The sequence below is a fragment of the Streptomyces sp. AN091965 genome (genome assembly GCF_022698285.1).
In the GTDB taxonomy this organism is placed as follows: domain Bacteria; phylum Actinomycetota; class Actinomycetes; order Streptomycetales; family Streptomycetaceae; genus Streptomyces.
The window spans coordinates 2,664,112-2,719,446 of the sequence record NZ_JALDMY010000001.1 but is presented as its reverse complement, the minus strand read 5'-3'; the positions used below and the strand labels follow the sequence as shown (position 1 = coordinate 2,719,446).

Genomic DNA, 55,335 nt, shown 5'->3' with positions numbered 1-55,335 from the left:
GACGAGGTCATCACGGAGAAGACGAAGATCGTCTCCTTCGTCCTGGTGTCGAACATCCTGGGCACGGTCAACCCGGTCGAGGCGATCGTGCGCCGCGCCCAGGAGGTCGGCGCGCTCGTCCTGATCGACGCCTCCCAGGCCGCGCCGCACATGCCGCTGGACGTACAGGCCCTCCAGGCCGACTTCGTGGCCTTCACCGGCCACAAGATGTGCGGCCCGACGGGCATCGGCGTGCTCTGGGGCCGCCAGGAGCTCCTGGAGGACCTGCCTCCGTTCCTCGGCGGCGGCGAGATGATCGAGACGGTGTCCATGCACTCCTCGACCTACGCCCCCGCGCCGCACAAGTTCGAGGCGGGTACGCCCCCGATCGCGCAGGCCGTCGGCCTCGGCGCGGCCGTGGACTACCTCACGGCCATCGGCATGGACAAGATCGAGCGGCACGAGCACGCGATCACCGAGTACGCGGTGAAGCGCCTGCTCGAGGTCCCGGACCTGAAGATCATCGGCCCGTCCACGGCCGAGGACCGGGGCGCCGCGATCTCCTTCACGCTCGGCGACATCCACCCGCACGACGTGGGCCAGGTCCTCGACGAGCAGGGCATCGCGGTCCGGGTCGGCCACCACTGCGCCCGCCCCGTGTGCCTGCGCTACGGAATTCCCGCGACCACGCGAGCGTCGTTCTATCTGTACTCCACGCCCGGCGAGATCGACGCCTTGGTCGACGGCCTGGAGCACGTACGGAACTTCTTCGGCTGAGGGGCTGGCTCGGAGTGAAGCTGGATTCGATGTACCAGGACGTGATCCTGGACCACTACAAGCACCCGCACGGGCGTGGTCTGCGCGACGGCGACGCCGAGGTGCACCACGTCAACCCGACGTGCGGAGACGAGATCACGCTGCGCGTCAAGTACGAGGGCTCGCGCATCAGCGACGTGTCGTACGAGGGCCAGGGCTGCTCCATCAGCCAGGCCAGCGCGTCCGTCCTGAACGAGCTGCTCGTCGGCAAGGAGCTCGCCGAGGCGCAGAAGATCCAGGCCGTGTTCCTGGAGCTGATGCAGTCCAAGGGCAAGCTGGAGCCGGACGACGCGATGGAGGAGGTCCTGGAGGACGCGGTCGCGTTCGCCGGGGTCTCCAAGTACCCCGCGCGCGTGAAGTGTGCTCTGCTGAGCTGGATGGCGTGGAAGGACGCGACGGCACAGGCCCTGGGGGCCGACGCCGACGCCGAAAGGAAGACGGCATGAGCGAGAACACTGTGACTCCTGAAGAGGGCCTCACGACCAAGCCCGCCTCGGAGGAAGAGGTCCGCGAGGCGCTCTACGACGTCGTCGACCCCGAGCTGGGCATCGACGTCGTCAACCTGGGCCTGATCTACGGCATCCACGTCGACGACGCCAACATCGCCACCATCGACATGACGCTCACCTCGGCGGCCTGCCCGCTGACCGACGTCATCGAGGACCAGGCGAAGTCCGCCACGGACGGCATCGTCAACGAGCTCCGGATCAACTGGGTCTGGATGCCGCCGTGGGGCCCGGACAAGATCACCGACGACGGCCGCGAGCAGCTGCGGGCCCTCGGGTTCAACGTCTGAGGTCCCCTGCCGGAGCAGCACGCTCCCCGGGCTTGCGAGGCCCCCGCGCTCCTGGGCGCGGGGGCCTCGTCGCATGCCGGGGCCCGTTTTTGTGTACAGCCGTACGCAACGATATGTACACTCGTACGCATGGGATACGGACTGCTGGCCGCGGCCATCGCGGCGGAGGTGGCCGGGACGACGGCCATGAAGTACAGCGAGGGGTTCAGCAGGCTGTGGCCCTCGCTGGTCACCGTGGTGGGGTACGTCCTGGCCTTCGCGCTGCTCGCCCAGACCCTGAAGACCCTCTCGGTGGGGACCGCCTACGCGATCTGGGCGGGGATCGGCACCGCCGCCGTCGCCGCCATCGGGATGCTGTTCATGGGGGAGTCGACGAGCCTGGTGAAGTTCGCCGGGATCGCCCTCGTGATCGCGGGCGTCGTCGTGCTGAATCTGGGAGGGGCCCACTAGTGGGCCGGCGGTACGACCCCGAGCGGCGGCAGCGGATCATCGACGCGGCGATCCGCCTGGTGGGCCGGGAGGGGATCGCGGGCCTGAGCCACCGGTCCGTCGCCGCCGAGGCCGATGTGCCGCTGGGCTCCACGACGTACCACTTCAAGACGCTCGACGAGCTGCTCGTGGCCGCGCTGCGGCAGTCCAGCGAGGCGTACGCGAAGGCGGTCAGCGCCCGCGGGCTGCTGCGGGGCCCCGACGCCGACGTCGCGGGCGAGCTCGCCGCGCTGCTCGGGGAGTGGCTCCTCGGCCGCCGCCAGGGCGTGGAGCTGGAGTACGAGCTGTATCTGGCGGCCCTGCGCAGGCCCGTCCTGCGGCCCGTCGCGGGCGAGTGGTGCGGCGGCCTCATCGACCTGCTGCGGGAGCACACCGACACCGCCACCGCGCGCGGCCTGAGCGCGCTGATGGACGGCATCTGCCTCCAGGTGCTGCTCGCGGGGGACACCTACGACGAGGCGTACGCCCAGGAGATGTTCGGGCGGCTGCTGGCCCGGCCCGCGGCGGCGCGCGGCTGACCGGCGGGGCCGCGCCGACGCGTGGGCGGCCCGGCGAGGGATGTGCGCTGCGGGCGGGGGCGGCTCGACCGAGCTGTGTGCTCCGGTCCGGTGGGGGCGTGTGCCGCGGGCGAGGGCGGCCCGGCGGGGGATGTGTGCTGCGGGCGGGGCGGCTCGACGGGGCTGTGTGCTCCGGTCCGGTGGGGGCGTGTGCCGCGGGCGGGGGCGGTGCCAGTTCGCTTCCGCGGGGGCGGCCCGGTTAGGTTTTCACCCATGACCGATACGACTGCTTCCCGCACCACCGGCGCCGTGGGCGCCGGGCTCGCCACCATCGCCGCCGACGGCACCGTGCTCGACACCTGGTTCCCCGCCCCCGAGCTCGTCGACGAGCCGGGCCCCGCCGGGAGCGAGCGGCTGAGCGCCGAGCGTGCCGTGGAGCTGCTCGGCGAGGGCGCCGCGAAGGCGATCGGCCCGGACGCCCGCCGCGGTGTGGAGGTCGTCGCCGTCCGTACGGTCATCGCCTCGCTCGACGAGAAGCCGCTGGACGCGCACGACGTCTATCTGCGTCTGCACCTGCTCAGCCACCGCCTGATCAAGCCGCACGGCGCCAGCCTGGACGGCATGTTCGGCTTCCTCGCCAACGTCGCCTGGACCTCGCTGGGCCCGGTCGCCGTCGACGACCTGGAGAAGGTCCGGCTGAACGCCCGCGCCGAGGGCCTGCACCTGGCGGTGACGAGCGTCGACAAGTTCCCGCGCATGACGGACTACGTCGCCCCCAAGGGCGTCCGCATCGGCGACGCCGACCGCGTCCGGCTCGGCGCGCACCTCGCCGAGGGCACCACCGTGATGCACGAGGGCTTCGTGAACTTCAACGCGGGCACGCTCGGCACCTCCATGGTCGAGGGCCGCATCTCCGCCGGTGTCGTCGTCGGCGACGGCTCCGACATCGGCGGCGGCGCCTCCACCATGGGCACGCTCTCCGGCGGCGGCAACGTCCGCATCGTCATCGGCGAGCGCTGCCTGATCGGCGCCGAGGCGGGCGTCGGCATCGCGCTCGGCGACGAGTGCGTCGTCGAGGCGGGCCTGTACGTCACGGCCGGTACGCGCGTGACCATGCCCGACGGGCAGATCGTCAAGGCCCGCGAGCTGTCCGGCGCCTCGAACATCCTCTTCCGTCGCAACTCGGTCACCGGCGCCGTCGAGGCCCGGCCGAACAACGCGGTGTGGGGCGGCCTCAACGACGTGCTGCACAGCCACAACTGACCGTCACGGTCCCGCACGAAAGGGCGCCCCTCCTCACTGGAGGGGCGCCCTCCGTGCGTATGCTGCGCGAAACGGAGGGGAGATCGACATGAACAGAGCAGGAACGAAGGCCTTGGTGTCGGCGGGCGCGGCGGTGGCCCTGCTGCTCGCCGGGGGCGGGTCGAGCGTGGCCGGCGGGCCGAGCGTGGCCAAGGACGCGAGTGCGAAGCCCAAGGGGAGCCACAGCTACAAGCTCCAGCACACCGACATCGACTACGGCGGCGACAAGACGCGCTTCGAGTCGCAGGTGAAGCTCGCGGACGGCCGCCGCGTCGCCATGCACTACCTGGACAAGAAGGGCCTGTACGTCCAGGACTACAGCCCCAAGGCGCGCGGCTGGTCCAAGCCGAAGAACGTCTACCGCACCAAGACCGACGTCTGCCAGGGCATCACGCTCAAGGCCCGCGCCGGGACCGTCGCGGCGATCGCGGACTGGGCGAGGTACTGCTACGACGGCGAGCCGCCGATGGAGTCGATCGCCGCCGTCGCCACCGGACGCCTGACCACGTGGGACCGCCACCTCACCAAGAGCTTCGACGGCTGGATCAAGGCCGAGATCACCAAGAATGGCAAGCAGGTCACGTTCAAGCGCTACGCGCACCGGCTGAAGTGGACCAAGGGGAAGGGCTTCGGCCCGAAGCACTGACCCGTACCCACCGCATTCCGCACAGGACCCGCGTCGCGCCACAGGCATAGCGACGCGGGTCCACGCACGTCATCCACAGCAGAGGGGGCAGTGAGGCCGCCGGAGAAGAGAAGGTGACGATGGATGCCGAAAGCCAGGAACGCTTCCGCGAGTTCGTGGAGAGCAGGTCCGGCGCCCTGCTGAGGACCGCCGTGCTGCTCAGCGGCGGCGACCGGCACGCCGCGGAGGACCTGCTGCAGAACGCCCTGGTGAAGGTCGCCGACCGGTGGAGCAGGCTCGACGAGCCCGAGGCGTACGTCCGCCAGGTCCTCTACCGGCAGCAGGTCAGCCGCTGGCGGCTGAAGTGGCCGCGCCGCGAGGTGGCCGTCGCCGAGCCCCCCGAGCGGTCGGGCGACGGCGGGGAGGGCGCCGCCGAACTGCGCGTGGTGATGCGCGGCGCGCTCGCCCGGCTCACCCCGCGCCAGCGCTCCGTGCTCGTCCTGCGGTACTTCGAGGACCTGCCGGAGGCCGAGGTGGCCCGGATCCTCGGCTGCTCCGTCGGCACGGTCCGCAGCACCGCGCACCGCTCGCTGGCCCGGCTGCGCGCCCTCGCGCCCGAGCTGGCGGCGCTCGGCCCGGCGCCCGCCGAGGCCGCGCCGCCCCGTGACATCTCACCTGTGGAGGTACGTCCGTGAACGTAGAGCAGCTGGTGCGCGAGGCGCTCCAGGAGGAGGCCGCGGCGGGCGGCACGCCGCGGGGCGACCTCGCCGACCGGGTCCTGACCGCCCGGCGGCGGCGCAACCGGCGCGGCGTCGTGGGGGCCGCCGCCGTGACGGCGGCCCTCGTCGCCGCGATCCTCACGGTGCCGGAGATGGGTGAGGGCCAGGAGACGGCGAGCCCGGCGAGCGAGTCGATCACCGGGGACGTGGTGGGCCACCCCGACCAGTCGCCGCCGCGCGACCTGATCGCGGCCGGGAACACCGCCGTGTCCGGCTACTTCACCAGCCGCGCGGTCAAGCAGCCGAACGGCCAGGAGCTGTTCACCCGCTACTACACCGTGCTCGACCAGAAGACCGGCAGGTACAAGGCGCTCGACACGAAGTGGGCCTGGGTCGACGTGGCACCCGGGATGCGCACCGCCGCCGTCCTGGAGGGCGAACTGCCCGCCTGGCGCATCGGCCTGCTCGACCTCGTGACCGGAAAGGTGGAGCGCTGGATCCCCACGAACCGCCCGGTCGCGGGCGTCGAGTGGTCCCCGGACGGCAAGCGCCTCGTGGCGACCGCCTACAGCAAGAACCCCGACCGGATCGACCGCCCGCGAGCCAACCGCACCGGCTTCTACGTCATCGACGCGGGCTCGGGCGAGGTCGGCCCCTTCCGGACGCTGCGGCAGGCCAAGCCGGACAAGTGGGGCAACTACAACGGCAACTCCCGTGAGGACGTCGACTGGAGCCACGACGGCACCAAGCTCTACGTCGAGCAGGTCCCGTCCGAGGAGGGCAGCAAGTCCGACCACCGCGCCTGGTACACCACCTCCGGCGTGAAGACGGGCGCGCCCGCCAAGGAGCACTTCGCGGGCTGGTCCAAGGCCGGACTCTCGCCCGACGGGAAGCACGTCGCGGTCGACGGGGACTCCGACGGCTCCTGGATCGTCAACTCGACGACCGGCCGGAAGGTCGCCCTCGTCCCCGGCATGCAGCCGCTCGCCTGGGCCGACAGCAAGCGCCTCATCGCCATCGGCTGCGACCCCAAGAAGTGCAGCGGCAAGAACGAGTACCGCAACCGGCTGCTGCTCGTCACCGTCGGCAGCAAGAAGGCCGTGCCGCTGAGCGGCTTCCGCAAGCCGTCCGCCGACTACCTCGGACGCTGGGTGCCGCTGACCGCCGCCCGCTGATCCGCCGGGTCCCCGTACGCCGCCCTCGGCCCGCCGACCGCTTCGACGCCGGCGGGCCGAGGGCGGACGTACGGGTGCCAACGCGCCCCGGAATGCGTCACCATGGCGGGAGCCAGGCGAACACGTCCGTCGCGTACCGCGCGTACAGGAGGCAGCATGAGGCTGGGCAAGGCACTCGCCACCGGAATCGCCGAGGAAGAGCCCCGCGGGAGCGCGGCGGCCGACGAAGAGACCCCCGAGCTCGTCCTGGACGCCGAGGAGCGGGAGGCGGCCGCCGCACGTGAGGTGGCCGTCGGCCGATGAGCCTCCGGCTTCCCGAGGAACGCCCGAAGGAGCCGCCGACCGGATACAAGATCGCCCACCCGATGCTGTCCCACGACGGCACCCGGGCCGCCTTCACCGGCATCTCCCTGGGCGGCGGCCTGCCCTACGGCGTGCTCGACGAGGCCCGCTGCGCCTACGGCAGACGGCACCGCGCACCGCACCGCCGCTGCGACTGCGGCTTCCACTGCGTGCACGCCCGCGCCGCGGCCGAGGGGCTGCTGTGCACGGCCGAGCACCGCACGGCCGCCCTCCTTGAGGTCGCGGTGCTCGGCGCGTACATCCGCTTCGAACGGGGCTTCCGCTCCGCGCGCCAGCGGGTCCGCTCGGTGACCGTGCAGCCCTGCGACTGCGGCGCGGCCGCCACCGGCCTCGCCGACGCGGGCTGGGGCAGACCGGGCTGGCGGGCCCTCGAAGGGGTGTGCGGCCGGTGCGGGCGCGGCGGCGGCCGGGCGGCGGTGACCCTGGCCGGGTTCGCGGCCGCGGCGGGCGAGGGGCTGCGGGTGGCCGCCGCCCCCGCGGTGCCCGGGGCGGGCCCGGCGGGTCTCGGCCTGCCCGAGCTGACCGCGGAGGCGGCGCTGCTCCAGGCCCGCCTCGACTGGTTCCAGAGCGAGTTGGGGCGGCTGCGCGAGCCGGACCAGGGGCCGGGGCCGCCCCGCGCGGGGGGCGGCTGAGCGGGGAGGGGCGGGCGGTGGCCGGAGTGCGCCGCGGGAGCCGACGCCTCGTTGACGGAGCACTCGACTCCGCAGGACCCTCGGGCCATGACCTCGCATCCGTACGCGCGGTACGTCGCCGTCGGAGACAGCCGTACCGAAGGGCTCGGCGACGGTGACGAACACCGTGGCTACCGCGGCTGGGCCGACCGGCTCGCGGAGATCCTCGCCGTCGGCCACCCGGACTTCTCGTACGCCAACCTCGCGGTGCGCGGCCGCGTCACGGAGCGGGTGAAGGACGACCAGCTCGGGCCCGCCCTGGCCCTGAAGCCGGACCTCGCGACCGTGGTGGCCGGGGTCGACGACCTGGTCGGGCCGGGCTACGACGCGGCGCGCACGGCCCGCACCATGGAGGAGATGTTCGCCGAGCTCACCGGGGCGGGCGCCTGCGTGGCCACGGTGACCATCCCCGACATCGGCCGCATCGCCCCGCTCGCGCGCCGCGCGCAGCCCCGCGTGATGGACCTCAACGCCCGCATCCGCGCGGCCGCCGACCGGCACGGCGTCATCGTGCTCGACCTGTTCCCGCAGCGGATCACGGCCGATCCGCGGCTGTGGAGCCGCGACCGGATGCACGCGAGCCCGCTCGGCCACGCCCGGATCGCCGCGGGCGTCGCCGACGCGCTCGGCGTCCCCGGGTACGCGGACTGGGCGCGGCCGCTGCCGCCGCTCGCACCGGTCTCCGCGATCGGCGGGGCGGCGCAGGAGGTGCGCTGGCTCGCGGGGGCGGCGGGGCCGTGGGTGCGGCGGCGGGCCTGGCGGTGGCGCGTGCCGCGCAACGACGGGCACACCGCGAAGCGGCCGGGCCTCGACGTGGTGACGCTGTCGGAACGGGCTTGACCTCAACCTTGGTTGACCTTGGAACGTAGGCGGTACGGGCAGCCGGACAGCGCGCCCGCACCCCCTACTGACCTCGGAGGACCCCGATGACGCAGCGCCTGACCACGCCCCCCGCCCCGCTCGCCGGGGACGATGGCCTGACCTTCTTCAGCACCTGGCGCCTCGGCACACCCGAGCGGCAGCGGGCCACGGTCGAGGCGATCGCCCGCGCCTGGGAGAGCCGGGAGTGGCCGCACGAGGGGCTGCTGTCGTACAGCGTGTACGAGGGCCTCGACGGCCAGACCCTGATGCACCACTCGCAGTGGCGCGACGAGCAGGCCTACCAGGACTTCTTCGCGCGGGGGCGCGACGAGCGGAACGCGGAGATCGACGCGGCGGTGCCGGGGATCGAGCGGGTCGGTCTGACGAAGACGAGCCGCTACCGCGGCGTGGGCCCGGGGACGGGCGTGCCCACGGACTTCACGACGGTCGAGGCCGACCTCGCAGGGGCGGACCTCGACCGTCGCCGGGGCTGGGCGGACGCCTCGCTGGCCGCGCACGCGGCGGTTCCCGGCCTGGTCGCCGCCCATGCGCATCTGAGCACGGACGGGACGCGGGGCCTCACGTACGCGCAGTGGACGCGAGAGGCCGGGGGCGCGGTGGCGGACGGCACCGCCCAGCGGTACCGGTTCGCCTTCGGCGTGGGGACTACGGCTTGAAGCGGACGACCTGGGGGTCGTGGTCGCTGTTCTGAGTGGCGAACTCGGCGTTCACGTGGACGCTGTCGTAGGCGAAGCGGCCGACACCCGGGCTGACCAGGATCTGGTCGAGGACCTGGGAGTTGCCCTGGTAGACGTAGGAGTAGCGCTCGGCGCGGGGCAGGGACTTGATGCCCGCGCGCAGCGCGCCGCCCGCCTCCAGGGCCTTGGTGGCCGGGGAGAACTCGAAGTCGTTGATGTCGCCGAGGACCACGACGTCCGCGTTCCGCTCGGCCGCGCGGACCTTGCGCACGAAGGCGTTGACCGCCGTGGCCTGCTTGACGCGCTGGACCTCGGAGGAGCGGGTCGGCGGCTGGTGGTGGGAGGTCAGGGACTCGTCGCCGCCCTTGGACGCGAAGTGGTTGGCGATCACGAAGACGGTCCTGCCGCGGAAGGTGAACTCGCCCGCGAGCGGCTTGCGGCTGTTGGTCCACGCCTCGTTCGCCGGGTCGATCCGGCCGGGCGAGCGGGTGAGCGCGGCACGCTTGCCCTGGCGCACGACGTCCGTCGGCGTGGTCGCGTCGCCGCCCGGGCGGTCGGTGAAGGACACCCGCTCGGGGTTGTAGAGGAAGACCTGGCGGATGTTGCCGCCGGGCTCGCCGCCGTCCTTGTTGTTCTCCGGGTCGACCGAGCGCCACGCGTAGCGCGGGCCGCCCGCGGTGGCGATGGCGTCCGTGAACTTCTTCAGGGTCTGGTCGGCGGCCACCGTGCCGTCGTTCTTCGCGCCGTTGTTGTCCTGGATCTCCTCCAGGGCCACGATGTCCGGCGAGGCGAGGTTCGTGACCACCGCCTGCGCGAGGGCGTCGAACTTGGCCTGCGGGTCACCCGGGTCCAGGTTCTCCACGTTGTACGTCGCCACGGCGAGCTCGCGCTCACGCTGCGGGCGGGTCCGCTCCCGCTCCAGGCCCTTGCCCACGACCTCGCCGAGGGAGCGCGCGGCGAGCGTGTACCCGCCGAACTGGTTGAAGTCCAGCGGCCCCTCGGTGGTCCCGGTCAGGGCGTCCCCGACGTCCGCCTTCGGGAACGGCCGCTCGGAGACCGGGGCCAGCTGCTGGATCTGGAGCCGCCCGGTGTTCTGCGCCTCGTACGAGCCGTAGCGCGCGCCCCCGCGCCGCGTGGTGTTCTCGTGCGGCTTCACGGTCACCCAGAGCTCGTTGTACGGGTCGCTCGCGCCGACCACCCGCGAGGAGCCGACGCGTACGTTCATGCCCTCCAGGGACTCGTAGAGGTCCAGGGCGTACGCGCGGGGCCGCAGCGGCAGCTTGTTGACGCTGTTGCCGTCGGCCGGGTCACCGGCGGGCGCGTACGCGGACGGCACGGACTTGGCGCTGATCGTGACGGGCGCGGGCAGCTCGTTGCCCGAGGACTCGACGGTCACGGTCGGCTTGGTGAGCTGCGTGAGGGACTGGTTGCCGGAGGCGGCGCCGCCGGGGACGTACTCGGTGACCGTGCCGGAGACGCGGACCGCGTCGCCCGCCTTCACGGTCGGCGCGGTGCCGGTGTAGACGAAGACGCCTTCGCTGGTGGCGGGGTCGCCGTCCGCCTTCGCGTCCTGGATCCAGAAGCCCTTCGAGCCGTACGTCCGCACTCCGGTGACGATGCCCGGCACGTCGGCGACCTGCTGACCCGCGAGCGGGGAGAGGCGCGTGCCGCCCTGGATGTCGTGCACGCGCACCTCGCCGGCGTCCGAGGCACCGGTGGAGGCGGCCGACGAGCTGGTCGCGGCGAGCAGACCGGCGGCGAGGGCGGTCGCGACGACCGCGCTCACGGCGGCGGATCTGGGCATGCGGGATCGGGATATGTGGGACATCGAGGACTCCGGGGTTCGGGGTTGAGGGGCAGAGGGTCACGCGGCCCGGGGAGGTGGCGCTCTACGCGCGTCAATCTCCGGTGTGACCAGGGGAGTTGTCAAGGTCGGCCCGGTGTCCCGCGGCTGTACGTTTCCTGGCAGGCACATGAACCGAGGCAAAGAGGGACAAGCGCGGGGCGCCGCGGGCGCCGTGAACGGAGTGCCCCGCGGGTGGAGTGCCCCGTGGGGGCGCGGAGGCGTGGGTGGAGTGCCCTGTGGGGGCGCGGGGAACTGCGCGACCGGCCACGACGAACTCGCAGACGAGGGATGGGCGGAGGCCTGGGTGGCGTGGTGCGCGGAGGCGTGGGTGGAGTGCCCTGTAGGGGCGCGGGGAACTGCGCGAGCGGCCACGACGCACCCGCAGGCGACGGACGGGCGGGGCAGCGGGCGGGGCACGGGCGAAGGCCCGGGGGCGGAGGCCCGGGGGTGGGGGCGCGGAGGCGTCGGGGGAGTGGGGCCCGGGATGTGTCCCGGGGGAGTCGGGCCCGGGGGCGCGGTGGGCGGCAACGGGGCAAACCCGTCTACGCTGCACGCAGCAGACCCGTACCCCGTCAGGCCCGTCAGGAGAACCAGCCGATGTCCCAAAGCCCCGCCACCCTGCCGCCGGTGCTGCTGCACTCAGAAGCGGAGCTCGCGCGGGACGCGCTCGCGACCCCCCTGCTCGCCCGCGCCGTGCGGCTCGCCCGCTGGGCCGGGCCCGACACGCGGGTCGGCGCGGGCGGCGAGCTCGTCGACGAGCAGCTGCCCGCGGCGGCGGCCGAGCTCGGGCTCGTCGACGGGGCCGACGGTCTGGAGGCCGGGGACGCGGCGGCGTACGCCAGCGAGGCCTGGCGGGTCGCCGTCGACACCGGCCTCGTCGAGGTCGAGGACGCCGACGAGGACGACGCCGAGGGCACCGTCGCCACCGGCGAGGACCTCGCCCTGATCACCTCGGGCGGCCCGCAGGACGTCCTCGGCATCTGGCTCGGCGCCCTGGACGCCGTCTTCGCCGACGCGACGGTCCCCGACCTGGAGGACCTCGTCGACGTCATCCAGGGCGGCGGCGAGATCGACTTCGCCGAGCTGGGCTGGGACCCGCAGGCCGAGGCCGAGTTCCTGGAGGGCGTCCTCGGCAATCTGTATCTGCTGACCGTCAGCGAGGGCGCCCCCGAGGACGGCGCGGTGCCGCTGCCCGCCCTCGCCGCCTCCATGATCGTGCCGGACGACATGGGCGAGCCCACCGACGACATCCTGGAGCAGGTCTCCGACGCGATGATGCGCCTCGACGACCAGTTCCGGATGTTCGAACCCGTCGGGCTCGTGGAGTACCAGCCGGTGGACGAGGCCCTCATGGCGGACGTCGACGAGGCCGCGGAGGCCGCCGGGACCGCGGGGGAGCCGCTGCCGCCCGTCGACGACGAGGACGTCACGCGCTACGGCATGGTCAGGCTGACGCCGCTCGGCCTGTACGGGGTGCGGGCGCGGATGCTGGAGGCCGGGGTCGACGCGCCCGCCGTCGGCGACCTCGCGGACAAGGGCGCCGACTCGCTGCTCGACGCCACCGCCGCGTTCCCGCGGGCCGCCGCGCAGGCCGAGATCGAGCGGTGGCTCGGCGGGCGCGAGCCGCTGCCCGCGGCCCGGGAGCTGCTGGCCGCCGCGCGCGGGGCGGACGAGGGCGCGCCGCTGCGGCGCCTCCACTGCCAGCAGGCGCTCTCCCTCGTCGGGGGCGCGGCCGAGCCCGCCCTGCGCGAGGTCCTCGACGACGCCGAACTCGGCGGGCTCGCACGGGTGTGGCTCGCCGAGCACGGGGCCGCCGACGTACCCGCGCCCTCCGAGGGCCTGGTCTTCTGGCTGACCATCGACACGGTCGCGGCCCAGCTGGCGGCCGAGGGGAACTCCGACGAGCTGCGCGCGCTCGTCGAGGGGCTCGCCGCCCAGCACAGCGGGTTCTTCGCCGCGGCGTGGCGGGTCGACCACCCCGCCACGGCGGAGGTCCTGGAGGCGATGGGGCGGCTGCACTCGGACAAGAAGGTGGCCAAGGAGGCCCGCAAGGCGGCCTTCAAGGCCAGGTCGCAACAGGCCTAGCCCCACCCGGGCAGGGGCCCTGCGGCGCCGGGGCAGATACGGGTGGGCGGGTGGGAGAACCCCGCCGCGGAGCGGCGGGGTCCGTGCTGCCGGGCCGGCCCGAGGCCTAGCACTCGTAGCGGGTCGTGTGGCGGAACGACGACGTGGCGCCCTCGAAGCCGTACGTCCCCCGGTACGCGGGCGGGTTCTGGTACTGCCCGACGATCGTGATCGTCGACGCGCAGGACCCCTGCCCCGCCCGCTTCGCGTCCAGGCGCAGCGTGTCGCCGATGTGGCCGCCCGTGATGTCCCACGGGGCGCCGCAGATGCCTGACGTGATCCGGCCGCCGATGACGACGTGCGGATAGGTGTCGGGGTTGTACTTCACCTCCATCGCGAAGGTGACCTGCCCGTTGTGGAGGGTGAGCTCGCAGGCCGTCGCGACGGCCTCCGCGGACACCTCCAGCTGCGCGGGCGCGGCGAACGCCTCGTCACGGGTCTTGACCTGGGCGCCCTGCGGGTTGAAGAAGTGGTGCTCCGTGCGGGGCCGGTCCTTCTGCTTGCGTGCCTGGGTGGTCATGGGGTGGGCTCTCCCTTCCCGGCCGTCAGGCCAGCTGCTCCGCTACCTCGACGCGCAGCAGCGCGCGGACGTTCTCGATGTGGTTGATCACGGTGACCGTCGACGAGCCGGCGAAGAGCAGCCCGAGGGCGACGTTGTCGAAGGAGGTCACCAGGGACCCGGAGTCGCCGCCGGCGGAGATGTTCGTGGTGAGGATCTGGTCCTTGAACCGGGCGGTGCCCGCCGGGCCGTAGTTGACGTCGATGGTCGCGTCGACGGAGATGATCCGGCCGAAGCTGATGTTGGTGGTGCGGCCCGACTTCTTCACGCGGTCGCCCACCGCCACATTGGTCTTGCGCCGCCAGGCGCGCGGCGCCCCGCTGAAGTACTGCTCGCGCGTGGCGTCCTGGAAGTCCACGGCCGCGAGGGCCGCGTCGACCACGTTGTTGTGCCGGTCGAGCGGGATCTGCGGGGCGAACTGGATGGCGACGAAGCGCTCCAGGGTCGCGATGCGGTCGGCGGGGTCCTGGCCGCCGTCGAAGACGCCCGGCTGGACGACGGGGCTGCCGAGCTGGGCCCGGTTGGAGTCGGCGAGCACGTGGTTGTTGGACAGGATGTAGAACTTCGCCGGTACGCCGAGGCCCGCGGCGGGCGGGTCCACGGAGGCGCCGGGCAGGAAGTCGTAGACGACGCTGCCGAGGGTGCCCGCGGTCACGCGGACGTTGCCGACGGAGAAGCCCGAGGGGCACGGCCGCATCCGCCGCTTGAGCAGCTGCGGCTCGAACGCGCCGAGTCCACCGGGCTCTTCGAGCCGCGGCTGCCCGAGGCCGGCGAGCTGGTCGCCGACCGCGCCCTCGCCGTCGTACGCGCGCCGCCCGCGGTTCTCGGCCCGTACGCCGGTGCGCTGCTGCCGCTGGGCGGCGACGTGGCCGACGGCGATGACGTCGGTGGGCGTGCCGTCGTCCATCTGCCGCGGGACCACATCCCGTTCGGGCAGCAGCGACTCCGGCACCTTCTGGGTCACGAAGACCAGGACGGCGGGCTCGCCGGTGGGCTCTCCCGAGGTCCACTTGACGCCGTGGCCGAAGCCGACGACGTTCGCGAGCGGCTCCTCGTGGCGCAGGAAGTCGCCGAGCGCCTGCTGCCGGGAGCTGTCACTGAGGGTGCCGCCGGTGGGTCCTCGCATCCATTCGGACTGGCTCACGCCAGACCACCCCTTTTCCTGAGTTTCCCCTGGCTGGAGGTCCGCGGCCCGGAGCACGCCGTACGGGAGCCGCCCTGTGCGCCGACGTCAGTCGCCCTGTGCGTCGACGTCGCCGATCGCAAGGACGCGCACGGGGACGCCTTCGAGCGCGTCCGGGACCACGTCTTCGTCCCGGAGCCGGTCGCGCGGCACTCGGCGGGTGACGAAGACGATGATCACGTCCGCGCCCGAGTGCTCGTCCTTCCCGACGCCGACCCCGGTCACGTTGGCCAGCCTCATCAGCTGGTCCTCGTGCAGGTGGCGCGCCTGGCGTGCGTCCACTCCGGCTCGCCTCCCGCGTGGGTGATGCAGGTAGGGGTTGTTTATTGCCGGGGACAACGGCGGTCAAGGCGGTCTGCGGTAAATCATGGCTTTACCGCCGGTCCGCGTCTGTTGACCTTGTTTACGAAGTCCCTTCCGACCAGTTACGCACCCGTCATCTTCGTACAGGTGAACGCCCGGCGCGCGGGCCTCTGCCCGGAGGGCTCAAGTCCGCAAGTACGAGGCGCCGTTGAGGTCCATGACCGTGCCCGAGGCCCACTCCGCCGCGGGCGAGGCAAGCCAGAGCACCGCCGCCGCGATCTCCTCCGCGGTGCCCGCGCGCCCGAACGGGCTCTGCGCCCGGATGGCCTCGCCCTCCGTGCCGCCGAGGCGGTGCGCGACCCGCTCGGTGGCGAAGAAGCCGGGCGCCACCGACGCCACCGCGATGCCGTGCGGGGCGAGCGCCACCGCGAGGGACTGGCCGAGCGCGTGCACGGCCGCCTTCGTCGCGCCGTACGCCGGGTGCTCGGGCTCGCCCCGGAAGGCGCCGCGCGAGCCGATGTTGACGATCCGCCCGCCCGTGCCCTGGCCGATCATCCGGTGCGCGGCGAGATGGCTGAGGTTCGCCGTGGCCAGCAGGTTGACGGCGGTGTGCCGCTGCCACAGGGCCGCCCAGTCCTCGTACGAGGTGGTGGCGGGCGGGTGCGGCAGGTTCACGGCGGCGTTGTTGACGAGCACGTCGATGCCGCCGAGCGCCTCGGCCGCGCGGTCCGCGACGTCCTTCGCCCCCGCGGGGTCCGACAGATCGCCGCCGACCAGCGCGTGCCCGGTGCCCGCGAGCGAGTCGAGCGTCGCGCGCGCCTCCTCCTCGCGCGCCCCGAAGTGCACCGCCACGCGGTCGCCGTTGTCCGCGAACGCCCGGGCGAGGGCCCGGCCGAGCCCTCGTGAGGCGCCGCTGACCAGAACGCGGCGGCCGGTGCTCTGCACAGTCATACGGATCTCCTGGTTCGCCAAGGGGTGGGCACTGCTGGAACGCCGTACTCCGGAAGTCGACCGCCGAAGTCGGACCGCGTTCAACCGCCGTTTATACGTGAGCGGGAATCTGGCGCCGGCAGCGGCCCGGCGGTACGCACACTCCGTGGGACAGGCCGAACGCCCGCATCCGCTCCCTCAGGCCCGAGGAGAAACCATGTCGCTCACCCGCAGGGACTTCGCCAGACGATCCGCGCTCACCGGGGCGGGCGTCGCGCTCGCCGGCAGTGTCGGCGCGCTCGCCACCGCGCCCGGCGCGCTCGCCGCACAGGACCTCGACGTGGGCGACGCGGACGGCCGCGGCCACGGCGGCCACGGCGGGCCCGGCTACGGCCGGCTCTTGCCCGACCCCGCGGGCCTGCTCGCCCTGCCCGCCGGATTCTCGTACCGCGTCCTCACGTACAGCGGCAGGACCAAGCTGGAGACGGGCGAGTTCACGCCCTCCAACCACGACGGCACCGCCACGTTCGACGGGCCGCGCGGGGTGACGCTGCTCGTCAACAACCACGAGCTGAGCGGCGCCCGCGCCAAGTGGAAGTACCCGGTCCCGCTCACCGAAGGACTCGTCTACGACCCGGCGGCCTCCGGCGGCTGCACCGTCGTCGAGCACCGGCGCGGCGGCCAGGTCGCCGAGTGGGTGGGCGTCGCGGGCACCAGCACCAACTGCGCGGGCGGCTCCACCCCCTGGGGCACCTGGCTGACCTGCGAGGAGACCGAGGACAAGGCCGGCCAGAACGGCATGACAAAGGACCACGGCTACGTCTTCGAGGTCGACCCCTACGACCGGCGCGCCAACCGTGACCCCCAGCCCGTCAAGGCCCTCGGCCGCTACGCCCACGAGGCCGTCGTCGTCGACCCCAAGCGCGGCCACCTGTATCTGACCGAGGACGCCGCGGGCCCCAACGGCCTGTTCTACCGCTGGACCCCGCCGCACGGCTTCAAGCACGGCCGCGGCAAACTGCGCGCCCTCGCCGACGACGCGGGCGTCCTGAAGGCGCCCAAGTGCTTCGACTCCGGCGGCCGGTTCGTCGACGACCTGTCCCGGGCCACGAAGATCGGCACCGTGTACGGCGTCGACTGGGTGGAGGTCCCCGACCGCGACGCCCGGACCGTCTCGGTCCGCAAGCAGTTCGGCACCGGCGCCGTCACGCGCGCCCGCAAGCTCGAAGGCATGTGGTGGGGCGACGGCGGCGCGTACATCGTCTCCTCGTACGCCCGTGCCGAGAGCCCCGGCGCGCAGCACGACGGGCAGGTGTGGTTCTACCACCCCGGTCGGCGCACCCTCACCCTGAAGGTGCTGCTCGGCGTGAACCAGGACCCCGGCAAGGACGGCGCCTTCGACGGGCCGGACAACATCACCGTCTCGCCCTACGGCGGGCTCGTCCTCGCCGAGGACGGCGACGGGATCCAGCACCTGTTCGGCGCGACCGAGCGAGGCCGCACGTACCCGATCGCCCGCAACGAACTCAACGAGGGCACGCCCGAGAAGCCCGCCTACAGCGAGTTCACCGGCGTCACCTTCTCGCCGGACGGCAGGACCCTGTACGCGAACATCCAGACCCCCGGCATCATGTTCGCGATCACCGGCCCGTGGCGCCGCCAGCGCCCCTGACCCCGGCCGGGGCAGGGCCGTGTCCTCGGGAAAACCCTTGGCGCCGGGTGAGCCCGCGCTCCTAGAGTGAGTCACGTCCAGGTGCGCAGGCAGGACTTACTTCCGCTGCTAACGGGGAGGTCGCGGGTTCGAGTCCCGCCACCGGTACTTCACGCCGGTGTAGCTCAGGGGCCAGAGCACCACACGTCAGTTCCGCCGACCTCGATCTCTGGACACGCACAGACGCTCGCGCCTCCCGGTGCGACGGCTGCGGCTCCTTCCTCTTCCGAAACGCCGCCGCCGAGGTGATCTCGGGAGGCTCCGCATTCGGGGGAATCCACCATGGCGCGTTTCAACGCCAAGGCGGCCAAGGGGCCGCCCGCCTCGCCCGTCCGCTCGACCGGCGTGGTCACCCGCACCCACCAGGGCGGCCGGGGCCACGTCCGGGACGCCCGCTCCGAACTCTTCCTGCTCGCGGTCGCGAACTTCGTGACGCAGGAGACGTACTACGAGAGCGGCGAGGCCCGCGACGACCGGTTCGCCGCCCTCGTGCGCGAGCTGGCCGTCGCGGACCCGGAGTGGACCGCGGGCCTGCTCGGCTGGCTGCGCGGCGACGGCAACATGAGGACGGCGTCCCTGGTCGGCGCGGCCGAGTACGTCCACGCACGGCTCGCGGCGGGCGCCGTCGAAGGCCCCGCCAACCGCCAGGTCGTCGCCTCCGTGCTACGTCGCCCGGACGAGCCCGGCGAGCTGCTCGGCTACTGGACGTCCCGTCACGGGCGCACGGTGCCCAAGCCCGTGAAGCGCGGCATCGCCGACGCCGTGCGCCGCCTCTACTCGCAGCGCTCGCTCCTGAAGTACGACACGGCGTCCAAGGGCTACCGCTTCGGCGACGTCCTGAACCTCACGCACCCCACGCCCGACCCGGCCAAGCCGTGGCAGGGCGACCTGTTCCAGTACGCGCTCGACCGGCGGCACCACCCGCAGGACGCCGTCGTGCCCAGGTCCCTGAGCACCCTCGCGGCCCATCGCGACCTGATGGCGCTGCGCGTCGCCAAGCGGCGCCGCGTCGTCACGGGAGCGGGCGGCGCGGAGCGGCTCGCCGCCGCGGGCATGACCTGGGAAGCGCTCGCGGGCTGGCTCCAGGGGCCGATGGACCGGGCGGCCTGGGAGGCCGTGATCCCGTCCATGGGCGCGATGGCCCTGGTGCGCAATCTGCGGAACTTCGACGAGGCGGGCGTCGGCGACGAGGTCGCGGCCCGGGTCGCGGCGAAGCTCGCCGACCCCGACGAGGTGGCGCGCTCGCGGCAGTTCCCGCTGCGCTACCTCGCCGCGTACCAGCACGCGCCGTCGCTGCGCTGGGGGTACGCGCTGGAGCGGGCGCTCGGCCACTCGCTGGCCAACGTGCCCGTGCTGCCGGGCCGTTCGCTGATCCTGGTGGACCGCTCGGGGTCGATGTGGTCGCCCCTGTCGGAGCGCTCGCAGCTCAACCGGGCGGACGCCGCCGCCGTGTTCGGCACGGCCCTCGCGCTGCGGGCGGCCGACGCCGACCTCGTGCAGTTCGGCACGCGCAGCGCGCCGGTGGCGCACCGGCGGGGCGAGTCCGTCCTGAAGGTCCTGGAGCGCTTCGACAGCCTCGGCGGCACCAACACGACGGAGGCCGTGCGGCGGCACTACCGCGGGCACGACCGCGTCCTGATCGTCACCGACGAGCAGGCCGCGTACAGCCACCACGGCGACCCGACCGACCAGATCCCGGCGCACGTCCCGGTCTACACCTGGAACCTGGCGGGCTACCGGGCGGGCCACGGCGCCTCCGGCACGGCGGGCCGCCACGTCTTCGGCGGCCTCACCGACGCCGCCTTCCGCACGGTGCAACTCCTCGAAGCGGGCCGCTCGACGGACTGGCCCTGGGCGCACTGACAGGGGCGGGGGCCGAGACGTGACTCGGCCCCCGCCCCGCCTGCGGCTACAGGGCCTGGGCGGCGGGCTTCACCATGCCGCGGACCGTGCGGGACTTGACGAAGTCGCCCATGGCGGTCATCTCCCACTCGCCGGAGAACTGGCGGATCAGCTTCGCCATCATGACGCCGGTCTGCGCCTCCGCGTTCGTCAGGTCGAAGCGGACCAGCTCCTCGCCGGTGGCCGCGTCGATGAGGCGGCAGTACGCCTTGGCGACCTCCGTGAACTTCTGGCCCGAGAACGAGTTCACCGTGAAGACCAGGCCGCTGACCTCCTGGGGGAGACGGCCGAGGTCCACGACGATCACCTCGTCGTCACCGCCGCCCTCGCCGGTGAGGTTGTCGCCGGAGTGCTTGACGGAGCCGTGCAGGATCGACAGCTTGCCGAAGTAGCAGCTGTCGATGTGGTTGCGCTGGGGGCCGTACGCGATGACCGAGGCGTCCAGGTCGATGTCCTTGCCGCGGAACGCGGGCTCCCAGCCGAGGCCCATCTTGACCTGGGAGAGCAGCGGGCGGCCGCCCTTGACCAGGGACACGGTCTGGTTCTTCTGGAGGCTGACGCGGCCCTTGTCCAGATTGATCTTCCCGGCACCGGGGGCGGGCGCGGCCGGGGCCGCGGGGGCCTGCGGGGCCGCGTGCTGCGGGGCCGCGGCGGGCGGCGGCGGGCCCTGGACCGGCGGGCCGGACGGGGGCGCCATGGCGGGGGCGGCGGGTGCCGGGGGCGCGGCGGCCGGGGCGGGCTCCTCGACCGAGACGCCGAAGTCCGTGGCGATGCCCGCGAGGCCGTTCGCATAGCCCTGGCCGACCGCGCGGGCTTTCCAGGCGCCGTTGCGCAGATAGATCTCCACGATGACCAGGGCCGTCTCCGCGCCGAGCTGGGGCGGGGTGAAGGTGGCGAGGACCGAGCCGTCGTCCGCGTTGCGAATCGTGGCGGTGGGCTCGATGCCCTGGAAGGACTGGCCTGCGGCGTCCGGGCTCGCCGTGACGACGATCTTCTCGATGCCGGGCGGGACGGCGCCGGTGTCCACCGTGATCGCGTCCGGCGTGCTGCCGCCGCCGGAGCGGTGGGCGACGCCGGGGCCCGTGGGCTGGTTGTAGAAGATGAAGTCGTCGTCGGAGCGCACCTTGCCGTCGGCGGTGAGCAGCAGGCCCGATACGTCGAGCCGCACGGGGGCGGAGACGTCCACGGCGACGCGGGTCGCGGCGAGCGGGATGTTCGAGCCGGGGGTCATAGCTGTCATGCCTGGAGTAACGAGCGAGGGGACTTTGCCGTTCCCTTACCTCGCCCTCAGTTCCTGGGCAGCCGGGTGGCCCTCGCGGTGCGCCCCTGGCCCGCCCCTTCCCGAACCAGGGGCTGCCACCCCTGGCACCCCGCCCTTCATCGCGCTGGCGCGCTCGTCCTCAAACGCCGGACGGGCTGAAAGTGTCCGGCGCTTGAGGACGAGGCGCGGAGCGCCGATGGAACCGCTCAGGGAAGCACCACGATCTTGCGGCCCTCGCCCGCCGCGAACCTCGCCAACGCCTCCGGGTAGTCGGTCAGCGGCAGCCGGTCGCTGATGAAGACGTCGGGGTCGAGCACGCCGTTCGCGAAGAGTTCCGCGGCGCGCTCGTAGCTGTGCAGGACCGCCATGGAGCCGGTGATGGTGATCTCCTGGTTGTAGATGCGGTAGGGGTCGATCGCCACGCGGGTGTCGTAGTCCGCCACGCCGAACTGCAGGAACGTGCCCGCCTTGGCCACCCGCCCCAGGCCGTCCTGGATCGCCGCCGCGTTGCCCGTCGCGTCGACGACGACGTCCCACCCGTGCGGCCGGTCGAGCTCGTCGGCGCGCGTGGCCGCCCCCGTGACGCCGAGCTGCTCGGCCGTGGCGAGCCGGTCGGGGTTGACGTCGACGACGTCCACGCTGGCCGCCCCCGTCCGCTTGGCCAGCTCCAGCATCATCAGGCCCATGGTCCCGGAGCCGTAGATCAGCACGTGCGCCCCGAGCCGCGCGCGCAGCACGTCGTAGCCGCGCACCGCGCAGGACAGGGGCTCGATGAGCGCCGCGTCCTGGGTGCGCACGTGGTCGGGGAGGCGTACGCAGTTGGCGACGGGAGCCACCGCGTACTGGGCGGCGCCCCCGGCCCGGGTGACGCCGATGGCCGCCCACCGCTCGCAGAGGTTGTTGTGGCCGGTGCGGCAGTAGCGGCACTCGTAGCAGTACAGGGAGGGGTCGACGGCGACGCGGTCGCCCACCCGCAGCTCCGTGACGCCGGTGCCGACGCCCACCACCGATCCGGCGAACTCGTGCCCCGGTACGACGGGCAGCGTCGGGGCGAACTCACCCTGGAGGATGTGCAGATCGGTCCCGCACAGGCCGCACGCGGCGACTTCGACGACGACGTCGCGCGGCCCCGGCGTGGGGTCGGGCACCTCGCCGACCACCGCGGTGCCGACGGACTCGATGATGGCGGCCTTCACTTGACGGCTCCCAACGACAGGCCCTGGACCAGCTTGTCCTGGGCGGCGAACCCCGCGGCGAGCACCGGCAGGGAGATGACGAGCGACGCGGCGCACACCTTCGCCAGGAACAGGCCCTGGCTGGTGATGAAGCCGGTCAGGAACACGGGTGCGGTCTGGGCGACGACGCCGGTGAGCACCCGGGCGAAGAGCAGTTCGTTCCAGCTGAAGATGAAGCAGATCAGGGAGGTCGCGGCGATGCCCGGCAGGGCGATGGGCGCGACGATCCGGGTCAGCACGGTGGGCAGCCGCGCGCCGTCGACATGGGCGGCCTCGATGACGGCCACCGGCACCTCGGACAGGAACGACTGCATCATCCAGACGGCGATCGGCAGGTTCATCGAGGTGTAGAGGAGGACCAGGAGCCAGATGTTGTCGAGGAAGCCGGTGTTCTTGGCGAAGAGGTAGAGGGGGAGCAGGCCCGCCACCACCGGCAGCATCTTCGTGGAGAGGAAGAAGAAGAGGACGTCGGTCCACTTGCGGACCCGGCGCACGGACAGCGCGTACGCCGCGGGCAGCGCGAGGAGCAGGACGAGGAGGGTGGACGCCGTCGACGCCACCAGGGAGTTGATCAGCGAGGGCCAGGGGCTCGCGCCGCCGCCCGCGCCGAAGAACTCGCGGTAGCCGTCCAGGGTGAGCGAGGCGGCCAGCGCGGGCGGGTTGGTCGCCGCGTCCTCCTCGGAGTGGAAGGACGTCAGGGCCATCCAGGCGATCGGCAGGAAGAACACGATCCCGGCCAGCCACGCGGCCAGGCCGAGACCGAGCCGCCTGGCGCGGACCGCGCGGGGGGCGCGTCGGGCGCGTCGGGCGGGTGTGCGCGGACCTCCGGTCGTACCCGGATCACCGGCCCTACCCGGACCACCGGTCATGCGCGGAACACCTCCTCGCGGAACAGGGACGACACCACGCGCAGCGCGAAGGTCGCGATGACGATCGACCCGATGACGACGAGCACACCGGCGGCGGACGCCAGGCCGTTCTCGTGGGCCTGGTAGAAGCTCTGGTAGACGGTGTAGGGCAGGTTCGCGGTGCCCAGGCCGCCGGAGGTGATCGTGAAGACGGCGTCGAAGTTCTGCACGATGTAGATCGAGCCGAGCAGGGCGCCCAGTTCGAGGTAGCGGCGCAGATGGGGCAGCGTCAGATGGCGGAACACCTGCCAGTTGCCCGCGCCGTCCATGCGGGCCGCCTCGATGAGTTCGGGGTCGCGGCTCTGCAGCCCCGCGAGCAGGATCAGCATCATGAAGGGCGTCCACTGCCAGATCAGGGCCAGTTCGACGGCGATGAGCGGGGTGTCGGAGATCCAGTCGGGCTGGGCTGCGCCGTCCCCGCCCACCCAGTGCAGTATCCCGTTGAACAGGCCGTACTCCGGGTTGTAGAGGACGTGTTTCCACAGCAGGGCCGCCGCGACCGGCACCAGCAGGAACGGCGCGATGAGCAGGGTGCGCACCACGCCCCGGCCGCGGAACCTGCGGTCCAGGAGCAGTGCGAGGCCGAGTCCGGCGACGAGGCTGGCGAGGACGACCGTCGCCGTCAGGAGGATCGTCGTCAGCACGGACTCGCGCAGGTCGGCGTCCGCGAGGACCTCGTGGTAGTTGGCGAGGCCGGTGAACCTGCGGGCGTCCGGGTAGAGCGCGTTCCAGTCGAAGAACGAGATCACCAGGGTGGCCACGAAGGGCAGCTGGGTCACGGCGATCATGAAGACGAGGGCGGGGAGCAGCGGGGCCCGGGTGACCCAGGCGCGCAGCCGGGGCGAGGGGCGCGGCGCGGAGCCGGGCAAGCGCGGGGGCGTGCGGGTGGCTGTCGGCGTGGCGGTCATCGGCCCTCGTACTCCTCGGAGATCTCCTCGGCGAGGTCCTGGGCCCTGCCGAGGGCCGACGCGACGGAGGTGCGTCCGGCGATGGCCGCGCTGATCTCCTGCGAGACCTTCGTGCCGAGGTCGGTGAACTCGGGGATGCCGACGAACTGGATGCCGGGTGCGGGCCGCGGCTGCACGCCCGGGTCGCGCGGCCGCGCGCCCGCGATGGCGGCGCGGGTCACGCCCTGGAAGGCGGCCGCCGCCTTGCGGTACCGGGGATCGGCGTACGTCGAGGAGCGCTTTCCCGCGGGCACGTTGGACCAGCCGATCTTCTCGCCGACGAGTTCCTCGTACTCCTTGCCGGATGCCCAGGAGATGAACTTCCAGGCCTTGTCCTGGTTCCGGGAGGCCTTCTGCAGGCCCCAGGCCCAGGTGTAGAGCCAGCCGGAGCTCGGCGTGCGCTCCACGGGCGCGGCCACGTAGCCGATCTTCCCCTTGACCGGAGACGTGGCGGACTCCAGGGAGCCGGCGGCGGCCGTGGCGTCGTACCACATGGCCGTCTTGCCCTGGGTGAGGTTGTTGAGGCACTCCGCGTACCCGGACTGCGCCGCCCCGGACTCTCCGTGCTCGCGTACGAGGTCCACGTAGAAGCGCGTGGCCCGTTCGAAGGCGGGGGAGTCGAGGCGGGCCTTCCAGTCCTTGTCGAACCAGGTGCCGCCGAAGGTGTTCACGACGGTGGTCAGGGGTGCCATGACCTCGCCCCAGCCGGGCAGGCCGCGCAGACAGATGCCCTTCATGCCCTTCTCGGCGCCGTCGACCCGGGCGGCGAGGCGGGCGACCTGGCGCCAGGTGGGGCGCGCGGGCATGGTGAGCCCGGCCTTCTCGAAGACGTCCTTGCGGTACATCAGGAACGACGACTCGCCGTAGAAGGGCTCTCCGTAGAGCTTGCCGTCCGCGCCGGTGAGGGACTGGCGCATCGGCGGCAGGATGTCGTCCTGGTCGAAGGCGCGGTCCTCGCGCGCGTAACGGCCGAGCTCGCGCAGCCAGCCGTTCCTGGCGTAGATGGGTATCTCGTAGTTGCTGAGCGTCGCCACGTCGTACTGGCCGGCCTGGTTGGCGAAGTCCTGGCTGATCTTGTCGCGGACGTCGTTCTCGGGCAGCACGGTGAAGTTCACCTCGATCCCCGTCTCCTCGGTGAAGTGCGCGGCGGTGAGCTTCTGCAACTCGACCATCTGCGGGTTGTTCACCATCAGGACGTTGATGGAGTCGCCGCCGGACCCGGACCCGCCCGCGCCGGCCCAGCAGCCGGACAGCGACGGGACGAGCAGCGTCCCTGCGGCGGCAGCGGCGAGCAGGGGCCCGCGCCTCCGTCGGCTGTGGGTTCGCATGAATCGCTCCTGGGATGAAGGGGGTGTTCGGGGCGTCGCAGGGCGTGCGGGGGCCCGGAAGGGGAGGGGACGGGGCCGCGCTCAGGCGCGGATGACCTGCGGGCCGAGCAGTGCGTAACGGTGGGCTTCGGACGTGGACAGGAGGGTGCTGGTGACGATGGTCTCCAGGTCGCCGACGGAGGCGAACCGGCAGAAGCTCGCCGCTCCGAACTTGGTGTGCACGCCCGTGAACACCACGCGCCGCGAGGCCCGCAGCGCCTGCGCCTTCACCTCGCTGACCGCCGGGTCGGGGGTGGTGAGCCCGTGCTCGCGGGAGATGCCGTTGGCGCCGATGAAGGCCAGGTCGATGACGAAGCCCGCCAGCATGCGGGTGGTCCAGTGGTCGACGGTCGCGAGGGTGCCCGGGCGGACCCGGCCGCCGAGCAGCAGCACGGTGATGTGGTCGGCCGTGGCGAGGGCGCCCGCCGTGGCGAGCGAGGCGGTGATCACGGTCAGCTCGCGGTTCTTCGGCAGGGCCTCGGCGATCAGCTGCGGGGTGAAGCCCTCGTCGATGAACACGGTCTCGGCGTCGCCGAGCAGCTCGGCCGCGGCCGCCGCCACCCGCCGCTTCTCCGGCACGTGCATGGTCGTGCGGAACGCGAGGGTGGTCTCGAAGCCCGAGCTCTCCACCGGGTAGGCGCCGCCGTGGGTGCGCCGGACCAGACCGTGGTCCTCCAGGGCGCGCAGATCGCGGCGTACGGTCTCCTTTGCGACGCCCAGCTCGACGGCGAGCGCGCTGACGTCGACGGATCCCGAGCGGCGTGCCGCGCGTACGATCTGCCGCTGGCGCTCCTCCGCCGTCATGGTGCCACCTCTTCCCCTGGCTCGTTCCGGGTGACCGTTCGGGCCCGTGGGGACGTTTCTACAGGGCGGTCACCGGGCTGAACAGGTGGGAAGCGGGCTCGATGATGCCCGGGTGTGCCCGCCCGGGGCTGCTCCGGCCTGCGGCGCCGGCGGCGGGCGGGTCCGTTCACGGTGCGGACGGCGCCCGTTTGCCGCCCGCACCGGACGTACGGATCAGGGCTGGTGGAACGTCACCTCCGGATGGTCGGCCGTCGGGCCGTTCAGGAGCGGCTGCTCGATGCCGCGCAGGTGCCGGTCGAAGAAGGCGCCGACGTAGGCGCGGGTGATCCGCTCGGCGCGCGCGCCGGAGATCGGTGCCTCGGGGTCCTCGTCCACGCCGAGCTGCTCAAGGACGACCGGGGCGTCGGTGAACGTGAAGTGCCCGGACCCGGTGACCGCGAGCCAGCGCTTCCAGCCGTCCATCAGGGGCCAGGCGTCGTTCCAGTGGTGGGGCCCGCCGGGCTGCGTGGTCAGTTGGGTGCCGAGCAGCAGGAAGGGGCGGCCGCGCAGGCCGTCCGGCTTGATCTGGATGCCGCCGTCCATGTTCATGCCCGCCCGCACCCGCCGGTCGGTGTTCATCAGGGCCATGGTGGCGGCGCCGCCGATGGAGTGGCCGCCCGAGCCGATCCGCTTGCGGTCGATCATCTTCGCGTGCCGCCAGGTCGCCTTGCCGGACTTCCCGCCGACCAGGCGATCCAGGACGTACGACAGGTCCTGGGCCCGGTTCTCGGTGATGCGCGGCCCCGGCACGGTCGAGTCCGGGTCGCAGCCCAGGCACGGCGGCATGCGGCCGCCCTCGAACTCGCCGCCCGCCGCCTCGTGGGCGTGGTCGACGGTGGCCACGACGTAGCCGCGGCTCGCCAGGTCCTCGGCGAGGTGCGTCAGGGTCGAGCGCGGCGCGGTGAAGCCGGGCGACAGGAGCACCAGCGGGAACCGGCCCGGCGCGGTGGGCGCCCCGGTGCGGGCGTAGGTGCGCGTCGCGCTGTAGGCGGCGGGCGGGGCGTCGAGCTTGTAGTACGTGAGCAGCGCGCGGGCGGCCTTGAGGGACGTGTACGGGGTGGCGCGGCCGCCCTCTCCTCCCGCCGGGTAGTACAGGGAGGCCATCAGCTCGCGCGGCTCCTCGGGCGCCCACAGGTCCTTGCGGCTCTTGTCGACGAGGTGCAGGGTGTCGCGGCCCACGGCGTACTTGCCGGTGGGGCGCGGGAGTTCGGGCCGGGTGACGGGCGCGTCGGCGGTGGTGGGGCGGTCGGCGGTCCGCGGCGCGGCGAGCGCTCCCGACGCCGCCGCGAGCGGCAGGGCGAGGGCCAGCGCGAGCACGGTCGCGACGGCACGGCCGGGCGCGGTCCTTCGGGTGGTTGTCATGTCAAGTCAGGCTAGGGGCCCTGCTGTTCGGGCACGTCAGCCGACGGTCTGACCCGGGCCCGACCCCGGTCTGACGGCGCCGTCCCCTCCAGGGATGAGGCTCAATACGGCCACACTGGCGGGTTCGTGCAGAAGCGGCCGCCGAGGTGCGCGTGGTCGGGGTTGGCGGGGTCGAGCTCCCCCTGCTCGGCGACGAGCTTCGCCGCGAACCGCTCGGAGTCGTCCCGGGGCGCGTACCCGAGCGCCCGCGCGGGCTCCAGGTCCCACCACAGCCGGGTGTTGGCGGACGAGCCGTACACCACGGTGTGCCCGACGTCCGGGGCGGTGAGCGCCGCGTGGAAGAGCCGCGCGCCGTCCTCGGGCGACATCCACACCGACAGCATCCGGACGTCGGCGGGCTCGGCGAAGCAGGCGCCGATCCGCACGGACACCGTCTGCACGCCGTGCTTGTCCCAGTAGTACTGGGCCAGGTCCTCGCCGAAGGACTTCGACAGGCCGTAGTGCGTGTCGGGGCGGCGCGGGGCGTCGACGGGGATCAGCGGGTCGGCGCCGACGGGGCGCGGGGTGAAGCCCATCGCATGGTTGGAGGAGGCGAACACGACGCGCGGCACGCCCTCCTCGCGCACCGCCTCGTAGAGGTGGTACGTGCCTTCGACGTTGGCCTTGAGGATCTTGTCGAAGGTGGACTCCAGGGAGATGCCCGCGAGGTGGAGCACCGCGTCCACGCCCCGCACGGCCTCGCGCAGCGCGGCCCGGTCGGCGAGGTCCACGGTGAGCGCGCCGGGCGCGCCCTCCACGGGGCGCAGGTCGAGCAGGCGCAGCTCGTAGCCGTACGCGGGCAGCAGCCCGCGCATCAGGGTGCCGAGACCGCCGGCGGCTCCGGTCAGCAGGACGGTGCGGGGAGCGGGCATGCGGCGGTCTCCTCGGAGTGGTGCGACAGGGCGGCGGGGGCGATGTGGCGCGGGGTGGCCGGGGGCGGTGCGGCGGCAGGCGGCCGGGGCCGCGCCGTGCGTGCTTGTGTCCAGAATTCACATCCATGGACACGCTAAGGAGCCATGACGGGTGGAGTCAAGGGGGCGCGGAGCCGGTGGATCCGTTCCTGGATCGCGTGGTTGCGCGCTTGACCCGTGCGGAGAGCCGCCCTAGCGTGGGCGCGTTCAGGGACATGGACGTGAATCAGAAACGTGCACGCTTAGGGAGAGCCCGTGACGTCAGGCAGGTCAGGTCGGTCAGGAACCCTCGCCTCCCGGCTCCGCGTTCCCAGCGGGCCGCTGTTCTTCCCCGTCACCCCCTTCGGGCCCGGCGGGTCCGGCGGGCCCGTCGATGTGGACGCGCTGCGCACCCATGTGCGCCGCGGCGTGGAGGCGGGCGCGGCGGCGGTCTTCGCGTGCTGCGGCACGGGCGAGTTCCACGCGCTGACGCCCGAGGAGTTCCAGGAGTGCGTCGCCGCCGCCGTCGCGGAGACCGCGGGCCGCGTCCCGGTGGTCGCGGGCGCCGGCTACGGCACCGCGCTCGCCGTGCGGTACGCGCGCCTCGCCGAGGAGGCGGGCGCCGACGGACTGCTCGCCCTGCCGCCCTATCTGGTCGTCGCCCCGCAGGAGGGCCTGCTGCGGCACTACGCCGAACTGGCCGCGGCGACCTCCCTGGACGTCGTCGTCTACCAGCGCGACAACGCCGTGTTCACGCCCGCCACGGTCCTCGGGCTCGCCCGCACCGACGGCGTCATCGGCTTCAAGGACGGTCTCGGCGACCTCGACCTGATGCAGCGGATCGTCAGCGCCGTACGCGCCGAGGGCCCCGGGGACTTCCTGTACTTCAACGGCCTGCCCACCGCCGAGCTGACCGGCCTCGCCTACCGGGGCATCGGCGTGAGCCTGTACTCCTCGGCCGTGTTCTGCTTCCTGCCCGACCTCGCGCTCGCCTTCCACCGGGCACTGAACACCGGCGACGACAGGGCGGCGGCCCGGCTGATCGACGGCTTCTACCGGCCCTTCGTGGAGCTGCGAGCCCAGGGCAAGGGCTACGCGGTCTCCCTGGTCAAGGCGGGGGTGCGGCTCACCGGCCTCGACGTCGGCGGGGTGCGCCCGCCGCTGCACGAGCCGGCCGACGACCACGTCAAGCGCCTGGCCGAACTCATCGAGCGGGGCCGGGCCCTGGCGGCGGAGGCCGGGGCGTGAGGGCGGGCGCGTTCCTCTACCCCTGGGACGTCATCGGCGACCCCGCGGCCGCCGACCGGGTCGCCGCCCTCGGCGTGCGCCAGGTGACCCTCGCCGCGGCCTACCACTCCACCCGAGCCCTCACCCCGCGCCACCCGCGCCACCGCGTCGTCACCGCCGGACACGCCGCCGTCCTGTACCCGCCGGGCGGGCGCTGGCGGGACCGGGTGCCGCGGCCGTACCCCGCGGGGGACTGGGCACCGGGCGACGCCTACGGCGAGGCCGCCGGGGCCCTGGCCGCCGCCGGGCTCGACGTCCACACCTGGGTGGTGCTCGCCCACAACTCCCGCCTGGGCGCCGAACACCCGGACACCAGCGTGGTCAACGCCTACGGCGACCGCTACCCCTGGGCGCCCTGCGTCGCGCGGCCCGCGAACCGCGCCTACCTCGTCGACCTCGCCGCCGAGGCCGCCGTCCGGCCGGGCGCGGCCGGGGTCGAACTGGAGTCGTGCGGCTGGTACGGCTTCGCGCATCTGCACGCCCACGACAAGGTCGCGGGCGTGCGGCTCGGCGAGGCGGGCGAGTACGCGATGTCCCTGTGCTTCTGCGCCACCTGCCGCGCCGGGTACGGCGAGCACGGCCAGGACGCCGACCGGCTCGCCGCCGCCGTGCGCCGGGGCCTCGAACCCGTGTGGCGCGGCGCCGCCCCCGGGCCCGGCTGGGCGGGCGTGGAGCGGCTGCTCGGTGCCGAAGCGGCGGCCGCCACGCGCGCGTGGCGCGAGGACGCCGCCCGCGCCTTCCAGGAGGCGGCGGTCGGGGCCGTGCGCGCCGAGGCGCCCGACGGCTTCCCGGTGCTCCTGCACGCGGACCCGGTGACGTACCGCTGCGGCGCCAACGCCGGGGCCGACCCCGAGCACGTCCTGTCCGTGGCCGACGGCGTGGTCGTGCCCTGCGCCGGGGGGCCCGAGGCGCTCGCGCCCTTCGCCGCCCGCGCGCGCGAGCACACCGTCGTCGCCGCCAACCTCACGGTGGTGGCGGGCCTGGGCGGAAGCCCCGCGACGCTCGAAGCCGACGCCCGGCGCGCGGCGGCGCTCGGCGCCACCGAACTGCGCCTCTACCACGCGGGTCTCGCCTCCGACGAGGACCTCGCGCACGTCGAGAAGGCCCTGTCGCGGCTCGCCTGACAGCCGTTACGATCCGCGCACCGACATCGCTCACGTGGGCGGGGAACAGGGGAGACAACGTGCGCAACAAGGGGATATCCGCGCTGGTCTGTGCCGGACTCACGGCAGGCGCCGCGGTGCTCGCCACCGCGGGCACGGCGACCGCGCAGGACGGCGCGGCGCAGGCGCAGACCAGAGCCGGGTCCGGGCGGGCCGACGCCCCGGCCAGAGCCACCGCGGAGGACGTCCGCGAACGCCTGGAGAAGATACCGGGGATGACGGTCGTCTCCGTGACGGACAAGGAGGGCTACCCCTTCTACACCCTGACCTACCGTCAGCCGGTCGACCACCAGCGCCCGCACAAGGCGTCCTTCACCCAGCGCCTGACGCTGTGGCACAAGTCGACGGAGCGGCCGACCGTCCTGTACACCACCGGCTACGGCATCGCCTCCGGCACCACCGCCGTCACCCGGCTCCTGGACGCCAACCAGGTCAGCCTCGAACACCGCTACTTCCTCCAGTCCCGCCCCCAGGGCGCGGCGGGCGACGACTGGACGAAGATGACCGTCCAGCAGGAGGCGGCCGACGAGCACCGCGTCACCCAGGCCCTGCGCGGCATCGAGCGGGGCAAGTGGATCGGCACCGGCGCCAGCAAGGGCGGCATGACGGCCACGTACCACGAGCGCTTCTACCCCGAGGACCTGGACGCCGTGGTCGCGTTCGTCGCGCCCAACGACAAGAACAACCGGGACGACTCCGGCTACGAGCGCTTCTTCGGATCCGTCGGCACCAAGGAGTGCCGCGCGGCCCTGAACGCCGTGCAGCGCGAGATGCTCGTCCGCCGCGACGCGCTCCTGCCCAAGTTCGAGGCGGACGCCAAGGCAGGCGGCCAGACCTTCGAGGAGACGCTCGGCACGACCGACCGCGCGTACGAGTTCGCGGTCCTCGACCAGGTGTGGAACTTCTGGCAGTCGGGCAGCATCGACAACTGCGCCACCGTGCCCGACGCGAAGAAGGCCACGGACGACGAGCTCTACTCCTGGTCCAAGGGGCACGGCCTGAGCGTCTACTACGACGAGGACCTCGGCGTGAACAGCTCGGGTCCCTACTACCGCCAGGCCGCCACCCAGCTCGGCTGGGCCGACCTGAAGTTCAAGCACCTCAAGGGCGTGCGCCACTACCCGGACATCTACCAGCCGAACTCGGTCCTGCCCGCCGCCATGCGGGGCACGTACGACAACGCGACCATCGCCGATGTCGACCGCTGGGTGAAGACCCGGGGCCAGCGGATGATGTTCATCTACGGCGAGAACGACCCGTGGAGCGCGGAGAAGTTCACCCCGAGCCACCGCGACTCCTACCGCTACGAGGTGCCGGGCGCGAACCACGGCGCGTCCATCGCGAAGCTGCCCGAGCCGCAGCAGTCCCAGGTCATCGCGGTGATCAAGCGCTGGGCGAACGTGAAGTGACCGCTCGCGGGGGTGCGGCCGACGCGTGGCCGCACCCCCGCGGGGGCGCGTCGGGGTGAGTGCCCCGGCCCGGCAGCGATGATTTCCGGCAGCCGGGGCAGTCAGGTCAAGAAAGGGCCCGCCGGGGCACGCTCGACGACCTGAAGGAGACGGCCATGCCGGAGACCACGAACCCCCTGCCGGACGCGGTGGACCCCGCGGGGGAGCCGCACGAGCTGCCGGACCTCAGGCCGCAGGCGCGCCTGGTGGCGAGCCTGGCCGTGGGGGTGACCGACGACCAGCTGGACGGGCCGACGCCCTGCCCCGACTACGCCGTGCGCCATCTGCTCGGCCACCTCGTCGGGCTCGCCGCCGCGTTCACCGACGCCGCGCGCAAGGACCTCGGGGCCCGCACCGACACCGACCCGTCGAGCACGCTGCCCGACGTCGGGCCCGACTGGCGCGACGAGCTGCCGCGCCGCCTCGCCGAGCTCGCGGAGGTGTGGCGCGACTCCGCCGCGTGGACCGGGCAGACCCGGGCGGGCGGCGTGGACCTGCCCGCCGAGGTGGCCGGGGTCGTCGCCGTCGACGAACTCGTCGTGCACGGCTGGGACCTGGCACGGGCCACCGGCCAGGAGTACGCGCCGGACGCGGCGAGCCTCGGCGTCGCCCACGCGATGCTGTCCGCCACCGAGGCCGAGGGCCCGGCGGCGCGCGGCGAGCTCTTCGGGCCGCCGGTGCCCGTCCCGCCACAGGCCTCCCTCCTGGACCGCGTCGTCGCGCTCAGCGGCCGCGACCCGCTCTGGCGCCCGTAGCCCGGGGCCGCCCGGTACTCGGCGCCCCGAGCTAGTTTGCGTAACTGACTAGCTGGCCATACGGTCTAGCTCTGACCAGCCAGTCACACGCGCATCCGCCGTGTGCGCCCGTTCGTCGTCCAGGGGGACCCATGTCGATCTCGCCCGACCTCTCGGTGGCCGCCACGGCCGTCGGGGGCGCGCTCGCCGGCTATCTGCTGCTCGGCGAGCCCTGGCTGGGACGCCGCGCGTACGGCTCGCTCGCCCGCCGCCGCGCCACCGAACCGGGCGCGCTCGTCCGCTACTTCGGCTACGTGATCGCCTCCTGGTGGGGGCTGGCCGCGCTGGCCGCGGCGGCGCTGCTGCTCTCGCCCGGCGCCTCCGCGGCCGACTTCGGCGTCACGCTGCCCGCCGACGCGCCGTACACGGTGCCGGTCGTCCTGCTCTTCGGCGTCGCCGCCGCCGCGTCGAGCCGCCACTTCCAGGAGCTGGCCAGGCAGGGCAAGCACATCCCCGGCCGCGCCGCCATCGAGGCCATGCTCCCGCGCACCGCGCGGGAGCGGCGGCTCGCCGTCGCCGCCGCCGTGACCGACGGCGTCTGCGCCGAGTTCGTCTACCGCGGTCTGCTCATCGCCTTCGGCGTCGGCGCCCTCGGCCTGCCGTTGTACGCGGCCGCCGCGCTGTCGCTCGCCGTGTACGCGCTCGCCGGGTGGTACCAGGGCGGCACCGGCGTGCTCGTCTTCGCCCTCTTCGGGGCCCTGCTCACCGGCCTGTACCTGGCCACCGGCAGCCTGCTGCTCCCCGTCGCCGTGCACGTCATGCTCTCCGTGCGCGACCTGACGATCCCCGCGCCCGACCTGCCGTACGCGAAGCGCGGCACGGCGTGAGCGCCGACCGCCGCGCCAGCTGGTTCAAGGGCGTGCTCGACCTGCTGGTCCTCGCGAGCCTCACCGAGGGCGAGAGCTACGGCTACGAGATCGCCAAGCGCCTCGACGCCGCCGGGTTCGGGCAGATCCGGGGCGGCACGCTGTACCCGGTGCTCAACCGCCTGGAGGAGGCGGACCTCGTCGCGGCCGAGTTCCGCGCCACGGAGAAGGGACCGGGGCGGCGCTACTACACGCTGACCCCGGCAGGACGCCAGGTCCTCGCCGAGCAGGGCGCACTGTGGCTGGCCTTCGACACCTCCGTACGCGACGCCCTCGCCCGGGCGGGTGTGCGATGAGCGACACCTATCTGACGCGCCTCGCCGCGCGCCTGCGGGAGCTCGGGCTCCCCGACGGGCAGGTGCGGGAGACCACCGCGGACCTCGCCGCGCACCTCGCGGAGTGCGGGGCCGACCCGGTGGCGGAGTTCGGCCCCGTCGAGGAGTTCGCCCACCGGCTCGCACCCGAGGCCGTGGCACCGGCGCCGCCCGCGGCGGGTGCCGAGACCTGGCGGTGGACCGCCGACACGTCCGTCGACGAGGAACTGCTCGGGCGGTTCGGCGACGAGGGCTGGGAGGTCGAACGCGTCGACGCGCTCGGCCGTTTCGTGTGCCGGCGCGACCGGGAGCGGCCGCAGCGGTGGGAGTACCGGCGCGAGCTCGTCTCGCGAGGGCGGGAGGGGCTCGACGAGCGGCTCGCGCCGGACGGGTGGGAGGCGTGCGGGAACTGGGTGGTGTACGCCTGGTTCAAGCGGCCTCGGGCGGCGAGCGAGGGGCCCGCGGCCGAGCTGGGCGGTGCCCCGCCCGCGCCGCCCGCCCGACGGGTGTTCTTCGGCCGTCGGTTCTCCGCGCTGTGCCTGGTGGTGCTGGGCGCCGTGGCCGCCGTCCTGGTGCGCGACGGCGGCGACCCGATGAGCGGGCTCGGGCTGCTCACCGGCCTGGCGGCCGGGGCCCTGCTCGCCCTGGGCGCGGCCTTCGCCCTGAGCAGGCGCCGCTGAGCCCTGGGCGACGGGTAGGCACAGCGCGGAGGACGGGCGCGGGGCTCAGCGCAGGGCGGCTCGCATCATGGCGGTGGCGATGGGGGCCGCCAGGCCGTTGCCGCTGACTTCGGAGCGGGCCGCGCCGGAGGACTCGACGATGACCGCGACGGCGACCTCCTTGCCGTCGGACCCCTTGGCGTAGGACGTGAACCAGGCGTACGGCGTCTTGCTGTTGTTCTCGCCGTGCTGGGCCGTACCCGTCTTGCCGCCCACGGTCGCCCCGCTGATGCGCGCGTTCGTCGCCGTGCCCTTCTCGACGACCGACTGCATCGCGGACGCGAGCTGGTCGGCCGTGGACTCGCTCACGACGCGCTCCGAGTCCGTGTCCTCGTCGTAGTCGTTCAGGACGTCGCCGTCGGCGGTCGTGGTCTTGGAGACCATGTGCGGGGACTTCAGTTCCCCGCCGTTGGCGATGGCGGCCGACACCATGGCCATCTGCAGCGGCGTCGCGGTCACGTCGAACTGGCCGATGCCGGTGAGGCCGGTGCTCGCCTTGTCCATGCCCTTCGGGTACAGGCTGACGCCCGCGCGCACCGGCACGTCCAGCTTCTCCGCGTTGAAGCCGAACTTCTCCGCCTGCGCCCGCAGCTTGTCCTGGCCGAGGTCGACGGCGAGCTTGGTGAAGACGTTGTTGCACGACCACTGGAGCGCGGTGCGCAGCGAGGCGTTCTCGCAGGGGGCGGACTTGACCTCGTTCGGGATGGACGTGCGCGTGCCGGGCAGCGTCCACGGGTCGGGGCTGTCGGTCTTCTGGTCCACCGAGTCGTACAGGCCGTCCTCCAGGGCGGCCGCCGCGACCACCAGCTTGAAGGTCGAACCGGGCGGCAGCGGCTGGCGCAGCGCGCGGTTCACCATCGGCTTGTCCTCGTCGCCGGTGAGCGCCTTCCACGCGTCGCCGTCGTTGGAGCCGCTGATCTTCGACGGGTCGTACGACGGCGTGGAGACCATCCCGAGGATCCTGCCGGTCTTGGGGTCGATGGCGACGGCGGCGCCCTTCTTGTCGCCGAGCGCCTTGTACCCGGCCTTCTGGACGGCCGGGTCGATGGTGGTCACGACGTCGCCGGGGTCGGCACGCTTGTTGGTGAGCGTGTCGAGCGGGTTCTTCAGCCGGTTGTCGCTGCCGTCCAGGAGGTCCTTGTAGATGCCTTCGAGCTGCGTGGCGCCGTAGACCTGCGAGCTGTAGCCGGTGACCGACGAGTACAGCGGTCCGTTCTTGTACGTGCGCTTGTACGCCAGGTCGCCGCCCGACGTGCGCTTGGAGCCGGTGATGGACTCACCGGCCACGATGATGTCGCCGAGCGGGTTCCCGTAGGTCTTGATCGCGTTCCGTTTGTTCAGCTTGTCCTCCGCGAGCGCCTTCGAGTCGTGGAACTGCACCCAGGTGGCCCGCACAAGCAGCGCGAACACCAGGAGCAGAGTGAAGACCGCGGTGTGCCTGATCGTCTTGTTCATCCCTGACAAGGACGAGCATCCGGGGCCGGGGCGTTCCCGGCTTGGATGGATGTGTCCTGTTTCTCAGGCGTTCTTCATGAAGCCCGCCTCGTACGCCGCGATCACGGCCTGCGTGCGGTCCCGGGCGCCCGTCTTCGCCAGGACCGCCGCCACGTGCGTCTTGACCGTCGCCGGGCCCACCTCCATGCGCCCGGCGATCTCGGCGTTGGTGAGCCCGGCCGCCATCAGCTTCAGGACCTCGCGCTCGCGCCCGGTGAGCCGGGCCACCCAGGGGGCCTGCGCGGTCGTGGCCCGCGCGTGCTCGGCGGCCAGGGCGCGCACGGCCGCGGGGAACAGCAGCGAGTCGCTGCGCGCGACCAGGCGCACCGCCTGCACCAGGGAGTCCGCGTCGGCCCGCTTGAGCAGGAAGCCGGACGCTCCGGCGCGCAGCGCCTCGTACACGTACGCGTCGTTCTCGAAGGTGGTGACCACCACGACGCGCGGCGGCTCCGCCATCGTCTGGAGGATCTGCTCCGTGGCGCGGATGCCGTCGACCTCCGGCATGCGCACGTCCATCAGGACCACGTCGGGCCGCAGCTCACGGACGACGGACACCGCCTCGGCGCCGGTCGCCGCCTCGCCGACGACCTCCAGGTCGGGCTCGGCGGTGAGGATGACGCGCAGCGCCGTGCGCACCATGCGCTCGTCGTCGGCGAGCACGATGCGCAGCGGGGTGTCGGTCATGGGCGGGGCCTCCAGGTGGGTCACGCGGGCAGGGGGTCGGGCGGGCCGGTCAGGCGGGCGGTCGCAGCGGCAGGCGTACGCGCAGCCGCCACACCCCGGCCTCGGGCCCGGACGCGGTGGTGCCGCCGAGCAGCCGGGCCCGGTCGGCGATGCCGCGCAGGCCGTGGCCGCCGCCGGGCCGGTCGGCCGCGGTCTCGGGCGGCGCCGGCGGCAGCGGGTTCTCGGCGCTCAGGGCGAGGCCGGTGTCGTCGCGCGTGATCCGCAGCGTCACGGCGGTGTCGGCGCCCCCGTGCTTGAGGGCGTTGCTGAGGGCCTCCTGCACGATGCGGTACGCCTCGCGGGACACCATCGGCGGCAGCGCGTCGGCGCCGCCGGGGCCGAGGGCGACGGCGGCCTTCACGCGCAGGCCGCCCGCGCGGGTGCGGCGCAGGAGCCCGTCCAGGTCGGCGGCGAGCGTCGGCGCGGGGGCCGTCGAGGCCCGCTGGTCGCCCTCGCGCAGGACGCCGAGGACCGCGTCCAGCTCGCCGACGGTGCGCCGGGTGGTGTCCTCGATGGCGGCGAGGGCCTCGCGCACGAACTCCGGGTCGTGGTCGAGGACCCGGCGGGCGGCGCTCGCCTGGAGCGTGACCGCGCTCAGCGCGTGGCCCACGGAGTCGTGCAGCTCGCGGGCGAGGCGGTTGCGCACGGCGAGGTCGGCGGCGCGCTGCTCGGCGGCGGCCAGCCGGTCGGCGGGCGTGGGCCCGAGCAGCAGTGGCGCCCACCGCGCGAGCAGCACGCCGCACCCCGCCGCGCACCCGGCGAGCGCCAGCAGGGACAGGGCGCCCGACACCGGCGCGAGGGCCAGCGTCCAGGGGCTGTGGAGGCCGTCGGGGAGGCCGAGCCACGAGTCCCACAGGCCCACGGAGACGGGCATCACGAGCTGGAACGTCGCGAACGGTACGAGGGCGAGCGTCATCCCGCTGATGACCCCGCCAAGACCGAGGTGCAGCGTGAACCACAGGACCGTGCGCCCGCGCTCCTGACGCGTGCGCGGCGGCCCGTCGGCCAGCGCCTCGTCCGGCACCGCGCACAGCGCCCGCACCGCCGCCACCGACATGGGCCGGGTCAGCGGGAACAGCGCGGTGATCGCCGCCAGCGGCAACCCGAGGGCGAACGCGAGGAGTTGGGCGGCGAACGAGCCGAAGAACCGGTCGTCGCCGAAGAGCGGTCCCGACAGGATCGAACCCACGAAGACGTACGGCATGGCGACCGCGCCGCCGAGGACCAGATGGATCCACCGGCGCCGCGCCCGCCGCCCGAACAGGGCCGAGCCGAGGCGTCTCACGCGGCCCCGCCGCGGCCCGCGCGCTCCGTGAGCAGGCGGACGCCGACGGCGGCCACGAGCGTTCCGATGATCATCTGCACAGCGTAGGACAGGACCATGGCCGCCGTCGGCCGCTCGGCCACGTCGCCCGCGGGCCCGAGCGAGGCGAGGAACATCCAGGCGCCCCAGCACGCCACCGCCCCCGACCCCAGCCAGGCGAGCGCCAGCGGCACCCGCACGGGCAGCGCGGGCCGCCACCGGAAGGCCAGCGCCCAGACGCCCGCCACGGCCGCCGCGAGGTAGCAGGCGTCCAGGGCCTGCAGGACGTAGAAGTCGCTGGTGCGCTCCGCGGCCCGGGCGGCGTTGAGGCCGAGCGTCGAGCCGCTCGCCCACAGCAGTCGCAGGGTGACCGGGTACAGGGCGAGGACGGCAGCGGCGAGCGCGCACCGCCGCGCGCCCCGGCCGGGGGCCGCGAGCTCCGCCACGCGGCCGCGCCACACGTGGCCCCAGCGGTCGCGGGCGTACAGCGCGAACAGCAGGCCCAGGCTGAGGCCTTGCAGGATGAAGCCGCCGTACACCACCCCGAAGACCCACTCGTCGAGGAAGGGCTCGCGGCCGGTGTCCTCGGCGCTGTTCACCGAGCCGCCCAGTGCCCGCACCGCGAGCTGCGCCGGGAACCCGGCCATGATCGGCGCGAGCAGCCCGGTGGCCGCCCACATCGGCAGGGCCAGCAGCCACGCCGGGGCGCGGCGCCCCCAGGGCCGGGTGAGCAGCAGCGCGAGGACGATCACGGCCGCGTCCATGAGCACGGTCAGGGTGTTGGCGGCGATCATGACGCCGCGGTGGTCGAGGAGCGCGCTGCCCTCCGGGATGCCGATGCGGCTGCCGGCGATCCAGGCCGCCTTCAGGGACAGGTACGGCAGGCAGGAAGCGACGGCGACGGCACGCAGGACGCGGCGGGTCCTGCCGGGCCTTTCGGCGGCGGGGAGACCGGAGGCGGGGGCGAGAAGCTGACTCATGCCTCCAGGCTGGCGCGCGGCGGACCGCGCCACCTCCTGCCCGGCGACGAACCGCCTCCGCCGCGCGGGGGAGGGGGCCGCCGCCGAAGAGGAGGTCAGAGCCGCCGCGTGGCCAGGGTGAGCCGGTCGCGGGCGTCGAAGAGAGCGTCCTTGACCATCTGCTCGTGCGCGGGCGTGAGCCGGGCCACCGGCACGGAGCAGCTGATCGCGTCCCGCGCGGGCGTGCGGTAGGGGATGGCCACGCCGAAGCAGCGCAGGCCGAGCGTGTTCTCCTCGCGGTCCACGGCGAAGCCCTGCTCCCGCACGGTGCGCAGCTCCTCGATGAGCTGCTCGCGGTCGGTGATCGTGTTCTCGGTCAGCGACGGCAGCGTCTGCGGCAGCAGCTTGCGCACCTGCTCGTCGGTGTGGGTGGCGAGCAGCGCCTTGCCGAGCGAGGTGGAGTGCGCGGGCAGCCTGCGGCCCACGCGGGTGAACGGGCGCAGATAGTGCTGGGACTGACGGGTGGCCAGATACACCACGTTCGTGCCGTCGAGCCGCGCGAGGTGGATCGTCTCGGTGGTGTCGTCGGAGAGCCGGTCGAGCGTGGGCCGGGCCGCCGCGACGACCTCGTCGCCGTCGATGTACGAGGTGCCGACGAGCAGGGCGCGCACCCCGATGCCGTACCGCGTGCCGGTGGCGTCGGTCTCGATCCAGCCCAGCTCGACGAGCGTGCGGAGCAGCATGTAGAGGCTGGACTTCGGGTAGCCGACCGCCTCTTGGACGTCGGCCAGGGAGTGCATCCCGGGGCGGCCCGCGAAGAACTCGAGCAACTCCACCGTCCGCACCGCGGACTTGACCTGCGCGCCCCCGCCCGTCTCAGCAGCCGCCATCGCCCTTGACCCCTCACGTGCGACGAGAAATAGTCTCCACTGTCCCCGCCGGATTCACCATGGGAGACGGCGTTCAGTATATCGAACGGCCCTGGTGGGTGAGGAGCGAACGGCGGCGGCAACGGCACGTCAATCGTGGATTTCTGGGAAGCCTGGAGGACCCCCGGTGGCAGCAGCACCAGTGTGGAGCGTCGACCCCCGAACCGGGAAGCGGCGCGAGCAGGTCGCCGTCGAAGCCACGGCCGGGGAGGTCGGCCGGACCGTCGCCGCGGCGCACGCGGCGCGTGCCGCCCTCACGGACCGCGCGACCCGCGCGGCCTTCCTGCGCACCGCCGCGGACCTCCTGGGCGGCGCCGAGGGCCCGCTGGTGGAGGCCGCCGACGCGGAGACGGCGCTCGGCCCGGTCCGGCTCGGCGGTGAGCTCACCCGCACCCGCTTCCAGCTGCGTGCCTTCGCGGACGTCCTCGACGAGGGCGCCTATCTGGGCGTCGTCATCGACCACCCCGACGCGAGCACCACGCCCCCCACCCCCGACCTGCGCCGCTACCGGGTCCCGCTCGGAGTCGTCGCCGTCTACGGGGCCTCCAACTTCCCCTTCGCCTTCTCCGTGCCCGGCGGCGACACCGCGAGCGCGCTCGCGGCGGGCTGCCCCGTCGTCGTCAAGGCGCACCCCGACCACCCGGCCACCTCCGAGCTCGTCGCGTCCGTGCTGCGCCGCGCGGCCGCCGAGCACGGCATCCCGCGCGAGGTCGTCGGCCTGGTGCACGGCTTCGACGCGGGCCTCGAACTGATCCGGCACCCGCTGGTCGCCGCCGCCGGGTTCACCGGTTCGGTACGCGGCGGACGCGCCCTCTTCGACGCGGCGGCGGCGCGCCCCGTGCCGATCCCCTTCCACGGCGAGCTGGGCTCGCTCAACCCGGTCGTCGTCACCGAGGACGCCGCCGCCGAGCGGGCCGAGCAGATCGGCACCGGCCTCGCGGGCTCGATGACGCTCGGCGTCGGCCAGTTCTGCGTGAAGCCGGGCCTCGTCCTCGCCCCCGAGGGAGTGGACGGCGACCGCCTGGTGAAGTCCCTCACCGGCGCCGTCAGCGACTCCGAGCCGGGCGTGCTCCTCGACCACCGCATGCGCGACGCCTTCGTCGCCGGGGTCGCCGAGCGCGCCGGGCTCCCGGAGGTGAGCGCGCCGGTGACGCCGGGCGCGGGCGGCGAGCACACGGTGGCCGCCGGGTTCCTCACCGTCCCCGCGGGGCGCCTGGCCGCGGCGGGGGAGCACGACCTGCTCCTGGAGGAGTGCTTCGGCCCGGTCACCGTCGTCGCCCGCTACGCGTCCCGGCAGGAGATCACCGCCGTGCTCGCCCGGCTCCCCGGCAACCTCACGGCGACCGTGCAGCTCTCGGCCGAGGAGGCCGCGGGCGAGGGCCGCGGCACCGAGCTGCTCGCCGAACTGACGCCGCTCGCGGGCCGCGTCCTGGTCAACGGCTGGCCCACCGGCGTTGCCGTGGCCCCCGCGCAGCACCACGGCGGCCCGTACCCGGCGACGACCAGCACCTCCACCTCCGTCGGCGGCACCGCCATCGAGCGCTGGCTGCGCCCCGTCGTGTACCAGAGCACCCCCGAGGCGCTCCTGCCGCCGGAGCTCCACGACGCCAATCCCCTGGGACTGCCCCGCCGTTACGACGGCCGCCTGGAACACTGACGGCATGAACGCCAAGGACACCGGCAGCCTCGCGCTGCCCGAACTGCCCTTCCCGCTCAGACCGTACGGGCCCGACGGCGACTGGGGTTACGAGGACGGGGTCCTCACCGGCTGGGCGGGCCCCCGTCAGGACCGCTTCGTGCCGCCCACCGGCGAGGCCCTGGACCCCGCGTCCGACGCGCCCCGGCTGCTCGGCGCGCCCGAGGGGGACTTCCAGCTGATCGCCCGCGTCACGGTCGGCTTCGCGGCCGCCTTCGACGCGGGCGTGCTCTATCTGCACGTCGGCGAACGGGAGTGGGCGAAGCTCTGCTTCGAGCGCTCCCCGGACCTGCCCACGATCTGCACCGTCGTCACCCGGGGCCGCTCCGACGACGCCAACGCCTTCGTGGTCGACGGCTCCCACGTGTGGCTGCGGATCAGCCGCACCGGCACGGCGTTCGCCTTCCACGCGTCGACGGACGGCGCGCACTGGACCTTCGTCCGCATCTTCCAGCTCGGCGACGAGACCTCGGCGGGCGCGGCCCTCGTCGGCTTCCTCGCGCAGTCGCCCCAGGGCGAGGGCTGCGTAGTGACCTTCGACCACATCGAATTCCGCCCGAACTGGCCAAAAGGTCTACGAGACGGCTCCTGAGTGCCCCGAAGGGGCGCGGGGAACTGCGCGCTCAGCCCCGGACGGCCTGCGGGTCGCCGGTCACAGCGCGACGCGTGTCCCGGTGCCGGCGGCCCGCTCGACCGCGTCGAGCAGCCGCTGCCGCCGGGCCGCGTGCGCGAAGTCCGGCACGGTGAAAGTGCCCTCTCGCAGGTCGCGCAGGACCTCGGCGTACTGGACACCGACGTTGTACGGCACCTCGCCGCGCACGTCGTCCAGCGCGGGCACGTCGAAGTACCGCTCCGGCACGGGCAGTTCCCGCAGGGCGCTCTCCGCGCCCCGGGCCCCGCGCACGGTGAGGCGGGCCTGCTGGAGGTGCCCGTGGTCGCCGGTGACCACGAGGTCGCCGTCCGTGCCGTTGATCTCCCAGTGGAACGTGGTGCCGCGCGCGAGGCCGCCCCGGAAGTGCACGGAGGCGACGGCACCGGACGTCAGCCGTCCGCTCACCGCGATCTGGTCGTCGGCCGTCATGGCGGCGGTGCGCCCCGAGCCCTCCTCGCGCACGACCGGGCGCCGGGTCGCGGTGGTCGCCGAGACCTCGGTGAACTCCCCGAGCACCATGGCCAGGGCGTCGACGGTGTGGCCGAAGGGGATGGTGAGCATCGTGCCGCCGTTGTCCCGGTCCAGGAGGTAGTCGGCGCCCGGCTCGAAGGTGGGGCCCCAGCGGCGCCCCGACGCGACGAGGCTCGTGGACAGGACCTCGCCGGTGAAGCCCTCGGCGACCAGGTCGCGGACGTACCGCACGGCGGGCGCCGAGCGCGCCTGGAGCCCGGCGAACGTGGGCACGCCCGCGGCCGCCGCGGCGGCGGCCAGCTCCTCGGCCTCCGCGAGGCCGTTGCCGAGCGGCCACTCCGACAGGACGGCCTTGCCCGCCGCGAGCGCCGCCAGGATCACCTCGCGGTGCAGCGGCACGCGGACGCTGACCACGACGAGGTCGACGTCGGGGTCCCGGACGAGCTCGCGGGCGCTTCCGTACGCGCGCGGAACGCCGTAGCGCGCACCGGCGGCGCGGGCCGACTCGGGGCTCGACGCGGCAAGGGCGAGCAGTTCGTAGCCGTCGAGGCGGGCCAGGGCGGGCAGGTGCGACTGCGGGGCCCAGCCGCCGCGGGCGGAGAGACCGACGATGCCGGTCCGGACGGGGTTCTGGGTGCGGATCTCCATGGCCGAAACGTAGGAGCGGACCCCTGATCACCCGCAAGGGCCCCAACTATATTCTGGAAACCATGACAGGTCAGAGCGGTGTTTCCCCCGTCGGCGCCCGGACCGACGCCGCGCACAGGCACGACATCTACGGCCTGCTGTGCCCCGGCCGGGAGATCTTCGAGCTGCTCGCCAACAAGTGGACGGGCCTCGCGATCACCGCCCTCGCGGACGGGCCGCGCCGCTTCGGCGAGCTGCGCCGCAAGCTGGAGGGGATCAGCCCCAAGGTCCTCACCCGGACGCTGCGGCGCCTGGAGGACTACGGCCTGGTGCTGCGCACCGTGCACGCCGAGGTGCCGCCCCGCGTCGAGTACGAGCTGACCGCCCTCGGCCGGGGCGCCCTGGAGCCGCTGGCCCAGCTGCGCACCTGGATCCGGGCGAACACGGCACATTTCACCCGGCCCGAGGAATGGACGGGGCCCGCCGGGGGTTGAACCCCAGGAGCGGAGGCGGTCTCCGCATCGTACGACCTGGAGATGAGTCAGAACATGCGCGTCGAGATCTGGAGCGACATCGCCTGCCCCTGGTGCTACGTGGGCAAGGCCCGCTTCGAGCGGGCGCTCGCGGACTTCCCGCACCGCGAGGCCGTCGAGGTGGTGCACCGCTCCTTCGAGCTCGACCCGCACCGCGCCAAGGGTGACACCACCCCGGTGATCACCATGCTGGAGCGCAAGTACGGGATGTCCCCGGCGCAGGCCGAGGCGGCCGAGGAGGGCGTCGGCGCGCAGGCGGGCGCGGAGGGCCTCACCTACCGCACCAAGGGCCGTGACCACGGCAACACCTTCGACATGCACCGCCTGCTGCACTTCGCCAAGGCCGCGGGCGCCGACCGGCAGGACGCGCTGATCGCCGCCCTGTACCGGGCGAACTTCGCCGAGGAGCAGTCGGTCTTCGACGACGACGAGCGCCTCGTCGCCCTCGCCGCCGAGGCGGGCCTCGACCCCGAGGCGGCCCGCGCGGTCCTCGCCGACCCCGCCGCCTACGCCGACGACGTGCGCGCGGACGAGCGCGAGGCCGCCGAGCTCGGCGCGAACGGCGTGCCGTTCTTCGTCCTCGACCGCAAGTACGGCGTCTCCGGCGCCCAGCCCGCCGAGGTGTTCGAGCAGGCCCTGGAGCAGGCCTGGGGCAGCCGGTCGCCCCTGACGGTGCTCGGCGACGGCGACGGCGCCACCGGCGGCCAGGACGCGGAGGCCTGCGGCCCGGACGGCTGCGCGGTGCCGCAGGCCTGACCCGACGGGACCGCGGGGCACACGGATCAGCGGTGCTTACCGGTACCGTTCACACATCCGCGATGGACCGGCGCGCGGTCACGGGGCACAGTGATCCCATGGAGACCACCGGACCGCGCACCGGCCAGAGCCTCGACGCGACTCTCGTACGCTCCGCGTTCGCTCCCAGGACCACGTATCTGAACAGCGCCAGCACCGGCCTGCTCCCGGCCCGTGCCGTCACCGCGATGCACGAGGGCGCCCTCTCCGTGGCGCAGGGCCGCCCCGCCGACATGTTCGCGGACGTGGAGGCGGCCCGCGCCGCCTTCGCACGGCTCGTCGGCGTGCCGGTGAGCCGGGTCGCGGCGGGCGCGTCGGTGGCCGTCTACAGCGGCCTGGTCGCCGCCTCGCTGCCGGAGGGCGCCGAAGTCCTCACCGCCGAGGCCGACTTCAGCTCGACGGTGAACCCCTTCCACATGCGCGCGGACCTGAAGGTGCGCGCCGTGCCCCTGGAGCGGCTCGCCGAGTCGGTCCGCCCCGGCACGGCCCTGGTCGCGGTCAGCGTCGCGCAGTCGGCCGACGGCCGGCTCGTGGACCTCGACGCGCTGCGCGCGGCCGTCCGCGCCCACGGCTCCCGCCTCTACCTCGACGCCTCGCAGGCGGCGGGCTGGTGCGACCTGGGCGACCACGTCGCGACGGCCGACTTCACGGCATCCGTCGGGTTCAAGTGGCTCACCTGCCCGCGCGGCGTCGCGTTCTTCGTCGCGCCGGAGGAGTCCGAGGGCTTCGGCGGCCTGCGCCCGGTGCTCGCCGGCTGGGTCGCGGGGGAGCGCCCCTGGGACAGCTGCTACGGCCCGGTCGAGGAACTCGCCCACTCCGCGCGCCGGTTCGACGAGAGCCCGGCCCTGCTCGCGTACGCGGGCGCCCGGCACTGTCTGGAGCTCGTCGAGGAGCTCGGCGTGGCCGCGATCGGCGCGCACGACCTGGCCCTCGCGGACCGCTTCCGCGCCGGGCTCGCCGAGCTCGGCCACGAGCCGGTGCCCGCGCCGGGCTCGCCCATCGTGGCGGTGCCCGGACTCGGCGCCCGGCAGCCGGAGTTGAGCGCGGCGGGCATCGAGGTCTCGGACCGCGCGGGCCAGCTGCGGGCCGCGTTCCACTTCTACAACACGGCGGCGGACGTGGACCGCCTGCTCACCGCCCTCAGCGGCTGACCTCGGGGCAGCCCGCCGTCTCCACGCACAGATTGGCCTCGACGCGGGAGAGCAGCCGCCCCAGCTGGGCGCGCTCGTCCGGGTCGAGGCCCGCGAGCGTGTGCTGCTCCAGCTTGGTCCAGGCGGCCTCCACGGCGCTCATCAGGCCGTTGTCGTCGTCCGTGGCCTCGACGAGCACGGCCCGCCGGTCGGCGGGGTCGGGGCGGCGCCGCACGTGTCCGGCCTGCTCCAGGCGCTGGAGCATCTTCGTGACCGTCGAGGGGTCGAGCTCGACCATCTTGACGAGCTCCGACTGACGCACGGCGCCCGACTCCCACAGGTGCATCATCATGAGCTCCTGGCCGGGGTAGAGACCGGCGTCCTTCAGGAGCTTGCCCGCGGCGATGCGGTGCAGCCGCGCGACCCGGGCGATGCTGGTGCTGACGGGCCCGCCCCGGGCCGCGGACGGACACGCGGGCTCGGCGCGCTCGGTTTCGGTCTTCATGGCACAGCTCCTCGGCGGTGAGGGTGGTTCGGTCGGCCGGTGTCGTCGACGCCCTCCCCCGCCCTTCGCGACGTCCTCCCCGAGATTACCTTGGTCGGCCAAGGAATGCGTTACAGTGGCTCTCGGTTGAATTACTTGGCCGACCAAGAATGGTGGGCCAGGACCAGCTACGGATGTTTTGGAGCCCGCCATGACCACCGCGTTCGACCCCATCGACCTCGCCGGCACCCCCCTCGCCAACCGCATCGCGATGGCCCCGATGACCCGCAGCAGGGCCGCGGCGGGCGGCGTGCCGACGGACCTCAACGCCGAGTACTACGCACAGCGCGCCACCGCTGGCCTCGTCATCACCGAGGGCGTCCAGCCGTCGGTGGTCGGCCAGGGCTACCCCGACACCCCCGGTCTGCACAGCGCCGAGCAGGTCGAGGGCTGGCGCAAGGTCACCGACGCCGTGCACGCCGCGGGCGGCACGATCTTCGCCCAGCTCATGCACACCGGCCGCATCGGCCACCCGGTGCTCCTGCCCGACGGCCTCGTGCCCGTCGGCGCGTCCCCGATAGCCGCCGAGGGCCAGGTGTACACGCACGAGGGCCCCAAGGACTACGTCACCCCGCGCGAGCTGACCGGCGACGAGGTGCGCGCCACCGTCGGCGAGTTCGTGACCGCCGCGCGCAACGCGATCGAGGCGGGCTTCGACGGCGTCGAGCTGCACGGTGCCAACGGCTATCTGATCCACCAGTTCCTCGCGCCGGGCTCCAACCGGCGCACCGACGAGTGGGGCGGCTCGGTCGAGAACCGCGTCCGCTTCGCCGTCGAGGTCGCCAAGGCCGTCTCCGCCGAGATCGGCGCGGCCCGCACCGGCATCCGCCTCTCGCCCGGCAACCCGCTCAACGGCATCCACGAGCCGGACCCCGACGAGACCTACCTCGCCCTCGTCGAGCAGCTCTCCCCGCTCGGCCTCGCCTATCTGCACGTCATGGAGGTCGGCCCGATCCGTGAGCTCGTCACCGCGCTGCGCAAGGGCTTCGACGGTCCCTTCATCCTCAACCCGGCCACCGAGGGGCCGACCGGGCCCGGCGAACTGGCGCTCATCGAGGACGGCACGGCCGACCTCCTCTCGTACGGCTCCCTGTTCCTCGCCAACCCGGACCTGCCGGCGCGCCTGAGGACGGGCGGCCCGTTCAACGAGCCCGACCGCGCCACGTTCTACGGCGGCGACGCGAAGGGCTACACGGACTACCCGGCGCTCTGACCGCAAGGGCCCGGCACCGTGGGGTGCCGGGCCCTGCCACGTGCGCGCGGGCTCACTTCACCGGTGTGAAGTCCCGCGCGCCGATGAACTCGGGCCGCCGCACCGGCGCCGCGAACGGCTCCACCGCGGCGTTCTCCACGCTGTTGAACACCAGGAAGACGTTCGAGCGCGGATAGGGCGTGATGTTGTCGCCCGAGCCGTGCATGGCGTTGCAGTCGAACCACGTCGCCGAGCCCGCCGCGCCCGTGAACAGCTTGATGCCGTACTCGGCCGCGAGGCCGGTCAGCGCCTCGTCCGACGGGGTGCCCGCGTCCTGCATCTGCAGGGACTTCTTGTAGTTGTCCTTCGGCGTCTCGCCCGCGCAGCCAAGGAACGTCCGGTGCGAGCCCGGCATGATCATGAGCCCGCCGTTGGTGTCGTGGTTCCTGGTGAGCGCGATCGACACCGAGACGGTCCGCATGTTCGGCAGGCCGTCCTCCGCGTGCCAGGTCTCGAAGTCCGAGTGCCAGTAGAACCCGGAGGCGCCGAAGCCCGGCTTCACATTGATCCGCGACTGGTGGACGTACACGTCCGAGCCGAGGATCTGGCGGGCCCGCCCCGCCACGCGCGGGTCGGCGGCCAGGCGCGCGAAGACCTCGCTGATCCTGTGCACCTCGAAGATGGACCGGATCTCCTGGGACCGCGGTTCGACGACGGAACGCTCGTTCGCACGCATCCCGGGGTCGTTGACCAGCCGTTCGAGCTCCGCGTGGTACACGCCGACCTCGTCGGGCGTGAGCAGCTGCTCGACGGCGAGGAACCCGTCCCGGTCGAACCCCGCGAGGTCCTCGTCCGTGAACGGCCCCGGCGTGCCCGGCGCGGACCACACCACGGGGTCCTTGCGCTCGACGAGCACCTCCTGGGCGCCTCGGGTCGGATACAGATCGCCGGTGCGTTCGGGTGCGGTGGTCATGGTGGTGCCTGCCTCTCCTCTCGTACGGCCCGTAGGGGGATGTCGGGGTGTGCGCCGCCCGGCTACTCGGGGTCCGGCTCGGTGAGCAGCGGGTAGACGCCGTTCTCGTCGTGGTCCTCACGGCCCGTCACCGGCGGGTTGAAGACGCACAGGCAGTGGAAGTCCTCCTTGACGCGCAGCGTGTGCTTCTCGTGCCCGTCGAGCAGGTACATGGTGCCGGGGGTGATGCGGTACGTCTCGCCGTTGGTGTGGTCGGTGAGCTCCGCCTCGCCCCGGGTGCAGACCACGGCCTCCACGTGGTTCGCGTACCACATGGCGGTCTCCGTACCCGCGTACAGGATGGTCTCGTGCAGCGAGAAGCCGACGCGCTCCTTGGCGAGCAGGATGCGCTTGCTCTCCCAGGTGCCCGACTTGGCCTTCACGTGCCGGTCGGTGCCTTCGATGTCCTTGAACGAGCGGACGATCACGGTGAGTCGTTGCCTTTCTTGCTGGTCGTACGAGTTCGGTGGGGTCGTACGAGGGGTGTCAGGCCGTCTCGCGGACGGCGCGGGTCAGGGTGCGCAGGCCCTCGTCGAGCTCGTCGGCCGTGATGGTCAGGGCCGGCAGGAGCTTGACGACCTCGCTCTCGGGGCCGGAGGTCTCGATGAGCAGGCCGAGCTCGAAGGCGCGCCGGGCGATGCGGGTGGCGCGCTCCTTGTCGCGGAACTCGATGCCCCAGACCAGGCCGCGGCCCCGGTACTCCACGATGTCGGCGCGGTGTTCGTCGACGAGCGCGACGAGCGCCTGCTCGACCTGCTCGCCGCGGGCGCGGGTCTGCTTCTCCATCGCGGGCCCGTCGGACCAGTACGTCTGCAGCGCGGCGGCGGCCGTCACGAACGCCGGGTTGTTGCCGCGGAAGGTGCCGTTGTGCTCGCCCGGCTCCCAGACGTCGAGCTCCGGCTTGAAGAGGGTGAGCGCCATCGGCAGGCCGTAGCCGCTGATGGACTTGGAGACCGTGACGATGTCCGGCGAGATGCCCGCCTCCTCGAAGGAGAAGAACGCGCCGGTGCGGCCGCAGCCCATCTGGATGTCGTCGACGATCAGGAGCATGTCCTGGCGGCGGCAGAGGGCTTCGAGGGCCCGCAGCCACTCGGCGCGCGCCACGTTGATGCCGCCCTCGCCCTGCACGGTCTCCACGATCACGGCGGCGGGCTTGTTCAGGCCCGAACCCTGGTCCTCCAGGAGCCGCTCGAACCACAGGAAGTCGGGGACCTGGCCGTCCAGGTAGTGGTCGAAGGGCATCGGCGTGCCGTGCACCAGCGGGATGCCGGCGCCCGCCCGCTTGAAGGCGTTGCCGGTGACCGCGAGCGAGCCGAGCGACATGCCGTGGAAGGCGTTCGTGAACGACACGATCGACTCGCGGCCCTTGACCTTGCGGGCCAGCTTCAGCGCGGACTCCACCGCGTTGGTGCCCGTCGGGCCCGGGAACATGACCTTGTACGGCAGGTCGCGCGGGCGGAGCACCAGGTTCTGGAACGACTCCAGGAAGGCGCGCTTGGCGGTCGTCGACATGTCGAGGCCGTGCGTGACGCCGTCGCGCTCCAGGTAGTCGATCAGCGCCCGTTTCAGGACGGGGTTGTTGTGCCCGTAGTTGAGCGACCCGGCACCGGCGAAGAAGTCGAGGTACTCGTGGCCGTCCTCGTCGTACATGCGGCTGCCCTGCGCGCGGTCGAAGACGGTGGGCCAACCGCGGCAGTAGCTGCGCACCTCCGACTCAAGGGTCTCGAAGACGCTCAGGTCCGGCTGGGTGATGGTCACAGCGAATCTCCTGGGAGATGAAGGGGCGTGCGGGAGTGAGGGGGTGGGGCGGGAAGGGGTGGGGCGGTGCCGCGGGGCGGTCGGCTCAGGGGGCCAACGGGCCGATGACGTACAGGACTTCGGGCTCGTGGCCGCCGTCGTCGCCGGGGAAGAGGGCCGCGTCGAACAGGACCGTGCGCGCGACACCGGCGCCGTGCCGCTGGGCGTACGAGGAGAACAGGCGCTCGGACGCGGTGTTGCCCGGCGTGATGGTCGTCTCCACGGTGGTGATCCCGCGCGCCCCGACGACCTTGGCGGTCAGCCCGTCGAGCAGCGCCCCGGCGAGACCGCGGCCGCGGTGCGCGTGGTCGACGGCCGCCTGCCAGACCACGAGGGTGCGCGGCGCGTCCGGGCGGACGTAGCCGGTGATGAAGCCGACCGGCTCGCCGTCGGCGTCCCGGGCCACGACCGACGTCGCCGCGAAGTCGCGGCACCACAGCAGATAGCTGTACGAGGAGTTGAGGTCGAGGACCTTCGAGTCGCGGGCGATGCGCCAGATCGCGGCGCCGTCGGCGACATCCGGAGTGTCGAGTCGCAGTCCGTCGGGCATTCCGAGGAAATTCGCTTGCAGGTCGGTCGGTAGATCGGCTTGTGCAGCGGTCATGCGGATTGAATTTACCGAGCAATTTCTGGGATTGCATCGGGGGAAGGGGTTACATGGCGGGCCCTCATGTGTTATCGCGCAGGCGCGTACGCCCGCATGAGCAGCCGGAGTTATATGGCGATTTGCCCCGGTTATTTCGGGCTAATCGGGCGTGGTGTGGAGTGCGTCACAGCGTCACATTGCGCCGATTTACGCTGACGGAACCCTAGTGTTTAGGAGTAGGGAAAGCGGGCAGACGAATACGGGAAGCTGTTCTGATAAGGAATTCATGAAGACAGAGTTAAAGGGGCTTGAAAAGCATCCCGCGCGACCTCGAATAAGAAATATCCCCGCCCACCCGGCCCGGAGCGGACGGCGGGTGGACGGGGAACGCGATGGACGCGATGAAAAGGGGCTAGGCCTGCCAGGCCTCGGTGACGGCGCGGCGGGCCCCCTCCAGGTCCACGGCGAGCCCGAGCTCGCCCATCGCGGCACCGAGGGCGGCGAGCGAGGCGTGCACCACGCCGCGCGTGGCGTCCGGGCCGTAGTGGTTGACCCGGATCATCTCCTCGGCGAGCGCCCCGCCGCCGGTGACCAGCGGAAGCACCGGGTCGGCCGCGAGGGACCTGGCCACGAGCTCGGCCGCGTCGACCCCGCGCGGCGCGCGCAGCGTCGTGGCGACGGGCGCCGCGTCCCGGGCCTCGTGGACGTACGGCTCCAGGCCCCCGCCGAGGGCCGCCGCGCCCGCCCGCGTCGCCGCCGCGGCCGTCGTGTGCCGCGCCATCAGGGCGTCCAGGCCCTCCGACTCGATCCGCTCCAGGCACGCCTCCAGGGCGAGCATCTCCAGCTGCGCGGGCGCGTGCAGGAGCGCCTTGCGGCCGCCGTCGATCCAGCGCTGCTTCCAGTCGAGCAGCGACAGGTACGAGCGGCGCGGGGCCTGCGGGTTGGCGGCGATCCGCTCCCAGGCCCGCTCGCTCACCGACACCGCGGACACACCCGCGGGCCCGCCCATGGCCTTCTGCGCGCCGATCACGCACAGGTCCACTCCCCACGCGTCCGGGAGCAGCGGCTCGGCCGCCACGGAGGCGACGGCGTCCAGCATGAACAGGGCACCGTGCGCGCGCACGACCTCGCCGATCTCCGCGACCGGGTTGGTGTTGCCGGTCGCCGCCTCGGCGTGCACGAGGGACACGAAGTCGATCCCGGGGTGCGCGGCGAAGGCCTCCTCGACCTGCGCGGCGGTGACCGCCGTGTGGAAGGGCACCGCCAGGTCGACCACCGTCGCCCCGCAGTCGCGCAGCCAGTCGCCGAAGGTCTGCCCGTACGGGCCCGTGATCACGTTGAGGGCGGTGGTGCCGGGCCGCGCGGCGCCCCGGATGCAGCCCTCCAGCGGAAGGAGCGCCTCGCCCTGCGTGATCACCACGTCCTGTCGGGTGTCCAGGAGCCGGGCGACGCGGTCCTCGATCGCGGCGAAGTGCGCGGCGCTCAGCGGCGCCAGGTCGAGAAGGGGGTGTGTCATGGTGCTTCGGCTCACTTCGGGCTGCGTCGGGACGGGATGGTCCGACCGAGCCTACCGAGCCCCTCCGGTCAGGTCCTACGCCTCCTAAGCTGCTGTCCATGAGCGATCACGCGGTGCTGCACGTGAAGGGGCGGGTGCTCGTCGGGCCCGAGGACGTACGGGACGAGTTGTGGGTGGTCGGCGGGCGGGTGACGTTCGAACGCCCCGCCGCGCGGGACGCCGTGACGGTCGAGGGCTGGGTGCTGCCCGGCCTCGTCGACGCGCACTGCCACGTCGGCCTCGACGCCCACGGTGCAGTCCCCGCCGAGGAGGCCGAGAAGCAGGCCCTCACCGAACGCGACGCGGGCGCGCTGCTCCTGCGCGACGCGGGCTCGCCGTCCGACACCCGCTGGATCGACGACCGCGAGGATCTGCCGAAGATCATCCGGGCGGGCCGGCACATCGCCCGCACCCGCCGCTACATCCGCAACTACGCGCACGAGGTCGAGCCCGGCGACCTCACCGCCTACGTCGCGCGGGAGGCGCGCCGCGGCGACGGCTGGGTCAAGCTCGTCGGCGACTGGATCGACCGCGAGGCGGGCGACCTCACCGCGTGCTGGCCGCGCGGCGCCGTGCGCGAGGCGATCGCCGAGGCGCACCGGCTCGGCGCCCGCGTCACCGCGCACTGCTTCGCCGAGGACTCGCTGCGCGACCTCGTCGAGGCGGGCATCGACTGCGTCGAGCACGCGACGGGCCTGACCGAGGACACCATCCCGCTGTTCGCCGAGCGAGGTGTCGCGATCGTCCCGACCCTCGTGAACATCGCGACGTTCCCGCAGCTCGCCGCCGGTGGTGAGAAGAAGTTCCCGAAGTGGGCGGACCACATGCGCCGCCTCCACGAGCGCCGCTACGACACCGTCCGGGCCGCGTACGACGCCGGGGTGCCGGTGTACGCGGGCACCGACGCCGGGGGCTCCCTCGCGCACGGTCTGATCGGCGGCGAGGTCGCCGAGCTCACCAAGGCGGGCATCCCCGCCGTCGACGCCCTCTCCGCCACGACCTGGGGCGCGCGGGCCTGGCTCGGGCGCCCCGGACTCGCCGAGGGCGCACCCGGCGACCTCGTCGTGTACGAGGCCGACCCGCGGGCCGACGTACGCGTGCTCACGGCGCCCCGGCGCGTGGTGCTCGACGGCCGGGTCGTGGGCTGACGCGAGGTGAAGCACCCGCACCGGGCGCAGTGTTGACGGACGGTGACGGATGGGGTGGCGGGGTCGTTGTTCTCCGCTCCGCCGCAGGCCGCCGCGGTCCGCGCCCCGCGGGCCGGCGTGATGCGGGTGGCTGCGGGGAACGCCCGTGTCAGCCGATTCGAAAGCAGGGGCGGAAACCTCCCGATGGAGTGAACTCACGCCAGGTTGCTGCCCGTTCACTCTCAGTGCGTAAAGATGCCGGAGTCGGCGGCGCCTCCCGGCGCACACCGGCATCAGTGGCGCCCCGCGCACGCGATGTCCCCGTGTGGCGTGCGCGGCGGCGCCTTCATGACTCATGTGGGGGTTCCACCACCTTGACCAGCAACGCCTTCCGCCGCCTGCCCACGCGCCGCATCGGCGCGCTCGCCGCCGCCACCGTGGTCGCCGCCGGTCCCGCGGCGCTCGGCACCGCGGGCACCGCGCACGCGACGGACGACCACCGAGGCGGCCGCGCCGGAGCCGTCGTGCTCCGCACCGGCCTCGAGGTCTCCTTGCTCAACAAGACCGTACGGGCACCGCTCAACGTCGCTCTGAACGACGTCAGCGCGCCCGCGAGCGCCAGCCGCACCACCCTCACCGCCAAGCTCGACGGCGTCGAGGGCGGGCAGCCGTTCAGCGTGCTCCGGGCCGACGTCGCCACCGCGCGCGCCACCGTCAAGGGCGGCACCGCCCAGGGCTACAGCAACGTCGCCCGCGCCAAGGTGCACGTGCCCGGCCTGCCGCTGCTCCCGCTCGTGGAGGTCGACCAGGTCACCTCCAAGGCCGTGTGCACGGCGGGCAAGCGGCCCGTCGCCGCGTCGACGTTCCTCGGCGGCGTGACCGTCCTCGGCAAGAAGGTCAGCGTCAAGTCCGCGGGCACCACCCAGGTGTCCGTCCCCGGCGTCGGCGAGGTCCGTCTCGACCTCTCCTCGACGCGCACCACGTCCCGGACGGCCGCCGCGACCGCGCTCCGGCTCCAGGTCTCCGTCGACCCGCTGAAGCTCGGCGTCGCCGCGGTCAAGGGCGCGGTGACCCTGGCGGGGGCGACCTGCGAGGCCCCCGGGCCCGGGGCCAAGCCGCTGCCCGAGCCGCAGGGCGGCAAGCCCGCGGAGCCCGTCACCGCGAAGCGGGAGGCTCCGCGCAAGGAGAACGACGACCTCGCGGAGACCGGAGGCTCCT

General features: G+C 73.3%; 56 protein-coding genes (2 of these 56 cut by a window edge). 31 read left to right on the top strand and 25 right to left on the bottom strand.

From position 1 onward, the window contains the following. The 13 genes from MQV74_RS11200 to MQV74_RS11140 form a co-directional block, all read left to right on the top strand. A protein-coding gene (locus tag MQV74_RS11200) for a cysteine desulfurase (protein WP_242716453.1) crosses the window boundary here: on the top strand, window positions 1-756 show its 3' portion. Its footprint begins 501 nt before the window's first position; only the last 756 of its 1,257 coding nucleotides appear in the window; the start codon falls outside the window, past its left edge; the stop codon is at window positions 754-756. A 14-nt stretch (window positions 757-770) separates the two neighbouring features. Next, on the top strand, window positions 771-1,241 hold the full coding sequence (sufU, locus tag MQV74_RS11195) for a Fe-S cluster assembly sulfur transfer protein SufU (RefSeq protein ID WP_138959064.1): 471 nt from the start codon (window positions 771-773) through the stop codon (window positions 1,239-1,241). Next, window positions 1,238-1,591 (top strand): metal-sulfur cluster assembly factor, encoded by a 354-nt coding sequence (locus tag MQV74_RS11190; protein ID WP_242716451.1) that lies wholly within the window; start codon window positions 1,238-1,240, stop codon window positions 1,589-1,591. The genes sufU and MQV74_RS11190 overlap by 4 nt, the downstream gene beginning before the upstream one ends. 129 nt (window positions 1,592-1,720) lie before the next feature. Then, window positions 1,721-2,041, top strand: a complete 321-nt coding sequence (locus MQV74_RS11185; RefSeq protein ID WP_242716449.1) for a DMT family transporter — start codon at window positions 1,721-1,723, stop codon at window positions 2,039-2,041. Beyond that, window positions 2,041-2,598, top strand: a complete 558-nt coding sequence (locus tag MQV74_RS11180; protein WP_242716447.1) for a TetR/AcrR family transcriptional regulator — start codon at window positions 2,041-2,043, stop codon at window positions 2,596-2,598. Before MQV74_RS11185 ends, MQV74_RS11180 begins: the two co-directional genes overlap by 1 nt. A gap of 252 nt (window positions 2,599-2,850) precedes the next feature. Next, window positions 2,851-3,840: a 2,3,4,5-tetrahydropyridine-2,6-dicarboxylate N-succinyltransferase gene (gene dapD, locus MQV74_RS11175; protein ID WP_138959060.1), complete on the top strand. Its 990-nt coding sequence runs from the start codon at window positions 2,851-2,853 to the stop codon at window positions 3,838-3,840. Between the two features lie 88 nt (window positions 3,841-3,928). Beyond that, entirely contained in the window at window positions 3,929-4,525 is a 597-nt protein-coding gene (locus MQV74_RS11170) for a hypothetical protein (protein WP_242716445.1), read from the top strand. Between the two features lie 119 nt (window positions 4,526-4,644). Next, the gene (locus MQV74_RS11165) at window positions 4,645-5,199 is read left to right on the top strand and encodes a SigE family RNA polymerase sigma factor (protein ID WP_242716443.1); all 555 of its coding nucleotides are present in this window, start codon (window positions 4,645-4,647) and stop codon (window positions 5,197-5,199) included. Beyond that, window positions 5,196-6,398 (top strand): TolB family protein, encoded by a 1,203-nt coding sequence (locus MQV74_RS11160; protein WP_242716441.1) that lies wholly within the window; start codon window positions 5,196-5,198, stop codon window positions 6,396-6,398. Before MQV74_RS11165 ends, MQV74_RS11160 begins: the two co-directional genes overlap by 4 nt. Before the next feature lie 156 nt (window positions 6,399-6,554). Beyond that, window positions 6,555-6,701 carry a hypothetical protein gene (locus MQV74_RS11155; protein ID WP_242716439.1) on the top strand — a complete coding sequence of 49 codons (147 nt, stop codon included), beginning with the start codon at window positions 6,555-6,557 and terminating at the stop codon, window positions 6,699-6,701. Next, window positions 6,698-7,393 (top strand): hypothetical protein, encoded by a 696-nt coding sequence (locus MQV74_RS11150; protein WP_242716431.1) that lies wholly within the window; start codon window positions 6,698-6,700, stop codon window positions 7,391-7,393. Before MQV74_RS11155 ends, MQV74_RS11150 begins: the two co-directional genes overlap by 4 nt. Before the next feature lie 87 nt (window positions 7,394-7,480). Continuing rightward, on the top strand, window positions 7,481-8,272 hold the full coding sequence (locus MQV74_RS11145) for an SGNH/GDSL hydrolase family protein (RefSeq protein ID WP_242716429.1): 792 nt from the start codon (window positions 7,481-7,483) through the stop codon (window positions 8,270-8,272). A gap of 86 nt (window positions 8,273-8,358) precedes the next feature. Then, window positions 8,359-8,970 carry an antibiotic biosynthesis monooxygenase gene (locus MQV74_RS11140; RefSeq protein ID WP_242716427.1) on the top strand — a complete coding sequence of 204 codons (612 nt, stop codon included), beginning with the start codon at window positions 8,359-8,361 and terminating at the stop codon, window positions 8,968-8,970. Here MQV74_RS11140 and MQV74_RS11135 read toward each other — a convergent pair. Beyond that, window positions 8,960-10,795, bottom strand: coding sequence for an endonuclease/exonuclease/phosphatase family protein (locus MQV74_RS11135; protein WP_242716425.1), 1,836 nt, complete (start codon window positions 10,793-10,795; stop codon window positions 8,960-8,962). The two genes, MQV74_RS11140 and MQV74_RS11135, sit on opposite strands and share 11 nt — an antisense overlap. A gap of 639 nt (window positions 10,796-11,434) precedes the next feature. Here MQV74_RS11135 and MQV74_RS11130 point away from each other — a divergent pair. After that, window positions 11,435-12,922, top strand: a complete 1,488-nt coding sequence (locus MQV74_RS11130) for a hypothetical protein (protein WP_242716423.1) — start codon at window positions 11,435-11,437, stop codon at window positions 12,920-12,922. A 106-nt stretch (window positions 12,923-13,028) separates the two neighbouring features. Here the strand turns inward: MQV74_RS11130 and MQV74_RS11125 are convergent, their stop codons facing one another. The 4 genes from MQV74_RS11125 to MQV74_RS11110 form a co-directional block, all read right to left on the bottom strand. Next, the gene (locus MQV74_RS11125) at window positions 13,029-13,481 is read right to left on the bottom strand and encodes a hypothetical protein (RefSeq protein ID WP_242716421.1); all 453 of its coding nucleotides are present in this window, start codon (window positions 13,479-13,481) and stop codon (window positions 13,029-13,031) included. Between the two features lie 25 nt (window positions 13,482-13,506). Further along, window positions 13,507-14,664, bottom strand: a complete 1,158-nt coding sequence (locus MQV74_RS11120) for a S1 family peptidase (protein ID WP_242716419.1) — start codon at window positions 14,662-14,664, stop codon at window positions 13,507-13,509. Between the two features lie 87 nt (window positions 14,665-14,751). Beyond that, window positions 14,752-14,985, bottom strand: coding sequence for a hypothetical protein (locus MQV74_RS11115; protein ID WP_242716417.1), 234 nt, complete (start codon window positions 14,983-14,985; stop codon window positions 14,752-14,754). Between the two features lie 204 nt (window positions 14,986-15,189). After that, window positions 15,190-15,957, bottom strand: a complete 768-nt coding sequence (locus MQV74_RS11110) for an SDR family NAD(P)-dependent oxidoreductase (RefSeq protein ID WP_242716414.1) — start codon at window positions 15,955-15,957, stop codon at window positions 15,190-15,192. A 196-nt stretch (window positions 15,958-16,153) separates the two neighbouring features. Here MQV74_RS11110 and MQV74_RS11105 point away from each other — a divergent pair, with 196 nt between their 5' ends. Further along, on the top strand, window positions 16,154-17,608 hold the full coding sequence (locus MQV74_RS11105; RefSeq protein WP_242716412.1) for an alkaline phosphatase PhoX: 1,455 nt from the start codon (window positions 16,154-16,156) through the stop codon (window positions 17,606-17,608). 321 nt (window positions 17,609-17,929) lie between these two features. Beyond that, entirely contained in the window at window positions 17,930-19,510 is a 1,581-nt protein-coding gene (locus MQV74_RS11100; RefSeq protein ID WP_242716410.1) for a TROVE domain-containing protein, read from the top strand. Between the two features lie 46 nt (window positions 19,511-19,556). Here the strand turns inward: MQV74_RS11100 and MQV74_RS11095 are convergent, their stop codons facing one another. The 8 genes from MQV74_RS11095 to MQV74_RS11060 form a co-directional block, all read right to left on the bottom strand. After that, complete coding sequence (locus MQV74_RS11095) at window positions 19,557-20,780, bottom strand: TerD family protein (protein WP_242728593.1); 1,224 nt, start codon at window positions 20,778-20,780, stop codon at window positions 19,557-19,559. A 236-nt stretch (window positions 20,781-21,016) separates the two neighbouring features. After that, complete coding sequence (locus MQV74_RS11090; RefSeq protein WP_242716408.1) at window positions 21,017-22,006, bottom strand: zinc-dependent alcohol dehydrogenase family protein; 990 nt, start codon at window positions 22,004-22,006, stop codon at window positions 21,017-21,019. Next, window positions 22,003-22,914: a carbohydrate ABC transporter permease gene (locus tag MQV74_RS11085; RefSeq protein WP_242716406.1), complete on the bottom strand. Its 912-nt coding sequence runs from the start codon at window positions 22,912-22,914 to the stop codon at window positions 22,003-22,005. Before MQV74_RS11085 ends, MQV74_RS11090 begins: the two co-directional genes overlap by 4 nt. Then, entirely contained in the window at window positions 22,911-23,861 is a 951-nt protein-coding gene (locus MQV74_RS11080) for a carbohydrate ABC transporter permease (RefSeq protein WP_242716404.1), read from the bottom strand. Before MQV74_RS11080 ends, MQV74_RS11085 begins: the two co-directional genes overlap by 4 nt. Further along, window positions 23,858-25,228, bottom strand: coding sequence for an ABC transporter substrate-binding protein (locus tag MQV74_RS11075; protein WP_242716401.1), 1,371 nt, complete (start codon window positions 25,226-25,228; stop codon window positions 23,858-23,860). The genes MQV74_RS11080 and MQV74_RS11075 overlap by 4 nt, the downstream gene beginning before the upstream one ends. A gap of 81 nt (window positions 25,229-25,309) precedes the next feature. Then, window positions 25,310-26,071: a DeoR/GlpR family DNA-binding transcription regulator gene (locus MQV74_RS11070; RefSeq protein WP_242716399.1), complete on the bottom strand. Its 762-nt coding sequence runs from the start codon at window positions 26,069-26,071 to the stop codon at window positions 25,310-25,312. Between the two features lie 213 nt (window positions 26,072-26,284). Beyond that, window positions 26,285-27,472 carry an alpha/beta hydrolase family protein gene (locus MQV74_RS11065; RefSeq protein ID WP_242716397.1) on the bottom strand — a complete coding sequence of 396 codons (1,188 nt, stop codon included), beginning with the start codon at window positions 27,470-27,472 and terminating at the stop codon, window positions 26,285-26,287. A 101-nt stretch (window positions 27,473-27,573) separates the two neighbouring features. After that, the gene (locus MQV74_RS11060; RefSeq protein WP_242716395.1) at window positions 27,574-28,383 is read right to left on the bottom strand and encodes an NAD-dependent epimerase/dehydratase family protein; all 810 of its coding nucleotides are present in this window, start codon (window positions 28,381-28,383) and stop codon (window positions 27,574-27,576) included. A gap of 294 nt (window positions 28,384-28,677) precedes the next feature. Here MQV74_RS11060 and MQV74_RS11055 point away from each other — a divergent pair, with 294 nt between their 5' ends. The 7 genes from MQV74_RS11055 (at window position 28,678) to MQV74_RS11025 (ending at window position 34,953) form a co-directional block, all read left to right on the top strand. Further along, window positions 28,678-29,649: a 5-dehydro-4-deoxyglucarate dehydratase gene (locus tag MQV74_RS11055; RefSeq protein WP_242716393.1), complete on the top strand. Its 972-nt coding sequence runs from the start codon at window positions 28,678-28,680 to the stop codon at window positions 29,647-29,649. Continuing rightward, window positions 29,646-30,812 (top strand): hypothetical protein, encoded by a 1,167-nt coding sequence (locus MQV74_RS11050; protein WP_242716391.1) that lies wholly within the window; start codon window positions 29,646-29,648, stop codon window positions 30,810-30,812. Before MQV74_RS11055 ends, MQV74_RS11050 begins: the two co-directional genes overlap by 4 nt. A gap of 59 nt (window positions 30,813-30,871) precedes the next feature. Then, window positions 30,872-32,260 (top strand): S28 family serine protease, encoded by a 1,389-nt coding sequence (locus MQV74_RS11045; protein ID WP_242716389.1) that lies wholly within the window; start codon window positions 30,872-30,874, stop codon window positions 32,258-32,260. Window positions 32,261-32,415: 155 nt separating this feature from the next. Next, the gene (locus tag MQV74_RS11040) at window positions 32,416-33,054 is read left to right on the top strand and encodes a TIGR03086 family metal-binding protein (RefSeq protein WP_242716387.1); all 639 of its coding nucleotides are present in this window, start codon (window positions 32,416-32,418) and stop codon (window positions 33,052-33,054) included. Window positions 33,055-33,185: 131 nt separating this feature from the next. After that, window positions 33,186-33,920, top strand: a complete 735-nt coding sequence (locus tag MQV74_RS11035) for a CPBP family glutamic-type intramembrane protease (RefSeq protein WP_242716385.1) — start codon at window positions 33,186-33,188, stop codon at window positions 33,918-33,920. Next, window positions 33,917-34,255 (top strand): PadR family transcriptional regulator, encoded by a 339-nt coding sequence (locus tag MQV74_RS11030; protein ID WP_242716377.1) that lies wholly within the window; start codon window positions 33,917-33,919, stop codon window positions 34,253-34,255. The genes MQV74_RS11035 and MQV74_RS11030 overlap by 4 nt, the downstream gene beginning before the upstream one ends. After that, the gene (locus MQV74_RS11025) at window positions 34,252-34,953 is read left to right on the top strand and encodes a hypothetical protein (RefSeq protein ID WP_242716375.1); all 702 of its coding nucleotides are present in this window, start codon (window positions 34,252-34,254) and stop codon (window positions 34,951-34,953) included. The genes MQV74_RS11030 and MQV74_RS11025 overlap by 4 nt, the downstream gene beginning before the upstream one ends. Window positions 34,954-34,998: 45 nt before the next feature. Here MQV74_RS11025 and MQV74_RS11020 read toward each other — a convergent pair whose 3' ends face one another. The 5 genes from MQV74_RS11020 to MQV74_RS11000 form a co-directional block, all read right to left on the bottom strand. Then, complete coding sequence (locus tag MQV74_RS11020; RefSeq protein ID WP_242716373.1) at window positions 34,999-36,447, bottom strand: peptidoglycan D,D-transpeptidase FtsI family protein; 1,449 nt, start codon at window positions 36,445-36,447, stop codon at window positions 34,999-35,001. A gap of 63 nt (window positions 36,448-36,510) precedes the next feature. Next, on the bottom strand, window positions 36,511-37,170 hold the full coding sequence (locus MQV74_RS11015; protein WP_138959036.1) for a response regulator transcription factor: 660 nt from the start codon (window positions 37,168-37,170) through the stop codon (window positions 36,511-36,513). Window positions 37,171-37,219: 49 nt separating this feature from the next. Beyond that, window positions 37,220-38,494 carry a sensor histidine kinase gene (locus MQV74_RS11010; RefSeq protein WP_242716371.1) on the bottom strand — a complete coding sequence of 425 codons (1,275 nt, stop codon included), beginning with the start codon at window positions 38,492-38,494 and terminating at the stop codon, window positions 37,220-37,222. After that, window positions 38,491-39,492, bottom strand: coding sequence for a hypothetical protein (locus MQV74_RS11005; RefSeq protein WP_242716369.1), 1,002 nt, complete (start codon window positions 39,490-39,492; stop codon window positions 38,491-38,493). Before MQV74_RS11005 ends, MQV74_RS11010 begins: the two co-directional genes overlap by 4 nt. 95 nt (window positions 39,493-39,587) lie before the next feature. Then, entirely contained in the window at window positions 39,588-40,361 is a 774-nt protein-coding gene (locus MQV74_RS11000) for an IclR family transcriptional regulator (RefSeq protein ID WP_242716368.1), read from the bottom strand. Window positions 40,362-40,527: 166 nt separating this feature from the next. Between MQV74_RS11000 and MQV74_RS10995 the strand changes: the two genes are divergently transcribed. After that, the gene (locus MQV74_RS10995) at window positions 40,528-42,057 is read left to right on the top strand and encodes an aldehyde dehydrogenase (NADP(+)) (RefSeq protein ID WP_242716366.1); all 1,530 of its coding nucleotides are present in this window, start codon (window positions 40,528-40,530) and stop codon (window positions 42,055-42,057) included. Between the two features lie 4 nt (window positions 42,058-42,061). Continuing rightward, complete coding sequence (locus tag MQV74_RS10990; RefSeq protein WP_242716364.1) at window positions 42,062-42,688, top strand: DUF1349 domain-containing protein; 627 nt, start codon at window positions 42,062-42,064, stop codon at window positions 42,686-42,688. Window positions 42,689-42,748: 60 nt separating this feature from the next. On the opposite strand, the gene MQV74_RS10985 is transcribed toward MQV74_RS10990, so the two are convergent. Beyond that, a complete protein-coding gene (locus tag MQV74_RS10985) occupies window positions 42,749-43,867 on the bottom strand; it encodes a Gfo/Idh/MocA family protein (protein WP_242716362.1) in 1,119 nt (372 codons plus the stop codon). Window positions 43,868-43,929: 62 nt separating this feature from the next. Here MQV74_RS10985 and MQV74_RS10980 point away from each other — a divergent pair, with 62 nt between their 5' ends. The 3 genes from MQV74_RS10980 (at window position 43,930) to MQV74_RS10970 (ending at window position 46,325) form a co-directional block, all read left to right on the top strand. Then, on the top strand, window positions 43,930-44,340 hold the full coding sequence (locus MQV74_RS10980) for a winged helix-turn-helix transcriptional regulator (protein WP_242716360.1): 411 nt from the start codon (window positions 43,930-43,932) through the stop codon (window positions 44,338-44,340). Between the two features lie 54 nt (window positions 44,341-44,394). Further along, window positions 44,395-45,135, top strand: a complete 741-nt coding sequence (locus MQV74_RS10975) for a DsbA family oxidoreductase (protein ID WP_242728591.1) — start codon at window positions 44,395-44,397, stop codon at window positions 45,133-45,135. A 98-nt stretch (window positions 45,136-45,233) separates the two neighbouring features. Continuing rightward, window positions 45,234-46,325: an aminotransferase class V-fold PLP-dependent enzyme gene (locus MQV74_RS10970; protein WP_242716352.1), complete on the top strand. Its 1,092-nt coding sequence runs from the start codon at window positions 45,234-45,236 to the stop codon at window positions 46,323-46,325. Here MQV74_RS10970 and MQV74_RS10965 read toward each other — a convergent pair. Further along, window positions 46,315-46,809 carry a MarR family winged helix-turn-helix transcriptional regulator gene (locus tag MQV74_RS10965; protein WP_242716350.1) on the bottom strand — a complete coding sequence of 165 codons (495 nt, stop codon included), beginning with the start codon at window positions 46,807-46,809 and terminating at the stop codon, window positions 46,315-46,317. The two genes, MQV74_RS10970 and MQV74_RS10965, sit on opposite strands and share 11 nt — an antisense overlap. Before the next feature lie 190 nt (window positions 46,810-46,999). On the opposite strand from MQV74_RS10965, the gene MQV74_RS10960 reads away from it, so the two are divergent. Then, window positions 47,000-48,061 (top strand): alkene reductase, encoded by a 1,062-nt coding sequence (locus MQV74_RS10960; RefSeq protein ID WP_242716348.1) that lies wholly within the window; start codon window positions 47,000-47,002, stop codon window positions 48,059-48,061. Window positions 48,062-48,113: 52 nt separating this feature from the next. On the opposite strand, the gene thpD is transcribed toward MQV74_RS10960, so the two are convergent. From thpD to MQV74_RS10935, 5 genes are all read right to left on the bottom strand, one after another. After that, on the bottom strand, window positions 48,114-49,013 hold the full coding sequence (thpD, locus tag MQV74_RS10955; protein WP_242716346.1) for an ectoine hydroxylase: 900 nt from the start codon (window positions 49,011-49,013) through the stop codon (window positions 48,114-48,116). A gap of 62 nt (window positions 49,014-49,075) precedes the next feature. Further along, window positions 49,076-49,480 carry an ectoine synthase gene (locus MQV74_RS10950; RefSeq protein WP_138959025.1) on the bottom strand — a complete coding sequence of 135 codons (405 nt, stop codon included), beginning with the start codon at window positions 49,478-49,480 and terminating at the stop codon, window positions 49,076-49,078. Window positions 49,481-49,538: 58 nt separating this feature from the next. Continuing rightward, window positions 49,539-50,810: a diaminobutyrate--2-oxoglutarate transaminase gene (gene ectB / locus MQV74_RS10945; RefSeq protein WP_242716344.1), complete on the bottom strand. Its 1,272-nt coding sequence runs from the start codon at window positions 50,808-50,810 to the stop codon at window positions 49,539-49,541. 85 nt (window positions 50,811-50,895) lie between these two features. Continuing rightward, window positions 50,896-51,453, bottom strand: a complete 558-nt coding sequence (gene ectA, locus MQV74_RS10940) for a diaminobutyrate acetyltransferase (RefSeq protein ID WP_242716342.1) — start codon at window positions 51,451-51,453, stop codon at window positions 50,896-50,898. 394 nt (window positions 51,454-51,847) lie between these two features. Then, entirely contained in the window at window positions 51,848-52,951 is a 1,104-nt protein-coding gene (locus tag MQV74_RS10935) for a pyridoxal-phosphate-dependent aminotransferase family protein (protein WP_242716340.1), read from the bottom strand. Between the two features lie 98 nt (window positions 52,952-53,049). Here MQV74_RS10935 and MQV74_RS10930 point away from each other — a divergent pair, with 98 nt between their 5' ends. After that, entirely contained in the window at window positions 53,050-54,138 is a 1,089-nt protein-coding gene (locus tag MQV74_RS10930; RefSeq protein ID WP_242716338.1) for an amidohydrolase family protein, read from the top strand. A gap of 353 nt (window positions 54,139-54,491) precedes the next feature. Beyond that, on the top strand, window positions 54,492-55,335 hold the 5' portion of the coding sequence (locus MQV74_RS10925; RefSeq protein ID WP_242716336.1) for an SCO1860 family LAETG-anchored protein. The gene runs 83 nt beyond the window's last position; the window shows 844 of its 927 coding nt (coding positions 1-844); the start codon lies at window positions 54,492-54,494; the stop codon falls past the right edge of the window.

Bases quoted from the DNA above. Each gene is read 5' to 3' on its own strand.
- MQV74_RS11190 (WP_242716451.1), top strand. From the start codon at position 1,238: ATGAGCGAGAACACTGTGACTCCTGAAGAGGGCCTCACGACCAAGCCC.
- MQV74_RS11185 (WP_242716449.1), top strand. From the start codon at position 1,721: ATGGGATACGGACTGCTGGCCGCGGCCATCGCGGCGGAGGTGGCCGGG.
- dapD (WP_138959060.1), top strand. From the start codon at position 2,851: ATGACCGATACGACTGCTTCCCGCACCACCGGCGCCGTGGGCGCCGGG.
- MQV74_RS11170 (WP_242716445.1), top strand. From the start codon at position 3,929: ATGAACAGAGCAGGAACGAAGGCCTTGGTGTCGGCGGGCGCGGCGGTG.
- MQV74_RS11165 (WP_242716443.1), top strand. From the start codon at position 4,645: ATGGATGCCGAAAGCCAGGAACGCTTCCGCGAGTTCGTGGAGAGCAGG.
- MQV74_RS11155 (WP_242716439.1), top strand. From the start codon at position 6,555: ATGAGGCTGGGCAAGGCACTCGCCACCGGAATCGCCGAGGAAGAGCCC.
- MQV74_RS11150 (WP_242716431.1), top strand. From the start codon at position 6,698: ATGAGCCTCCGGCTTCCCGAGGAACGCCCGAAGGAGCCGCCGACCGGA.
- MQV74_RS11145 (WP_242716429.1), top strand. From the start codon at position 7,481: ATGACCTCGCATCCGTACGCGCGGTACGTCGCCGTCGGAGACAGCCGT.
- MQV74_RS11140 (WP_242716427.1), top strand. From the start codon at position 8,359: ATGACGCAGCGCCTGACCACGCCCCCCGCCCCGCTCGCCGGGGACGAT.
- MQV74_RS11135 (WP_242716425.1), bottom strand. From the start codon at position 10,795: ATGCCCAGATCCGCCGCCGTGAGCGCGGTCGTCGCGACCGCCCTCGCC.
- MQV74_RS11130 (WP_242716423.1), top strand. From the start codon at position 11,435: ATGTCCCAAAGCCCCGCCACCCTGCCGCCGGTGCTGCTGCACTCAGAA.
- MQV74_RS11125 (WP_242716421.1), bottom strand. From the start codon at position 13,481: ATGACCACCCAGGCACGCAAGCAGAAGGACCGGCCCCGCACGGAGCAC.
- MQV74_RS11110 (WP_242716414.1), bottom strand. From the start codon at position 15,957: ATGACTGTGCAGAGCACCGGCCGCCGCGTTCTGGTCAGCGGCGCCTCA.
- MQV74_RS11105 (WP_242716412.1), top strand. From the start codon at position 16,154: ATGTCGCTCACCCGCAGGGACTTCGCCAGACGATCCGCGCTCACCGGG.
- MQV74_RS11100 (WP_242716410.1), top strand. From the start codon at position 17,930: ATGGCGCGTTTCAACGCCAAGGCGGCCAAGGGGCCGCCCGCCTCGCCC.
- MQV74_RS11095 (WP_242728593.1), bottom strand. From the start codon at position 20,780: ATGACCCCCGGCTCGAACATCCCGCTCGCCGCGACCCGCGTCGCCGTG.
- MQV74_RS11085 (WP_242716406.1), bottom strand. From the start codon at position 22,914: ATGACCGGTGGTCCGGGTAGGGCCGGTGATCCGGGTACGACCGGAGGT.
- MQV74_RS11080 (WP_242716404.1), bottom strand. From the start codon at position 23,861: ATGACCGCCACGCCGACAGCCACCCGCACGCCCCCGCGCTTGCCCGGC.
- MQV74_RS11075 (WP_242716401.1), bottom strand. From the start codon at position 25,228: ATGCGAACCCACAGCCGACGGAGGCGCGGGCCCCTGCTCGCCGCTGCC.
- MQV74_RS11070 (WP_242716399.1), bottom strand. From the start codon at position 26,071: ATGACGGCGGAGGAGCGCCAGCGGCAGATCGTACGCGCGGCACGCCGC.
- MQV74_RS11065 (WP_242716397.1), bottom strand. From the start codon at position 27,472: ATGACAACCACCCGAAGGACCGCGCCCGGCCGTGCCGTCGCGACCGTG.
- MQV74_RS11060 (WP_242716395.1), bottom strand. From the start codon at position 28,383: ATGCCCGCTCCCCGCACCGTCCTGCTGACCGGAGCCGCCGGCGGTCTC.
- MQV74_RS11040 (WP_242716387.1), top strand. From the start codon at position 32,416: ATGCCGGAGACCACGAACCCCCTGCCGGACGCGGTGGACCCCGCGGGG.
- MQV74_RS11035 (WP_242716385.1), top strand. From the start codon at position 33,186: ATGTCGATCTCGCCCGACCTCTCGGTGGCCGCCACGGCCGTCGGGGGC.
- MQV74_RS11025 (WP_242716375.1), top strand. From the start codon at position 34,252: ATGAGCGACACCTATCTGACGCGCCTCGCCGCGCGCCTGCGGGAGCTC.
- MQV74_RS11020 (WP_242716373.1), bottom strand. From the start codon at position 36,447: ATGAACAAGACGATCAGGCACACCGCGGTCTTCACTCTGCTCCTGGTG.
- MQV74_RS11015 (WP_138959036.1), bottom strand. From the start codon at position 37,170: ATGACCGACACCCCGCTGCGCATCGTGCTCGCCGACGACGAGCGCATG.
- MQV74_RS11005 (WP_242716369.1), bottom strand. From the start codon at position 39,492: ATGAGTCAGCTTCTCGCCCCCGCCTCCGGTCTCCCCGCCGCCGAAAGG.
- MQV74_RS11000 (WP_242716368.1), bottom strand. From the start codon at position 40,361: ATGGCGGCTGCTGAGACGGGCGGGGGCGCGCAGGTCAAGTCCGCGGTG.
- MQV74_RS10990 (WP_242716364.1), top strand. From the start codon at position 42,062: ATGAACGCCAAGGACACCGGCAGCCTCGCGCTGCCCGAACTGCCCTTC.
- MQV74_RS10985 (WP_242716362.1), bottom strand. From the start codon at position 43,867: ATGGAGATCCGCACCCAGAACCCCGTCCGGACCGGCATCGTCGGTCTC.
- MQV74_RS10980 (WP_242716360.1), top strand. From the start codon at position 43,930: ATGACAGGTCAGAGCGGTGTTTCCCCCGTCGGCGCCCGGACCGACGCC.
- MQV74_RS10975 (WP_242728591.1), top strand. From the start codon at position 44,395: ATGCGCGTCGAGATCTGGAGCGACATCGCCTGCCCCTGGTGCTACGTG.
- MQV74_RS10970 (WP_242716352.1), top strand. From the start codon at position 45,234: ATGGAGACCACCGGACCGCGCACCGGCCAGAGCCTCGACGCGACTCTC.
- MQV74_RS10965 (WP_242716350.1), bottom strand. From the start codon at position 46,809: ATGAAGACCGAAACCGAGCGCGCCGAGCCCGCGTGTCCGTCCGCGGCC.
- MQV74_RS10960 (WP_242716348.1), top strand. From the start codon at position 47,000: ATGACCACCGCGTTCGACCCCATCGACCTCGCCGGCACCCCCCTCGCC.
- thpD (WP_242716346.1), bottom strand. From the start codon at position 49,013: ATGACCACCGCACCCGAACGCACCGGCGATCTGTATCCGACCCGAGGC.
- ectA (WP_242716342.1), bottom strand. From the start codon at position 51,453: ATGACCGCTGCACAAGCCGATCTACCGACCGACCTGCAAGCGAATTTC.
- MQV74_RS10935 (WP_242716340.1), bottom strand. From the start codon at position 52,951: ATGACACACCCCCTTCTCGACCTGGCGCCGCTGAGCGCCGCGCACTTC.
- MQV74_RS10930 (WP_242716338.1), top strand. From the start codon at position 53,050: ATGAGCGATCACGCGGTGCTGCACGTGAAGGGGCGGGTGCTCGTCGGG.